This window comes from Bradyrhizobium sp. Gha (genome assembly GCF_900113735.1).
Lineage (GTDB): Bacteria > Pseudomonadota > Alphaproteobacteria > Rhizobiales > Xanthobacteraceae > Bradyrhizobium.
Map to the genome: position 1 here is coordinate 1 of NZ_FOQM01000037.1, position 57,671 is coordinate 57,671.

Below are 57,671 nucleotides of genomic sequence, written 5' to 3' on the forward strand. Positions count from 1 at the left end.
GCATTGATTGTATCGACGGCCAGCTTCAGCGCATTGTTCTGCTGAATGCCGTAGATATTGAGACCGCCGGTCAGGTCAAAAATCGCACCGATCTTCGTCTGCGCCTGAGCCTGAGCGCCGGCCAAGAGCGCAAGCGCTGCAGAAAGGTAGATACTCAAATAAGCCCGTCCCATGGTGGCCCGCTCCGATATTTTGAGCCGAGCACCAGCCTGGGATTATAAGTTGTTCCTAAAAACGCAAAAACGACGCGCCAAGACCAGATGCCCAGCTACGTCGTTGGAATTTTACGTGCGTGTCCTCGCACGTTGTCCCATCTATACTTTGCACAGACGATTGTCAATGTGGAAAGAGCGCCCCTCGTTAGGCTTTGTGCCAGTTCAATTGTGGCGTCACCCAACCAAGCTCCCGGTCCCTTCTGTACGCTGCAACGCGCCACAACACTCAGCTCGCGAACGAGAGATGGAATCGCGGAGATCGATCGAGTTAAGTCGACGTCCACAGCTCTGGTCACTCGCCGAATAAAAAATAGTGAGAACAGCCTCACAAGAACCCACGCCCCACTGCGCGTTTGCAGCCGATCGCCTACTCCCATTCTATCATTTCGAACGACGGTCCGGATCTGACGGACAAATGCCGACAGTATACCCGCCGCAACTTTCTGGTCTTGAATTCACAGGAAAATTCGCGCCGCTCGAGATACCGTCGTTAGCGCCACCTATCGAAGTCAATCGACTGATCAGCGCTGCCTGCGTGGCCGTGACTTGCCATTCCCGGACCGGTTAGGCGTAAGTTCAAATACCGTCAGGGACGAGCAGCGCGCTGGCGTCGCCAAAAACTGTGAGACCAAGCCGCGTGGCTCTCCCGCTGCCAGGGAAACCCAAAGCGAGAAGACCAGAAACGGCGCACCGCCCCTTTTCACAAGTGATGTGCCGCCGGCAAGAAAAACCGATCAGGCGGCCCGCATTTTGGTCAGAAATTGGTCTACCGCGACACGTAGCATATCCGACTGATTCTCCAGTCCGCGTGCGTTCGCGAGAACTTCGGCAGCCGCCGTGCCGGTGGCGGCCGCTGCGCTGCTGACGCTACCTATATGGTCTCTGATTTCGCTAGAGCTCCCAGCGACGGACTGGATGTTGCGCGCAATTTCCCTGGTCGCGGCACTCTGCTCTTCGACCGCAGAGGAAATGCTTAGGGTGATAGCATTCATCTTAGCGATCGTTTGCGTAATTCCGTTGATGGTGAGAACTGCATCGTTTGTCGTTGCTTGCATAGTCTCAACTTGTGCGGAGATGTCCTCCGTTGCCCTTGCTGTCTGATTGGCAAGCGCTTTGACCTCGGCTGCCACGACAGCAAATCCGCGTCCCGCGTCGCCCGCACGTGCCGCCTCGATAGTGGCGTTGAGTGCCAGGAGATTGGTCTGTGTGGCGATACTATGGATCATCTGGACGACTTCACTGATCTTTTCAGCTGCACCGGATAGGACCAGCACCGTGTCGTTTGTGCGCTCTGCGTCACTAACAGCCTGGCTTGCGACTTCGGTCGACTGCAACACCTGCTGCGATATCTCCCCTACGGACGCAGATAATTCTTCGGCGGCGGCGGCTACCATTTCAACGTTCCCATATGCTTTCTCTGACGCAGCCTCGACAGTAGACGCGCGCATGCTGGCATCGTTGGCGGTCATCGTCATCACATCGGCTGTCCCCTGCATGTCGGCAGCTGAGGTGGCTACCGCACGAACAATGCCATCTACGCTTTGCTCAAAATCGTTCGCAATCCTTTCTAGCGTGGCACGGCGCTCAGCCGCAGCGTGCCGTTGAGCTTCGGCCTCGACTTGCTCAAGCCTCCGGCTACGAATTGCGTTGTTCTTGAACACCTGGACGGTCGCGGCCATTGCGCCAATCTCATCTTTCCGCCCCACACCTGGAATGTCTTGTTCAAGCTCGCCGTTAGCGAGCTGCCTCATGCAAGCGCCCAGCGCGACCAGTGGTTTAGTAATGCTGCGGCCAAGAAGCCAGGCGATGACACCCGAGACCAGTCCGATTACGACAATAGCCCCACCAAGCGACCACATGATCGGTTGCAGCTTGGCATCAAGATCGTCCAGATACGCGCCGGAACCGACAAACATGTTCCATCCAGGAATACCAACCGCGTAGGACAACTTCCTGATCGGCTCCTTTTCGCCAGGCCTCATGAACTCGTAACGCAAAACAACATCGCCGTTCGCTGCCACGCCATCGCGCAATTCGCGGATCAACGCACGACCATTTGTCTTTCCGTCGAGACGGTTGACCCCGATTGTCTTTGGATCCTGAGAGGCGACCGCAACACCATCCATCGTATTTGCGAAAATATAGCCCGCACCCTTGTCATACGTCATCGTCTGAGCACGACGTGAGAATTCCGCGATTGCGACCTCTTTGGTGAGTTGGCCCGCGTCAACCTGCTTCTGCAAGCCCAACGCAAAGTTCTTTGCGATATCGACGATGGCGCGGGTCTGCTCAACACGCGAATTGATCATTTCTTTCTGCATCAAATAGCCCGCAAGCAGTCCGGCAAATGAGAGACCCAGCATCGAGACCGCAACCAGAATACTGATCTTGGGAGTAATCGGCAGGTTATTGAGCTGCTTCAAGGAACGTCTCCAATCGCAATTACGGCCAGGCAAGGCGCAAATGGTCACTGCTCGTGTACAAGTGATCGGTTTAGGTTTCGTTACGGCCGGTCCAGATGGGAACATACTGGCGCGCCGGCGGCCCGGCGGCTTGCCGCGTTCAATGCTGATGCCAGATACTGCCTGACAATGGCGATCGAACGCTTGCGCATCGACAATCAGGGTAGGACGAGGACGTCCATGTCGGAGAGTCTGGCAAGCATCTTTGACTAAATCGGATGACGGAGTCCCAGCTGCTTCCCGCACGCATGCATGGACGAGATGTGCGCCTCGACAGCGCTCATCTCGCCGGACAAGCGTCCCAACACCTGCATCAACCGCTTGACACAGAAGCAGTCTTCATCGTGGCTGCTTCCCCTTCCGTGCCGATTTTAAAACCCCTAGCGGACAGATCACGACCGAGGGTCTCTGGAAGCAGAAGAGACGCGACAATGAAGACTGTTGCGGCAGGAAGGGCCACCGCAACCATGCCGTAGAGCAAGCTTCCGCCGAAGTGAGCGGCCGCTAGAGGCACAATCACAGGGGCTATGCTGCCGAGCCCGCGACCTCCCATGTAGAAGGTAGACACCGCCGTCGCACGCAGGTTGACGGGATAGAGTTCCGAGATCCAGACGCCAGTCACCCCCAGCGCCACGTTGCCAATGCCAAAGCCGATATAAAGCCAGAACATCGGCCATTCGGTCTTCGAACCGGCGTAGAGCTGGCTGCCCCAAGCGGCCATACCAACCAAAGACCCGACCCAAAACAGCGCCGGCACGAGGGCTCCGAAGCGGCGGCCAGCCCTGTCGTTGAAAAAGCCGTTCGCGAGGTAGCTAATGCCGCTGACAACAGAGAGCAGAACAGCCGTCGTGCGAACAATATCACCCGGCGTGTGCATGTCCCGCAGCAGCAGCGTCGGGATAAAGGAGACGACGCTGTAGTAGCAGAGCATATAGCTCATCAGCCATACGAAAGCGACGACGGTCTGCCGTGCCAAGCCACTACGGAAGAGATCGGCAAGAGGAAGCGTGCGGGCTTCCGCCGCGACCCGACCGGCCTTGCGTTGCGCCTCATACTCCAGCCAGATCTTGGATTCAGGCATGAAGAAGCGAATGAAGATGATAAGCAGAATGGGTACGCCGCCGCTCAGCAGGCCGATACGCCAGCTCCACTCGTCGCTGAACGTCGCAATCAGCCAGATGCCAACGATTGAAGCCGTGGACGACGCGATCACGGCACAGCCCTGAAGCGCGGCCGCGCCCAACCCTCGGCTGCCTTTTTTCCAAGCCTCGTTGAAGAGCACCATGCCAACACCATACTCGCCGCCAAGTCCGATGCCGGTGATCAACCGCAGCACGGCAAGTGACCAGTAATTCCAAGCGAACGCAGAAATAATCGCGGCAACGGAAAACAATGCGATTGTGAGTTGAAGCGATGTCTTTCGGCCAAGTCGGTCACCGATAACGCCGAATACCGCTCCGCCAATGGCTGACCCGAACAATGTCAGAGCCTGCAGCGAGCCGACCTCGGCCAGCGATAGCGACATCGATCGCTGAATCGCGGGCAAGAGGAACGGAAATATCAGCACGTCATAAAAATCGAGTATGTAACCCAGCATCGCTGAGATCATAATCGAATACCGTTGCCCCGCGGTGTAGTCTTCCGAATTCGAGATGGTTGCCGACATGTGACGCGCTTCCTGTTTGGGATAGAAGTCCATAGAGGTGCCGAGACGCTTGCCGCGTCTTTGGAAATCGGACTGCGAGTTCGGCATTGTTGGGGGCTCGAACGCGAGCCCAGCATCATGCGGAGCCGTATCGCGACTCCGGATTGCGTATCCGATGTGCGCGGGCTAGCGACCCGGCGCCCTCAACTCTGGATAAGCAAACTCGCCCTTGTCGAGAATGTGGATATCGTCAAGCCACAGGCTGCAGCCACGAAGCGGGATGTCCAAATGACATGGCGTGTCATTCGTGCCGCCGAGCTCCGTGTTCGGGCCCGTCGAGAACAGGACGTTCCCGTAGAAGGAAAGCGCATTCATGATGTGCTCCGACGTGAACTCCTGGGAGGCCGCGATGTGGTGCCAAGTGGCACGCTCGTTCGATCCCCAGCCGATATGCGAGATCGCCCAACCGCGCGGATCGCCGAAACTGTCGATATAGTGTTTAATGAGGAGCGCGTCGGTCCCCTCGCCCTTGAGATCGACGATGTAACCGTCCTTTACAGTCAACGTGACCGGCGACTGGATATATCGCTTGAACGCGCATAGGATGTCACCTGGCATCAGCACCACCGTGCCGTTAACCTCGCCGTCGGAAGCCTGAGTGAAGGCAAAGCCTGACGGGAAGTGATCCCAGCGCCCGGGCTCATCCGTGTATCCGTATTCGGAAATGACCGGGTATTGCTTCAGGCCATAAGTTACGTCCGTTCCGCCCGGCGACGTGATCCGCATTTTGCTGGCTGACTGGAGAAGCGTTCGAGAGAGCTCGGTTCGCCGACGCAGATCTTCAGTCGGGAACATCTTCTTGAGGATGTGGAATGGCTCCATCACGCGCAAGATGCGCGTGCCCGCTTCCTGAATGTCGGCTTGTTCACGGGAAAAAAGCAAGCCGAGGAGATCGATCACCATATCCACGCGCTTGAGCGTATCGATCGCCGGCTGGTTGCCCGTGAGCGCATGCCGGCCCTGCAAGCCCGCGACCTTGCCCTGGCCGTACTTCGGCACATTCAGATGAAAGGTCGTTGCACCCAGGCTCCGCGCGGCCAGCATGAAAGCCTGAGCGTATTCCTGCTGATCCTCGCCGCCGCTCAGGACGGCAACGACTTCGTCCTTCTTCACCTTGCAGAGCGTCAGTTCGGCCTTGAAGAGCTCGAGCATTTCAACATCAACGATTTGTCGGGACATCTTAACTGACCTCCTGTTTGCCGAACGTAGACCCGCGACTGCCGAACCGATCGCGCGGTCGCGCTAGAAGCTCTTCAACGATCGAAAGGAACCCCTCGGTATCGTCGATTTGCATTTGGTGACCCGCGCTTTCCAGCGTCCTGGTCGCGATCGACGGCAGCAATCTGCGAAATTCTTCTTCATCTTCGGGCCGAATGACCCCTCCCCGTCCCGCAACGATCAATGCGGTCGGAACACTGAGATGGGCGAGGTCGAGGTGAATATCATCGTGATGGAAGCCCTTGTGGCTCTCGATGAGCGCTCGCTCGTCGCAGGTATGCATCCACTCGGCCCGGGTGCGGATGTGCTGCTCGGGCCACCGCGGAGCAGAGGGGCTCCGTAGCACCGCGTCGGCTTCTCCGCGCTTCGCGCTTTGCAGCAATTTGAGAAGCGGTTCGACCGGAATAGGATAGGCGCGGCGTCCAGGACCGGAAACTGGCGGGTCAACCAGTATCAATTGGTCCATGGATGATGGCCGCCAACGCGCGGCGCGGATCCCGATGCGGCCACCCATCGAGTGACCCAGCAACGTATAGGAGCCCATTCCGAGCGCCTCAGCGAACCCGATGAGGTCGGATGCACATGCGTCGAGCGAGTAGTTGAGATGCGGGCCGCTTTCGGAAAGGCCGCGACCGCGCACATCGAGCACAAAAACGTCGTGTCCGGAGCACAGACGCTCTGCGATGAAGGCCCATTGCGCCGCGGTAGTCGAGATGCCGGGGACAATGATGACCGCTGGCCCGGACCCGCCGAACCGCAGATAATGCTGCCGAATTCCGTTGGCACGCACATGCCCACCGTAAAGCAATCCGGATGCCGCGGCGCCGCTCACGTTCTCTGATCCTCTGTCTGGTCATCCGACAGCGCGTGAAGCCGCTCGATAGCGGCTTGCGTCGGCATGACGTCCGCGTATTTGCTGGCGATATCGAACAGGTTGACGGCGTGGGACGTGGGTGAGCGGTCGTAGACCGCGTCGCTTGGCACAATCGATTTGAAGTTCAACGCGCACGCATCCACGACCGAAGCCCGCACGCAGCCGCTGGTCGTGCAGCCGGTCACCACCAGGGAGTCGACGCAGGCACCGATCAGATACGTCGCAAGCGGAGTGCCGAAGAATGCGCTTGCCTGAGTCTTCGGCAGGAGCAACTCGCCGGGCTCCGGAGCCACCTCGCGGACAAACTCGTAGCCCTCGGACGGAATCCGCATGATACCCGGGATCTTCGCGGAGAACGCGCCATGGTCCTGGCCCACCTTTCGCGCGACATGCGGAAATATAACCGGCCACTTCTTCTCGCGAAACAGCCGCACCAATTCGGCGATGTATGCGATGGCATGCCAGCCGGCCTCGCCGCAGCTGGTAGGGTATTGCTTGATCGCTTGGCGGATCGGCATCGGCCGGTTGCCGACCGAACGATACTGCACATCGATGACCAGCAATGCCGGTCGTTTGCCGAATCCCGCCGCGCCACCCAGCCCGGCGAGGGCATAGGTCTCGCGCTCGTCCAGCGATATCACATCGTCCCAGGGTTGCTTGGCCCCAATCACTGTTGCGCTCCAGCGGTCAAAATCGTGAGCATGTCAGTGAAGCGGCACGGTGGTCGCATCGTACTGGTAGATCCAATCGTAACGCGCAGCCGTTGCTTTCGGCGTCCACTGGGTCTTGATGTAGTCACCCGCTGTCTCGGGCCTGCACAGCGCCCGGTTATGGAAGATCGGCAGCATGCCAGCCGCGGACTTCACAACCTTGTTGGTGCGATCGAGCCGCAGGCCCTGATACGTCTTGAATGCCGCCGCGATGTCATCGGGATCCTGCTCGAAGCAGCGGGCGAGGACGGATGCATCCTCCAGGGCCATGTTCACACCCTGCCCGAGGTACGGCAGCATTGAATGGCAGGCATCGCCGAGCAGGGTGATGCGTCCCTTCGACCACGTAGCCAGGGACGGCCGCACGAACAGGCCCCACTTGTTCAGGGTATCCACATTTTTGACCAGTTCGATGATGTCCGGATGCCAGCCTTCGAAGTCCTTCAGGCATTCCTCGACTGAGCCTTTTTCCGACCAGGATTCGAGCAGCCAGTCGTTATGGTCTACCTGGCCCGAAAAGGTCATCATGACCGTGTTCTGCCAGCGCACCGGATAGGCCGTGACGTGGGCGGTGGGCCCGATCCAGGTTGCCACCTCGGGTTCGCGCTGATGCGGCGCAAGGCGGTCGACAGGCACGAGACCACGCCAGGCAATGGCTTGCGTGTACTGGCTCTCGATGTTGCCGATCAGGCCAAGACGGACCTTTGAATGGGCACCGTCAGCGCCGATCAGGGCGCGCCCTTCGACTTCGGAGCCGTCAGCGAGCTTGGCCCGAACCGCTTCGTCGTTTTGATGGAACCCGACAACGTGGGCGTTCAGATGAATGGCGCCCGGCTTCAACTGCCGCACGCCGTCGACGAGGATCTTCAGCAGGTGAGCACGCAGCAACAAATAGGGCTGGTTGCGCGCCGCGTCGGAGCTGCGGTTGTAGAGGGGCCACCTATCACCGGTGTTCCAGAGCCGGATCGAGCGTCGTTCGGCCGCGATGCAGCTCTGCTCGACCTGTTCGGTGAGGCCGAGATCCCGAAGAACGCGCACGCCGTTCATGGAGATCCAAAGACCCGCTCCCACTTCGCGCAACTCGGACGCTTGTTCAAATACATCACAATCGATGCCGCGACGAAGCAGCGATAGCGCAATCGCCAAGCCGCCAATGCCGGCGCCGGCAATGAGGACGCTTGATTTACTGATCTGGCCAATGCTCATGATATCTCCAAACGATATGATCTCGCGGCGGGTTAGGCGGCATCTTCGGAGACTTGCTCGGCGGCAAGGCTCCTGACGGCCTCGAATATCTTGGTGTAGCCGGTGCAACGGCAGAGGTTGCCGTGCAGGTAGTGACGGATTTGTTCATCAGTCGGGTGCGGCGTCGCCTTCAGCAACGCTGTGACCGCCATAATGAAGCCCGGCGTGCAGAATCCGCACTGAAGGCCGCCGTGCAGCACGAACGCTTTTTGAATTCGCGACAGCCCATCGGGCGGCGTCACGCCTTCGACGGTCGTGATCTCACGCTGGTCGACATCGACAGCGAGCGTAGTGCAACTCGAAATTGGCTCGCCGTCGAGCAGAACCGTGCAGGCGCCGCACACCTGCATGTCACAGGAGCGCTTCGTTCCCTTCAAGCCAAGGCGATCCCGGATAAGGTCGATCAATAACGTATGGGTCGGAACGTCGATCGCGATCGCTTGACCATTCAACGAGAATGAAATTGGCAGCACATGCGTCATTTCACGCGCTCCATCCTGCGGCGATCGCCTCGTCGGCGTTTCTCAGAAGCAAGACGCGTGCAAGGTGGCGCTTATAGTCGGCGGCGCCATGCCGATCCTCGTTGACCTCAAGCTCATCGAGCGCCGTGGGGAGCACTGCCTCAATAGCCGGACGAACTTCGGCGACAGACAGGCCCCGGAGCGCATCTTCGACCCCTTTCAAGGGCTGAGGTCGAGAACCGAGCGCTCCGACCCGTACACGGGCGCTAGTGATCGTGCTTGCGGCGGCATCCATCGACCAGACCATCGCAACGTTTACTGAAGGCCTCTCGCCATGCTTGAACCGCCGATAGGTCACGGGTCCGGTCGGGCGCGGAAAGACGATAACCGTCAGCAATTCGTCCGGCTCACGCACGGTTTCCAGCTCGCTTTTTATGAAATCATCCACGTGAACGAGGCGCGTGCCGCTGGCGCCTTGAAGCACCAGTCGCGCGTCCAGCGCCGCGAGCATGGTCGGTGGATCGGCGTGGGGTTCTCCAAAGCACAGATTGCCTCCGATCGTTCCGACGCTGCGGACCCTGATGTTCGCGACGTTGGCGCAGAGCGAGGACAGCGCCGGCACGTACTGGCGAATGACGGGGTCGCGGGCGATCTTGTTGTGCGTACAGCGCGCACCGATTTCGATGTCATTCGCATCGGTCAGAGCAATGCGGTCAAGTCCAAGGATGCTCTTGATGTCGATAAGACGGTCCGTATGGATGACGCGCAGCTTCATCGCCAGCAGCAGTTCGGTTCCGCCGGAGTAGAACATGCCGTCACCGGAGTCCCCGAACGCACGCACGGCGTCGGTGATCGTCGAAGGCCTCTCAAATTCGAAGGGTGAAGGGAGCATGATCAGGCCGCGCCCAACATGTCTTTGAGCCGCTTCTCGAACTCCTCGAAGTTCTGGTCGACGCGACGCTTGATGATGCCGAACCCCATAGTCGCGAGGCGCCCTTGCACGTCGACCTTCGCGTCCACGGCGAATGTGGACCCCGCCCCCTCCGGCGTCACGGTCACGTCGAGAACAACCGCCAGCCTCGTCCCGGTGATCTTGTCGCGACCCGTGGCGCGCGTGCGGACGTGAGAGGGCTCGGTTATCGATTCAACGATAATGTCGGCCGGGACCTCGACCTTGAACGGGCCGATCTTCTGTTTGACGGTCGCTTTGTAAGTTGTAAGCCGCTGGATTTCCTCGACGTGTTCGCAGCCGGGGATGCAACCCGATATGCGAGGAACGTCGAGCAGCGTGCTCCAAAGCTCCGCCGGCGTCGCCGGCACCACCATCGACATATTGAATTCCATGAATTCAGTTCCTCTTCTGCAGGGCGCGCCATACTTTTTCGGGCGTCATCGGTAGGTCGGTGATCCGAATGCCGTAGGTCGAGAACAGCGCGTTCGCGATCGCTGGCGCGACCGGAAGGATCGCACCCTCGCCCATTCCCTTGGCGCCGCCCGGACCAGGACCGTCGCCGTTTTCGACAAGGATGGTGTCAAACACGGGGGGAACGTCAGAGATGCGCGGTATCGAATAGTCGATCGGCGTCGCATTGATCGGCTGGCCATCCTCGAACTCCAGCACTTCATAAAGCGCGTGTCCGAGGCCCATTATGGCAGCCCCCTCGTCCTGCCCTTCCGCCGCGACGCGATTGATCACGCGGCCGACGTCAGCGGCGCTGGCATATCGCGGGACATGGATCTCGCCGGTGTCTTCATCGACAACGATTTCAGCGAGGCCCGCGGAGGTCTCCCAGAACAGAGGGGACTCGGCCAGGGCGCCCTTCTTCGAGCGCGGCGTAATCGCACCGCGGCCGATGACCTCTCCCGAATCGACACCCAACGAGCGGTGAAAAATCTGATGGAAAGTGAGAACCTCTGATCCGGTCGAGACACCACCCTCAACAAACAACAGATTTTCTCGGGGAAGCTCCCAAACATCAGCAACCATTTCGAGGATCTGATCAGCTGCATCCAGCGCGGCACTCTCGACGGACAGGCCAACGACAACGGTCGATCGACTTGCGCCTGTACCCCAATCGTAAGGGGCCACGGAAGTATCGGTGCGTAGGACGGTTACCGCCGAAATCGGCTGCTTCAAGGTCTGCGCCGCGATTCGCCCCATGGTCGCGTGCGCACCCTGGCCGACTTCGATGCTGGAAACCGAAACGAGGATCGACCCGTCGATCTTGAGACGTACGATCGCGTTACTGATCGGCGTGTTGGCCGGATCGGTTGCGGCGACTGCCAGTCCGCGCTCCTGCCGGTCGGACGCCTTCACCTCCGACGCGAACGACTGCGTCACCCGACCCATCAGCTCGCTCATATCCATATCGAGCGCCCGCAAATCGGGTCGGATGCGCTCGCCGCGGGACGCCAGGTTCAGCAACCGAAACTCGGCCGGATCCATGCCGATTGCCGCCGCGACATTATCCATGTGCGATTCTTTGGCCCAAACAGCTTGCGGCCCACCGATCGAGCGGAAAGCCGCACCTGGAACGGTGTTCGTGTACACCGCACACGCCTCGAGGCGAACATTGGGCACCACGTAAGGGCCCATGATACGATTTGCCGATTTCGTGGCGACGGCCGAGCCCGTGTCGGAATATGCCCCCCCGTCGAGCAGCAGTTTGGCGCTGTTGGCGATAATCCGTCCTTCAGCATCCACGGCCGTTCGAATCGTGATGTCGGCGCCCAACCTTCGGCACGTGAGCATCGATTCGGCTATGGATTGGGCAACGCGGACCGGGCGTTGCACCTTCCACGAAGCGGCGGCAACCAACGGCTCGATCTTCACCGAGGCCTTGCCACCAAAGCCTCCGCCGACAAACGGAACGATCACCCGGACCCTGGCCAATCGCAGCCCGAAGAGACGCGAGAGCACCTTCTGAACAGCGCTCGGTGTTTGTGCGCCCGCCCAGACCGTGAGGGAATCGCCCCGGAAATCAGCAATGACCGCATGCGGCTCCATTGCGAAGTGAGAAATGGCCGGAAAGGTGAAATGGTCTTCGTGGATGAAAGCCGCGGCCGCCTCCGCAGCGTCGACGTCTCCGACGCAGCTCCGGTAAGTATGGAATATGTTGCTGTTCTCGGTCGGCCGTGCCCCACCCCTGAAGTAAAAGTCTTCGAGGTTTTCATGGTGCTCGTGGATGAGCGGCGCTTCTTCCGCCAAGGCTTCCTGGATGGTCGTTGCGCGCGGAAGGTCCTCGTATTCGACATCGACTAGTTCTGCGGCGTTTTCTGCGATCTCGATTGTCCCCGCGATCACCACGGCGACGGGTTCGCCCACATATCTCACGCGGTCGGTCGCAATGATCGGCCGGTCTTTAAGCACAACGCCCCAGTTACCGAACGAAGCGACGTCTTCGCCGATCAGCACGTCCACGACGCCGTCCATGGACCGCGCAACGCTCGAATCGATCGAAACGATGCGGGCATGAACGGCTGGCGAGCGAACCACAAAGCCGTGCAGCATCCCCGGAACCGTCAGGTCGGTAACGTACTCGGCGCGACCCGTGACCTTTTCAATCAGGTCAGGTCGAACGGAACCCATGTTGTCGATCCCCGACATACGCAACTCCGACAGCAGTTTGTTGCGCCGCTCTGTAAGGCAGGATGCCAGGGCGCCGGGAGCAATCTCAGGACACTACGACATTTACCACTCGTATGCAAGCGCTACACTCGTCTACAAGTTATAAGATGTTTTCCTCCCGTGACCGGAGGCGAAGTCGGAGCGAACCGGTCTAGCCCGGCGCTTGTGAGAATGGGTTTGTCTCTTAAGCGGAGCGGATTTCGATATGCGAACGACGGACATCGCATTAAACGGGACGAAGTCGAACAAGATGGATTTCCCAGGTCAGGAAATGTAGACAGTCGGCCGGCACCGAAGACGTTCGGAGCTAAAAGCCTGTATTTCTTGAACTGAGGCAACCTACGGCAAGGAAGCAAAACGTGGTGCAACCCAAGACAAAGCCGCGCGCGGCGGAGAAAGTGAAAGAAGCTATAGATTCGTACCGGCTGGATGACGCACCGGGGTTCTTGTTGCGAGTTGCGCTCCGTACTCACACGTCCATCTTTGCCGCCAAGATGATTGAAGAATTAACGGGGCCCCAATTCTCGACGCTAGCGAAATTGAAGGAGGTAGGTCCTTGCTCGCAAAACCACTTAGGACGGCTAATTCACTATGACTCGGCGACCATCACCGGCGTTATCAATCGCCTGAAATCTCGCGGCCTCATCAAGAGCTCCAAAGACCCTCTGGATCCGCGGCGACGCGAGATAGATTTGACCGAGAAGGGAAGACGGATAGCGGACGCAGCGATTGAAACTATTGGCGAGATTTCCGGCGAGACCTTCGCTCCGCTGACCCAAGATGAATTTCGAGCGCTCACCGAAATCTTGAAGAAGATCATACGACGCTGATCAGCCGGCTTCGACCGGCGCTAGGTTTTGCCAGCAGCCGAGAAAAGGGCCCGGCGATCGCGCCGGGCCGAGTAGAGAGGGAGGAAAACGAAAGATCGGAAATCTTTCGCAGACGCCGAATGCGGAATTCGATCGTAGAAACCCAACGAACGACCTCCAGCAGCAATACTATCGTACATATCAGACCGCATTTTGTGCTGAAGTAGGCACCTCACCGCGCTATTTCCGGCATTTGGCGCGTCGTGCAATTAGGCAGCACTACAAAGAGCGCGCGCCTGACTTGGAACATCCGGATCAGCAGGCTGCGCGCGTCCAGTATAGTTCATTTCATCGCCCGGCTCCGATCTCGCAATGCCCGCACCGCCGTACTCGTCTTTGCAATTCAGAGGCCGCAATCTCCTGCCAAGGATAACTGCCGGTCGTCGTTGCGTCGAGAATGTCCATTCCTTGAAACTTCGCGCTCAATAAACCGTGCTAGTATCCCGAGGGACTTTCCTCAATCGTCCCTACCTAGCGCGCGGAGTATCTTTCTTTTGTAGCTCGACAGGTCGAACAGGAGTCTTGGCACTCTTTTGAGCGCAATCGCCTTGCCCTCGATTGCAAGATGTAGAACTCGTACCAATCTGGCAAGACCAAGTTCTACAAACGCGAGCCGAACAGGCGGATCGTTCGCAATCCTGAGCTGGTTGTCTACAATGACGATGGAGGCCGCCAGATCAGGCTTCCTCTCCAGAACGAAGTCTCGACATGCCGCGGCAAATTCCTCCTCTTGAACGCCCAAAGTTACCTTGACTTCCCTGCAAGAACCTCCCGCCATGTTCGGGTCCCCTATGAAGCGACGCAAGCCAATCGGACGTTTCGTTTTCGTCCTAGTCAAGCGATGGTCCACCGGCTGACTTGATCGGCGCGTCGATGTGAATGGCCACTGTCCCTTCGAATTCCTCCTGGTAGCATTGGGTGTCGTGGAATATCTCGCCGAAAACTGCGGCATTTCGCGCTGAACACGCGATCGGACGAGCCAGCTGCTGCGGATTTTGGCATTCTCTGCCGTGTCGCGCGCGAGAGGGCAATGAGGTACCCGGAAAGCACACTTTGTCGCAGCTGGATCGCGCCCCAGTTGCCCGCGCATCCGGCTCGTGTCGCGCATGAAAAAGACAGAGCCGCCGGCTTAGACTTCTGTTTCGACCACGTTACTTTTCCGTGACGATCATTTGCCAGAGGGCTATTGTCGTCCGCAGGCCCTCGAAGCGAGCCCCACTCGCGCCACCTGACGGATGGAACCATAGCCATTAACGAGTGAACGCAATGAGCACGTCACCCGCATCTGAAATGGATCACAGCCTGGCCAGAATGAATTTGCCGGATCTTAGGCTCAATTACGACCCGATAGATCCGGATCAGTTTGATCGCCCGATCGTCTCGATGCGCATTGAAACTGGTGAACATGGTGACGAACTCCCGTTGCACTCGCACAAAAAGGGACAATTGGTCGTCGCCTCACATGGGTCAGTCATGTGTCGCGCCCCTGGTGGGTTATGGATCGTTCCTCCGCAAGGAGCCGTTTGGATCCCCCCTGGGGTCATGCATAGCAATTGCGTATCAGACAATGGAAAGGTCTACCTCGTCTTCATCGATCCGCTGGCAAGTATGCTTCCAAACACTTGCTGCACATTCACTATATCGTCGCTCGTTCGCGAGTTGATACACCGGCTATCCGTGTTTCCCCCACTTTATCCCGTTGAAGGACCTACGAGCCGACTCGGTCGAGTGCTGCTCGACGAATTGGTGCAGATGTCCACGGAACAGATGTACTTGCCAATTTCCACGGACAGCCGACTTCAACATCTCGCGGCATCACTGCTCAATGATCCCGGTGACCGCAGCACTATCGATGAACTCGCCGCCCGGTATGCAATGAGTGTGCGGACCTTCGCCCGCCTGGTCTTGAAAGAAACCGGATTGACGTTCGGACGCTGGCGGCAGCGGCTTCACATCTTGGTCGCATTGCAACGCTTGACGGCCGGAGCGTCGGTGCAGGCCGTTTCGCTCGATCTGGGCTATGAGACGCCGAGCGCGTTCATCACTATGTTCAAGAAGACAATGGGAAAGAGCCCTCGCCGCTTCCTCGCCGAACGATCGAGCTTCAGCAACCAGCAGTTCTTCACATAGCACGCATAGAACCACAGCCCCGGCATTGAACCGGGGCGGTGGCTCGCGGCTCATTATCGAGAGCCGAAAGGCACCAGCGGATATTCCAGGTCTGCTTCCGCAATTGCCCTCGGTGATACCACGCGCGGTTTGCCTTTTTGCGCCTGAAGGAGAGCCACGGCGGAATTCACGTTTTGGCCGCTTGAGTCAAATTTGATCGTCCCGGACGACATCAAGACTGGCTGCATTTCCGTCAGCTTGAGCGCGTCGTGAATTGCCCCCGATTCCGACGAGCCTGCACGCTTTACCGCGTCACTGGCGATCTGCACGGCCTCGAAGGCGCATGCGGCATTTGCATCGAGCCAATCATTGGGGTAGTCGGCCGCGAACATCTCGAGGATTTTGTGCGCATCGGGCGCCTTCGGATTGTAGTAGAGCGCCGACGCCATCGCGCCGTCAGCGTATTTGCCGAGCGCGTCGTAATATGCCTTGTCGATAACGCCGTTCGAATTCGCCGAGTAGATCATTTTTGGGCCCCATCCCTGCTTTACACACTCACGTGTGACCATGATGGCGTCGTTGACCCGGGTGATCGGGAAAAGCATGTCAGCGCCGGTCGCTTTTGCTTTTGCAACTTCGACCGAGAGATCCTTGGCCTTTTCATCGTACGGAATGAACTCGGTGAGCTTGATCGGGAGATCGACCTCTTTCCACGCCTGTGCTATGCTCGTGGCGCTCGACTGCCCCATCACGTTGTTGAGGTGGAGGACGACCGCGCTGGCTGGCGGACCGTTGAGGGTCGGCAACAAAGCTTTCAAATTGATCAGCGACTGACGAATGATCATTAGCGACGTGGGATAGTAACGGAAGACCTGAGTGAAGCCCTGCGAGGTCACCTGGGTGGCACTGGCGATATGGACGACCATAGGGACCTTCGCTGCTTCGCACGCCTGAAGCGCCGAGATGGTCGCGCCCGAGTCCCAGGCGCCGATGAGGACCGAACAACCTTGGCCGATCAGGTTCTCCGCAGCGATCCGGCCATTTTCCGGCCGGCTCTGCGTATCGGCGTGAATGACCTCAATCTCAAGGCCGTACTTCTGCCTGGCAAACTTCGCGCCGAGATCAATACCGCGCACGCAAGCCTGTCCGGGAAACGCCAACACGCCGCTGCTGGGCATGATCGCACCGATTTTAACCTTGACTTGGCCCACCGCCCTGACTGGCCACGATACAAGCCCCGCTGCGATGCCAACGCCGCTGCCGAGCACAGTACGGCGAGTAAACCCGTTTCCGATGCTATTCTTCATGTGAAGTCCCCTTCAGTTGATTACATGAAAATTGCGCGATTTGGTGGGAAGCTTTATGAATGACAGCGCGTTGCAACGCGAACACAGCTGCGAGACGCGCCCGGCGCACTTGATGATCGCACGAAGCGGAAAGGGCTCAGATTATATTCCCACCTCGGTCTTGATCAGGTTCTCCTCGCTGTCGTCATAGAGGGCGTCGATCAGTGACCGGTACCGCTCCATTATCTGCTTGCGGCGCTTTTTCCGCGTTGGCGTCATCACCCCATTCTCTGGAGAGAGCTCCTCCGGAAGTATTCTAAAGGCCTTGACCTGCTCGGCTCTCGCTAGCCGCGCATTTGCTTTAGCAATCTCGCCTTCAACCATCCGAACGACGATCTCTGAGTCCGCCAGATCCGAATAGTGCGCAATACGAAGATCACGCGATTTGGCCCACTCCATTGTCGCGGTCGCATCTACTTCGATCAACGCCGTCAGATACTTCTTTCCTTCTCCGATCACCGCCGCTTCAGAGATGAAGGGACTCTGCCGGATTTCGTTCTCGATCTGCGTGGGGCTGATCGATTTGCCGTTCGATGTGTTGATGATCTCCTTCTTTCGATCGACCAGCTTGAACAGGCCTGTCGGCCCAATCTCCACGATATCGCCGGTATAGAGCCAGCCATCGCGGAGGGCCGACTTCGTTTCCTCTGGTTTATTCCAGTACCCGACAAAGAGCCCGGGACCTCTGACGATCATTTCTCCGTCTTCAAGAACGGCAGTTTCCCACGCTGCGTCATGCACGGGGACGCCTACGGTGCCCGCTTCCGGCCATTCAGCCATTTGGACCAGGTTCGCTCCAACCAGCTCGGTCTGCCCGTAGCATTCCTTTAGCTGCAATCCCCACAGCTGCCACAGAGACATGAGTTCGGAAGGCATCGCAGCCGACGACGTATAGGTGACGATGAGCTCTTCAAACCCGACCTCGGCAAGCAAGGGACGGAAAATCCGTTCCCGGCAGACGGCGAACAGGGCAGATATGAACGGGTTGGGCACACCGCCGGCCTGACGGTCGTCGAGCGCCTTGCGAGCGATCGTCATTGCAAATTGGTAGTCTTGCTTCTGCTTCTCCGACCCCGAATGAACCTTGCTGAGGATCTGGGTGGCAAACCTCTGATAGAACCTCGGCGGAGCCATGAAGTAGGTTGGCTTCACTTCCTTGATCGTTTGAGCGAAATCAGCGCTCGATTCCCCAAAGTACGGCACAAGCCGGATCAGCAGCGGCAACGTCGTCGCCTGCGCGCGCGCAACCGTGTGGGACATCGGAAGATGCACCACGACGCGATGCGCATCGGAACGCAAACTCGAATTGAAGGTTGTTACTGAGTGCGCGCCAGCGAGTAGCGAAAGGTGGTTTAGCATCGCACCTTTCGGAAACCCCGTCGTACCGGATGTGTACCCGATGCTCGCGAGATCGCTTGCCCTTGATTTCGCAATCTGATCCCTCAGGAACAACTCAGCATCGACCGCGATTCCTCTCAAGAACTCCTGGAGCGGGACAACATTTGCGGAGCCGCCCGCTCCCTTCCACTCCGGGTCGAGCACTATGACTTTCCTCAACGTGTCGGCCAGGCCGGAGGCGCGGACAATATCCAGTTGAAGTTCGCTCCCGACAAAGACAAAAGAGGCTCCGGAATCGCTGAGGTAGTAGCCCACTTCTTCTGGCGATGACGTAAAATAGACGCCGACCATCACTCCGCCGGCGCAGATCGTCGCCATGTCCGCAAGCAGCCACTCCTGGGACACGTCTCCCATGATGGCCACACGGTCACCGTGTTTGAATCCGGCTCTCTGCAGGGCCGCGGCCAAATTGGCGACCAGATCTGAATACTGCCTCCAGGTTGTCGCAGTCCATTCGCCCCGGCGCTTCTGCTTGAAAGCTATTTCGTCCGGCCGCGCCGCTCTTCGAGACCTCAGAAGCTGCGGAATGGTGACATCCGCGAACTGAGCCCCCGACGTGAAATGTTCGACGTCCATTTCACCGCTCCGCGAAACGCTTACGCTTCTCGGCGAAAGCGGCGACCGCATCTCTGCGCTCTGGCGAAGCGAACGTGATGGTCTCCAGGGCCGTTGAGGTATCCAGCAGCAGGTGTGCATACTGCTTGATGATCTTGTTGACGCTGTACTTCGTCCAAATGATTGCTTCCTTTGGACCGCTCGCAAGCATCTCAGCGTATTCGATCGCGGCCTCCTTGACGTCTCTGTCGGAAATGACGTCGTTGATCATTCCGATGGAAGCCGCCTTTTCCGCGGAAATGAATTCGCCGGTCATGAGATAGTGTTTCGCGCGGGCAGGCCCCATCAGGAGAGGCCAGATCACAGCCCCTCCGTCGCCTGCGACGACACCCGCCGTGACATGCGTATCAGCGAACCGTGCTGTTGGACTTGCGAAGATGACATCGCAAAATAGCGCCAGCGTCGCGCCCAAACCGACAGCAACGCCGTTGACTGCAGCAACAATCGGGACTTCGACTTCCAACATATTCCGAATGAGATGACGCCCACCTCGGGTCGGCGAAGGAATCGGGCTCTTGTCGAGCGTCTTCTGATCGCCACCGGAACAGAAGCCGCGCCCGGCGCCCGTCAGCACGATTGCGCGTGTCGCCTTGTCGTCGTCCAGCTCGACGAAGACGCGCTCCAACTCGTGGTGCATATCCCAGTTGATCGCATTCAGGATTTCCGGGCGGTTCATGGTTACGACTGCAACACCGCTGGGACGCCGCTCGACAATCAGATATTTGTAGCCCTGCTTCGACATTGGTCTACTCCCGTGTTTTCCTGGAACTTTTACTTTTGCGGCCGCATGGCGCGAATCTGACCGAGGATCTCCTCCGTCGGCCGCACAACATTGTTTCTGTCATTGAAGTGCGGGATGACGTAGCGCCCGACCATTTCAATCGCTTCCATGATCTTCTCGTGATTTACGGAGTCCAGATGCAGCAGGACCTCATCAATGCCCAATGCCTGGAACTTTTCGATCTGTCGAATGACGGTATCGGGGCTTCCGCAAACCGTAGTTGCCGAGTGATTGAGCAGATAGTCCCAGTCCTTGGCGGCGCGCTCCATGGCGGGTACGCTCTCGCTCATGTACGCGTAATCATCGGCAATCTTTGCCAAGCGCGGATAAGCGTCGGTCGAGATCTTCGCATAATTCATCAACGGCTCGGCGTAGTCTTCCGTCGCCTTCTGATCCGTAGGACCAATCCCAAAAAAGAGCGGAATGCCGATGCGTGGGCGCTCGAGCGGCCCAAGCTCGTCGCGCTTCCAGGATCGACGATAGGAGTTGAGCAGCTTTTCCTGAACCTCCCATCCCTGGTAGATTGAATTGCTCATCACAGCGAGGCCTTCGGCGCCAGCCCAGCTGTGACTGCGTTCGCTCGTCGCAGCGATGCCGATGACCGGATGGGGCTTCTGCTGGGGCTTCGGGACAAGCATTCGCGGCGGAACCTGGTAGTACTTGCCCTCGAAGGTGAAGATGTCTTCGCGCATCGATTTCTTCAGAAGCGCGATCCCCTCCTCCATTTGAGCGAGCGTCTCAGCCGGATCGACGTTGAACGCGCGCATCGCAATGGTGGTATTGGCTCGACCGGCGTAGAACTCCATGCGACCGTTCGAGAGAATGTCCGTCACCGCCAGGCGCTCCGCGGTCCGCAAGGCGTGATTGATCTTCTGCGGCATCAAAGTGACCGCCGGCCTCAGCTTGATGCGCGAGGTGACGGCAGCGAGGTACCCATAGACTACCTCTGGCGCCGAGCTCGAAATGCCGCCCAATGCGACGTGTTGTTCGGAGAGCGAGGCGCAATCGAACCCCATTTTTTCTGCGAGGCGCACCTCGTCCACTAGCTCATGAAGTCGGCGCGCATAACTCTGCCCGACCTGGGTTTCCTGCTCCGACCAAAACCCGAACGTAAGTGCCATCTTCTTAATCCTCAGGGAGTTTCGAGATGGCCTAACATTTCATAAGCACAGCAATATTTTCGTCCGAAGGCAGGGTCTCGCTACGCAACTTTCCAAATTTTGTGCTGTACGCAACCGAACCGCGTCATGTCTCAGGATATCGCCGTCCTTCGTCGCAACGCCGTGGCGATTTACCTGGGGACAGTGCTCGAAGAGCGGGATGCGCTAGATACGACCGGTCTATTTGTCAAAGGACGCGACGAGGAGCTCGGTTATCGCCTCAAGACATCGCTTGCCAATTGCCGCAGTCGACCCATGCGGATCGCCAATGATGCCGTTGGCAGTGACCGATTTGACGCCGTTTCTCCACATGGAGCGAAGTTGCTCTTCAGACAGCGCGCCAAGATGCCCCGCCTCGAACCGATCCGGCCGCACGCTGTCGGGACGCAGATACAGCATGAGAGACGTCTCCGCTATGTCGGCATGCCCGCCAACCGCATCTGGGTCTGCGCCAGCCTCTTTGACCGCGCTTCGCCACCTGTCGATCCAAGCGATCGAATCGGAGAATGCATCGATCTCGACGTCTTCGGGAATAGCCTGCTTCAATCGAGGAAGCATGTCGCGCAGGATTGGAAAATTGCCGATGTGTCCCGAGAACAGCAGGATCCGCTTGAAGCCGTGCCGAGCGAGACTTGTGCAGTAATCGACGCAGATCGCTTCGAACGTTTCAGGACGAAGGGAGATGGTGCCGGGAAATACGAGATGGTGAGCTGAGCAGCCGACCTTGATTGTCGGTGCGATCAAAACATTTCCAAGATGCCGTGCCACTTTCGATGCGAGCGCATCAGCGTGGTCCGCATCCATGCAAAGAGGAAGATGCGGTCCATGTTGCTCGACGGCCCCGCACGGTACCAGGATCGTCGACGTCCCCTGCGCCAGGGCCGCCGACACTTGCTCGAAATTCATCAACTCCAGTCGAACTTCATCAGAAGAAGCGAATTCGGTCATCAATGCCTACTTTGCGTTTTTCGACAGAAATCGGGCCCGCGCATCTGCTGAACTGTCTCCCGTCAGGTAGGCCCCAAGATCCTCAATTGTCATCGCCTCAAGGGAGGCGTCGTCCATCTGGTCCGTCAGGTTCAGCGAACGCTTGATGGCCGCAAATAGCCTTTGATCCTTTCCACGAAGGTGCTTACACACTTCTAACGCCCTGGACTTTATCTCCGAAGTCGCAGCAATCTCGTCGATTGCTCCGATCGCAAGCGCCTTCCTTGCATCGACCAGCTCGCCCCAATATAGCAGTGATTGCGCTTCACGAAGTCCCAGTCTCTGCACCGCCTTCCGCATGCCTTTGGCTGCAGGCAAGAGACCATGATTAATTTCCGGGAAGCCGATCTTGCACTCGCCATTCGCGATCACGTAGTCGGCGTGCAGAAGAAATTCCAATGCGCCGCCGACCGCGTAACCGCGGACGGCACATACGAACGGCGCTGGATATCGCTCCATCTCGCAAAGAAGCGCATGGAACGACCTCATACGAGGCCGGGATATCTCGATGCCCGACACTTCCTTTATGTCGCCGCCAGCACTGAAGAACCGGGCACCTTGGCCAGTCAGAACAATACCTGGCGGCGCCGCCTGGCTGGCGAGAGCCCGAAAGGCATCCAGCAAGCGTTCAACCAGCCCGTTGTTCAACGCGTTTGCTGGCGGCCTGTTCATAGTCATTGTGACCATGTCAAGGTCGCGATCGATTAAGAGGGCGTCATCCTGTACCATGAGTAGAGTCTAGGCGACGGACCTCGAAATTGGTTGCGGTACACCGCTTCATCGTCGGCAGTCCTTGACACAAAAGGTTGCCCCAGCGGCACATCGCGGCATTATCTGCTTCGACGGCTTTGCAATTCCGCTGGTCTGTGGGACCGTTTTCAGCAGGAGAGAGAGCATACAGTGCTCGGCGAAATGTGCGCCACAGCTCCGCTACATTCCGAGATATGCGCGTTGAATCTCGGAATTGTTGAGCAGTTCGTGACTCGATCCGTGCAGTACGATTGAGCCATTCTCCAGAACGTAGCCACGGTCGCTCAAGGCAAGCGATTTCGCCACGTTCTGTTCGACCAGCAGCACCGTAATCCCTTGCTTATGGAGCGATTCCACTACGCCAAACATCACATCTGTCAGTGCAGGCGATAACCCAATCGACGGCTCGTCGAACATGACGATTTCGGGCTTTGACATGATCGCACGTCCAATCGCCAACATTTGCTGTTCACCACCGGATAACGTCCCGGCCAGTTGCCGTCTACGCTCCCGTAATCTATCGAACAGCTGGTAGACGAACTCAAGCGTCTCGAGCTGATGGGCCTTCGCGCGCTTCAGCGATCCGCCCAGCAGAAGATTCTCCTCGACAGAGAGGCTGCCAAAAATTTGCCGACCCTCGGCGACCTGCGCTATACCGCGTTCGCAGATCTCCCATGAGGGCAGCCCGGTAATATTGGCGCCGTTCATTTTTACGACGCCACTCGAGGATCGTACTATACCCGAGATTGACCTGATGAGCGACGTCTTCCCTGCACCATTCGCCCCAACGACGCAGATCAACTCCCCTTTGCGTATCTGCAGCGAGACGCCGTTTAGTGCGATCGATCCGTCGTAGGCAACAGAGAGCCCGTCAATCGATAAGAGCGCCCCGTCAAGCATGGAAGCCCGCCCCCAGATAGCTATCGAGAACCTTCGGATCGGCGACCACTGCTGCGGGATTTCCCTCGGCGATCTTGGCGCCGTGATGAAGTACGACGACGTTCGAGGCGACTTCCATCACGATCCGCATAACGTGTTCGACCAGGAGGATCGTCAGCCCGCCTTCGGCAAGTGTCTGCAACACCCGGACGACACCCGCCGCTTCTGTCGGTCGAAGCCCTGCCATTACCTCATCCAGCAACAGCAGTTTTGGGCGAGTGGATAACGCCTTCGCCGTCTCCAGCATTTTCCTATCCGGGAGCGTTAGCTGGTCCGTCCGCGCATTGGCCTTGCCGGCAAGTCCGACTCTTTCGAGGGATTCGTAGGCTTTCGATTTGGCTTCCTTTACGCTTTTAGTCCAGCTGAAGGCGCCCACCATTGCGTTCTCGAGCACGGACATATCACGCATTGGCCGAACGATCTGAAATGTTCTTGCGATGCCCATCCTGCAGACAATTTCAGGAGAAGTATTGTTGATCTGGCGTCCTTCGAAGAACACCTGCCCGCTGGTGGGGCTCAGGGAGCCGGCCACAAGGTTGAAACAGGTTGTCTTTCCCGCGCCATTTGGCCCGATGAGCGCAGTAATACGTCCGGCCTCTAACGTAAAGTTGACGTCCTTGACCGCGACCAATCCCCCGAACGATCGGGAGAGGTTCTTCACTTCCAATAAAGCCGTCATTCCTCGGCCTTTCTCAGGTGCGGCAACCACACTTTGGACGGCGCCTGAATTGCTTCGCCGAGACGCACGATCGCCGGCCAGATGCCAACTGGCAGAAACCAGACGACCAAAATCAGGACAATACCGTATGTGATATTGTTCAGCCCCGGGATCCGAAGACTGTCGCCGATGGCACTCATCAGATGATTCAGAGGGATCGCGGTAAGCGAACCAATCAGAGGACCGAACGTCGTGCCCAGCCCACCGACCACAGGTCCAATCAGCACATCAACGGAGAGCCCCATACCCATGATCGAGTCCGGGAATATCGACCCTTGCACGAGTCCCAGAACCCCACCGCCCGCCGCGGCCGCTGCGGCGGATACGGAGATCACAAGAATCTTGTGCCGGAAAGTGCGGACGCCGAGCGCTCTTGCGGCCGGTTCATCATCTCGCATCGCTCGCCACACGTATCCGAGGTAGGATCGTGAAATGAGTTCAGTCCCCGCGATGCCCAGCGCAGCCAGTGCAAGAGCGACAAAGTAGTAAAAGCGAGCTCCGCCTCGGAGCATTAAGAATTCGATCTCGCCAGTGGGCGCCGGAAAGAACAGTCCCTGCATTGCGCCAACGAATTCCCATCCACTGAACATGATCCTGGCAAACTCCGCAGCCGCAATCGTCAGCAGCGCGAAATAAATCCCGCGCACTTCGAAGCGGAAGCTCAGCCACGCCAATGCCGCACCGACTGACCCGGCAATGATCATTCCAAGGAAGAGGCCAATCCATGGCGAGATTCCGTACTTTACGTAGAGAACGCCAACCGAATAGGCCCCTAGCCCAACAAAAAGTGCATGGCCAATCGATAGCTGGCCGCCGATCCCGAGCATCAAGTTCCAGGACTGCCCCAGGAAAGTGAATAGCAACACGATCGTCATCAGTGAGATAAGGTACGGATCTGCAAATGAGCCGACCAACGTAAGAACGACGAAGACCATCGCTCCAGCAAGCCACCGCTTCATTTCAGGCCCGCCATCAAATCTCTTTTGCACCGAAGAACCCTCTCGGACGGAAAATCAGGATGATGATGAGGAGCGCATAGGGAAGCGCCGTTTTCAGTGACGGTGTGAACATCAGCGCCGCAATCGCCTCGGCGACCCCGATAACGAGGCCTCCCAGCAGCGCCCCGCTGAAGCTGCCGAGACCACCGACAATGACTGTCACGAAAGCAAGAAGAGTGAAGTCAACGGCGAGATAGGGTTGGGCATCAAACAGAGGAGATATCAGCGCGCCGGCCACACCGGCGCAGGCAGCACCAATTCCAAACGTCACCGCATAGACTCGGGGAATGTTCAAGCCAACGACAAGACCTCCCAACCGGTTGTCTGCGGCCGCTCGCAATGCCCGGCCAAACGAGGAAAACCGGAGGTATACTCCCAGCAGAGCGATAAGAAGACCCGCGGTTATCGCCGCCTGCAATCTCGCCAGATCGAGCGTCACGAAGCCGAGTGATACAGTGCTAAACGACAGTTCAGAGGCAGTCGGACGCGGGTCAGGCCCGAAGGCGACCAGAAGGACGCCGCTAAAGAGCAGCGATAGGCCGATGAATACAATGAATTGGTAATGATGGGGCCGGTTGACGAACCGCTTCACTATCGAGGCTTCGAGGAGGTAACCGAAAAAGAACATGAGGACCGCAGCTATTGCGGCCGCTACGATGATCGGGACGTTACAAAGACGGACCGCCCAGTATCCGATATAGACGCCGAAGACGACCATCTCACCGTGCGCGAAGTTTACTACCCGCATCACGCCGAATATGATGGTCAACCCTAGCGCCACCAGGCCATAGACGAGACCCAGCAGAATGCCGCTCGCAAGAACGTTGAGCCAAAGTGACAGCATTAGTGAGCAACGAACGGTACGAGTGGACACCGCAGCCAGGACATTGGGATGCCCGAAGGCGCGACTGGCGCCTGGCCTCCATCGCGCCAAATCGAGATGACGTCGCTAACTGCTTTCCGCCTGGTCCGCTCAACGCTCATCGCTGCCCCCTTGCTCCAGAATTGACCATTGTTGACTATGAACGGCGGTTCACAGAAGTGGCCTGCTAGGATCCGCCATGCCTCAAGCCCGAAACCGAAGGTAATTCTAACGCTTCGGTACGGTGAATTCGCCGTTCACATAGACAAGGGGTTCGCGATCCGCGTTTATCGCCTGTGCGACCACCTCACCGACGAAGATCGTGTGACTGCCCGCATCGTGAGAATCGGACAATCGGCAATCAAAGCTACAAATCGCATCGATCAGACTTGGCGCTCCCGTAATCAGTTCGCGCCACAAAGCCTCGGTAAAGCGCACGTCACCTTTGCTGCCGTCCTGACCCGAGAACTTCCTTGCCAGCTCGGCGTGATCCGCCGCGAGAATATTCCAGCAGAATGACCTGCTCTGCTTTATCGTATCGTGACCGCCAGCCGATTTGTTCACGCAGACGAGCACGCTCGATGGCTCGGTCGACAATGAGCAGCCGGCCGTCAGCGTCAAACCGTGCCTGCCAGGTTGCACCCCGGTAGTCACGATAGACACTGCACCCGGCACGTTGCGCATTGCACTGCGGAACTCCTTGCTACTGAACGCCGGGATTTCTTGACTAGGCATAGGCGACACTCGGAAGTTCATGGTGATAGGTTTCCCCGATAGATTTGAACCGATAGTCGGTTAGCTGCCCTTCTTGGCTACAGCCTGAAAGAACTGAATTGTGTTCCGTTGCGGATCTTTCAGATGGGCCACGCGCCCATGCGCTCCCATGTCCCGAACTTTACCGATGAGCTCAGCGCCCTCCGCCCGCGCTCGCTCAAGCGCGGCGTCCATATCTTCCACCTCGAATACTACAACAGCATTCCGAGACTGCTCGGACGCGGATTCCGCCGGGCTTGCCAGGCAAAATGCAGCCTTATCTTCTGCGAACTGAATCCACTTGCCACAATCGGAAAAGCGTATCGTCAATCCAAGCGCTTCGTAAAAATGGACTAATGCTTCGGGTTCCGGAGCGGTAAGATAGACGTGCTTAAGCTTCATCTTCTCACTCCTTGCTTGGCGTAGACTGTTGTTTCACGCCTCCGCCGAGGACTACAATTGTGTGATCATAGTTGCGCTGTCCCTTCGGCATTAATGTTCAAAGTCGTCACGCCCCGCATGACCAGTCAGCATTTTATGCTGTTACTCTCGGACGCAAGACTCCTACGCCAACCCGTAAAGCGAGAGGAGATGATTTTGTTTCTTCTGGGTTCAAACTGTTCTGATCGTGCGCAGACTTGAGGCAACTCTGCCGTTGTTTCAGCAGAGCTAATGACAAAGCTCTGGCACTGCAACTTCTACCCTGCGCCAGCTCGTGGATTCACCATTTCCGGCGGCCGACCCTACCCTTTGTCGGACTCGGCTGCATGCTTTCGAGGAGGCGGAAGGCGACCTGGGTGCCCATGCTGGACGCCTCCCGTTTGTAGACGCGGTGATGGACTTGATCTCGGCGCGGTGCCGCCCGAACACTTTTTCCATCGCGTCCGAAATCTCACCCACGGTTGCCTTGGCCCGGGCCGCGTCGATGGCGAGCGCGAGCAGATTGCCGTTGCCTTCGCCGGCCGACCGCGTGATGGCGGCGAGCGCAGCGCCGACGTCCTTCTGGCTGCGCTCCGCTTTCAGCCACTTCAGCTTGTCGATCTGAAGCCGGCGGACATTTGGTGTTGTCGACCTTCAAAATCTCGATTCTGTCCTCGTCGGTCGGCTTGTACTTGTTGACGCCGATCACCGCCTGCTTGCCGGCATCGATGCGGGCCTGGGTCTTGGCCGAGGCTTCCTCGATGGCAGTTTGGGCAAGCCGGCCTCGATTGCCTTCGCCCTGCCGCCGAGCTCTTCGACCTCCTGGATGCGGCTCCAGGCTTTGGCTGCGAGATCGCGTGTCAGCCGCTCGACATAGTAGGAGCCGCCCAAGGGATCGATGATGCGGGTGGTCCCGCTCTCCTGCTGCAGGAACAGTTGGGTGTTGCGGGCGATACGCGCCGAGAAATCGGTCGGCAGCGCCAAAATCACCACGCGACATAGCGCGGCAGAGCTGTAATTTGCACGGTACGGGCCGGCGTGCCCACTCTGGAACGCTCATCTGGCGTTCGAGGCACCCAGCCAGATCATTCGGCAACTCGCCGAGACGCCGGACGGCGTCAGATTTCTCTGCATTGCGACCGAACTTTCGACAGGCCGCTGCGGCTTCGGCGCGCCGCGCCCGCGGTACGCGATCGCGCTCGGATGCGAAGTCTCCTACGCGAAGGATTTCGTCTATGCAGACGGACTCGACCTCACCAACAAGAGCACCTACGAGCCGATCGGAATCTCCTGTCGAATCTGCGAGCGGACCAGCTGCGCCCAGCGCGCAATTCCGCCGCTCAAGACCCGACTGAAAATCGATCGCGACCGCAGGGACATCTTGCCCGACCAGATTTCGAGCTAGATCGTAGCGAGAAATAGGGCGGACAACCGTTCCTTCTTGAGGCGCAACAGTGTAACGGCTGCAAGAAAACCGGGAGCAAAGGGACGTTGACTTTTCAGCTTCCGACGATGCACGGAAGCACCCGTAAGCGGCGGCTAAACCGAATTTGCGCCTTACGCCTGAACGCATCGATCAGGCAGGCGATCTCAGGCACCAGCACGACTTACAGGCCGGATGGCTGGTGATGCGGATCACGAAGGCGGCCTACCACCTCAGAGGCAGAGCAATACAGGCAGACAGCGATTGCCGTCTGTAAGCGCATTGCTCAGTGCGTCGTAAGGCCGTATGTCCGTGTCTGCCGATGAGGTGGCTCGCCCTACACTGCGCGTCCGAGGGTTGCTCGGGCGGACCGAGCCGATCCTCATCACAGGAGGACGAGCCGTGGCAGATTATAGGGAAGCATTCGTCGGAATCGATGTGGCCAAGCTGAGAAATGCCGTCGCGATTGCGGACGCAGGCCGGGAGGGGGAAGTTCGGTTCTTCAGTGAGGTTGATGCTTCGGCCACCAACATGCGCCGCGTCTTAGAACGGATCGCCAACCGGTTTGACCGCGTCCCCTTCTGTTACGAAGCCGGCCCGACCGGCTATGGTCTTTATCGCCTGATCCGGTCGCTCGGCCACGAGTGCACGGTGGTGGCGCCATCCCCGATCCCAAGGAAGGCGGGCGATCGGGTGAAGACGAATCGCCGGGACGCCGTTTCTCTCGCGCGTCTGCTACGCGGTGGCGAGCTGACTGCGGTATGGGTTCCCGATGAAGGCCACGAGGCGATGCGGGATCTCGTTCGCGCGCGAGCGGCAGCGGTTGAGGCGCTGAGGGTTCACCGGCAACAGGTGAGCGCCTTCATGCTCAAGCACGGCCGTACCTACCCTCGCAAGAAAGGTTGGACGATGCGTTATCTGCGCTGGCTTCAGGAGCACAGTTCGATCACCCCGCACATCAGATCGCGCTCCAGGAGATGGTCGAAGCAGTTCGCGTCGCCAGGGAGCGGGTCGAACGTCTGGAGCGCACGCTCGAAGAGTTCGTCTCGGTATGGTCTCTGGAGCCACTCGTACGGGTGCTTCAGACATTGCGAGGCATCGATCTGATCGTCGCGGTGACATTCGCAACCGAAGTCGGTGACGTGAGCCGGTTTGAGAGCCCCCGTCAACTATCATGGGTTATCTCGGCCTGGTGGCGGGCGAGCGATCGTCTGGGGAGACCGTCAGGCGGGGCGGGATCACCAAAGGCCGGCAACGGCCGCGTTCGCCACATGTTGGTCGAGAGCGCCTGGACATATCGACACCCGCCGAAGATCGGCAAGACAAAGCTATACCGGCTCGAGCAAACGTCGCCAGCAGTGCGAGAGATTGCTTGGAAAGCGCAGAGCCGCTTGACGGCCCGCTACCGGAAGTTGGCTGCGCGCGGCAAGCGAACGACGGTGTTCTGCGCCGCTATCGCCCGTGAATTGGTCGGGTTCATGTGGGCCGTTGCCAGGCAAGTGCAGCCGGCCTGACTAGGCTCACTTCTCATCTTCGTGCATGGGCGGAGGCGGGAGCACGGCAGAGGGAATGCCCGTCAGACGCTTTGTGGCCGAGTGCGTCGGCAGTCGACCAACCTTCAGTGGCTTCGCCTTTAGCGCGGGCAAAGAGATTGTCCGTTTTTCGATATCAGTCGTCATTTTATCGAAATTCTACGTGCCCGGTCGCGGTTATCATTCGTTTCATCGAGATGTCATCACGCGGAATAACGCGAGGGGCCGGGCCTCGATGCAATGACGAACGCTTGCCCACAGGAGGAACCGAAATGACGACGACAGCTTTGGATAGGATTGACATCAAGATCCTGAACGAATTGCAGCAGAACGCCAGCTTGACAAACGTAGAGCTCGCTTCCCGCGTCAATCTCTCACCATCCCCCTGCCTCGCTCGAGTACGCACACTTGAAAAATTGGGAGTCATTGACCGAAGAATTGCCGTGCTGGACCCGGCAGTTCTCGGTATCGGCGTCACTGCTTTCATACAGGTCAAACTTGAAAAGCAGGCCCAACCGTCCCTCGAGAGCTTTACACGCACGATAGATCGCCTGGGTGAGGTGATGGAGTGCTATTTGATGACGGGGGATAGCGATTATCTTCTTCGAGTCATGGTGTCAGATATCGAAGCTCTTGAAGACCTCATCGTGAACAAGCTCTCACGTATCCCGGGTATTTCCAGCATTCGATCAAGCCTGGCCTTAAAACGAATTTCCTACAAGACGGTGCTCCCTATCGACGCAAGCCGTCCCGTTCAGATCAAGTCGGGCAACCCGGCGTCAAGGCGTATCGAGAGACCAGCCAAACCCCAGTATGATGCGTCGACTCAGGCTAGGCTCGATGGCGGAATGAACATCGACAACTCACGAGTCTTCGCTCACAGCACAGCCGGCCTTTAGCGCCAAGCAATACGTGCTGTCGGAAATGATCGTCTCGAACGCTTCCGTCACGGCCGCGGCTGAGAGCGGGCCAGAGCGGACGCGTCGAACATGCCTTCGGCGATTGAGCGGACCAAACGCACTGAGGGACAAATGACTGAGTCGATCTCTGCCGCACTGAAAGCATTCTCTGAAGGAGAGATCATCGTAGTCACGGACGATGATGATCGAGAAGGCGAAGGAGATCTCGTCGTCGCAGCATCGCTTTGTTCAACCGAAAAGATGGCGTTTATTATCCGCCACACCTCCGGAATCGTCTGCGCTCCTATCCCGTCCGAGCTTGCGCGTCGATTGAGGCTAGATCCAATGGTCATCGACAACGACTCTAACCACACCACCGCTTTCACTGTCTCGATCGACTACAAACCTAATGGTGGGACCGGGATCTCAGCTGAAGAACGCGCATCCTGTTGCCGGGCACTGACTAATCCCAACGTCGGCGCAAACGATTTTGCACGCCCAGGCCATATCTTCCCTCTTGTTTCAAAGCAGGGCGGCGTCCTGATGCGATCGGGTCATACCGAAGCTGCGGTCGACCTGTGCTGGTTGACCGGATTGGCTCCGGTCGGAGTCATCAGTGAACTGATGAATGATGACGGATCCGTGATGAAGGGCTCGCAAGTTCGAGAGTTCGCCGCCAGGCACGCTTTGAAGCACGTAACGATTGCCGACATCATAGGCTTCCGGCAGGCGCGTGAGAAGTTGGTTGAAAGGATCTCAAGTGTAACCGCCGACAGCCCGATCGGGCCGCTACAGGGATACTCGTATCGTACGCCATTCGATCCGATCCACCACGTGGCTTATGTATATGGCGGGATCGGAGACGGCAAAAACGTACTGACGCGATTTTACAAACCGAACATCATACGGGACATGTTCTCGGGAGAGGCCCAAGCAAAGATGAACGTCGTACTTCAACGCTTTAAGGACAACGGAGGTGGTGTACTTATTTATCTAAGAGACGGCGCGGCTGGTGTTCCACTAGAACCCCTGCTCCCATCGTCCTCTTCGGAAGAGCACCGCAACCGGCAGTGGCGCGAGATCGGCGTTGGCGCGCAGATATTGCGCGATCTTGGCATAACCTCAATCCGCCATTTGACGTCGTCCACCCATCACTTCAAAGGGCTTGCAGGATTCGGCATCGAAATCATCAGGAGCGAGCAACTCTGATAAACTTGTTAAGGACAGAGCACGCAGCGCCTTCGCGACCACGCCGTTTCGCTCAAGGCCGCGAGGCGACATGCACCTCTGACCCCCGTTCGCCTCGCTTGACGCCATCGGAGAAATACCGCGCTGGCGATTTACCAAGCGCTTTCTTGAACATCGTAATAAATGCGCTGACGGAGTCGTAACCGAGAACCTCGGATACAGATTGCACGGAGTCTCCCGCGGAGAGTCGCTGAAGCGCAATGATAATGTGCAATTGTTGGCGCCATCGACTGAACGTCATGCCGGTCTCTGCGACGACGAGGCGCATCAAGGTTCGCTCCCCCAAGGCCATCGCCTCGGCCCATTCCGTGACTGTGCGGCGATCCGCCGGGTTCTCCATCAAGGCATCTGCAATCGCACGCAACTTTGAATGGCGCGTAACCGGCAGATGCAACTGCTCTGTCGGCATCTCGATGAGTTCGTTTAGCAAAACCGCGACTATATGGGCTGTCGGACCTTCCTCATCATAGAGGGGTGCCAATGTCGCCAGACGATGAATAACCTCATGCAGCAGAGGAGTGATCGACAACGTGCAACACTCCTGCGGAACGGACGCCGCATTCATATCCACGTACAAGAAGTAGATACTGGCATTGGCTGTCGCGCGGTTGCTGTGCGGCATACCGCCAGGAATCCATACGCCGCATCGCGGAGGCACCATCCAAAGTCCACTGGGGACCTCGCATGTCACGCTCCCCCGTTGGGCCAGAACCAACTGCCCTTTCCGATGTGTGTGGATCGGAATTTCGTCCTCTTTCTCCTGCGTGTCGACCATGAGTGCGACGACCGGACGGTCGAGCGAGTCCGGATCCATCTCATGAAAGTACCGAAGTAGCGAGCCGCGCATTGTCATCTTTTAGCAATTATTTGGTAAAGTAGCGAAATTCGTTGGGAGCCGCAAGTTCTATCGTTCCGGTGCTTGTCAGACCCGGAATTCAAACGATGAATCGAACCCTCCTCTCCCGCATTTTTGGAGGCGCCATTTTTGCCGGCAGCTTTGACCCCAGATGGGCGCTGTTTTCGGCCAACTCGTTCATCGCAGCGATGCTCGCTATCTACCTGGCGTTTCGTCTGGGTCTGCAAAGGCCCTATTGGGCGATGCTCACTGTCTATCTCACTGCCCAGCCGTTCGCCGGCGCCGTTCGTTCGCGCGCCGTTTACCGCTTGCTCGGCACCCTGCTCGGCTCCAGCGCAGCCGTGGCTTTTGTCCCATTGCTGGTCAATCAGCCATTCCTGATGACGGCCGCCATCACGAGCTGGGCCGCGTTTTGTCTGTACGTTTCCCTCCAGGATCGCACTCCCAGCAGCTACGCCTTTCTGCTGGCCGGCTATACGGCGACGACCGTCGCGTTCTCGAGCGTAGCCGCTCCACATCTGGTGTTCGACGTCGCTCTGGCCCGCGTCGAGGAAATCGTGCTCGGCATTTGCTGCGCAACAGCCGTTCATACCCTGCTGTTTCCAAGTGACGTCACCGGCGCCTTGATCAGGTCAATTGATGCAGCGGTTCATGCTACCTGCGCTTGGACGACCGAAGCCTTCCTCAATCATTCTCCCACCAAGGCTAACGCGGCACGCTGGCGGCTGGCTTCTGACGTTACACAGTTCGAAGTATTGTCGACCCATCTTCGTTACGACACAGGAGCAGCGAAACCGCCGATCCGGGCGATTCGAGCCCTGCAGGACAAGCTCGCGCTCGTTCTTCCAACACTGACAGCGATCGAAGATAGGCTGGATGCGCTGGGGGAGCGGCGTACGCCGGAACTGGATCAGCTTCTCTCAAAGCTAGGCGAATGGGTGCGGACCCCACCTCTATCGCAGCACAGCGCAGACGACCTGATGCGTCTCTGCGCAGAATTCAAGGTTGCACCTTCTGCCACACAAAGCGAATGGGATACGCTTCTCGTATCCAGCTTGATAGCCAAATCATCGGCGATGATCGAAACATTGGCCGCGATCCTGGAGCTAAATGCGGTTATCCATGGATCCACAGTTGTTCCCCAGCTGGTGCTGGTGACGGCATCTGCTTCCAAAGTCCATCGTGCCAAGAGAACCCTCCATCGAGACCAGCGTCTCGCGGCGTTATCCGTCGCCGCTTTTTTTGCGGCGGTCCTTGGCTGCGCCGCGGTCTGGATTGCCACGGCATGGCCCGAAGGAGGCATCGCCGCGCAAATCGCAGCTATTGCTGCAGCGCTCTACAGTAGCCTCGACGATCCTGCACCCACGCTGATGTCCTACACCGTCTGGACCATGGCGTCGCTGCCTATCGCAGCCATCTACCTCTTTGTCATTTTCCCAGCAATCGATGGGTTTCCCATGTTGGCGGCCTCGCTGGCGCCCCCGTTTCTCATCATCGGCTACCTACAGGCCAACCCGCGTCACATTGTAAAAGCGTTGGCTCTCGGGCTCGGTTTGATCGGGGCGCTCGATCTGCAGAACAGGTTTCTAGCCGACTTCGTCTCGTTCGCTAACGTCGATGCCGCGTCGCTCATCGGTCTTATGGTGGCGTTCCTGGCAGTTCGCGTATTTCGCAGTGTGACCGCAAAGCACGCCGCCAAACGCCTGATCCGGCACGGCTGGGTCGATCTGGCAAACCTCGCTAGAGCCCGCAGACCAATGAACCGAGAACGCTGGGCGGCCGTAATGCTGGACCGTCTGGGCCTGGTCGCTCCGAGATTGGCCCTCTCTGGCTCGGATGTAGAAACAGAAGCTGGCCGCTCGCTCGCCGCTCTGCAGATGGGACTGGATCTGCTCGACCTGAAATCGAGCGTGACGAACGCGAACGACCAACGGAGCGAACGTCTTGAATGTCTTCTTACCAAACTGGCGCAAGCCTTCCGATGGTTTGCAGCTGGGAATAACGAGCTTCGTCCCGTTGAAAGGCAGGCATTGCGCGCGACCATCGATTCAGAACTCCGCGAATGCTGCAAATCGGGCGCCGCTATCCAGCTAACAAGGCTCGTCTCGCTGGTTGGTTTACGCCGCGCGCTGTTTCCCGATGCACCTGCTCCTAGCTCTGATGGAGTTGTGTGATGACCGAAGAGATCAACGTCGCGGGTGTTTTTGTACCGACCTTTGTCGTCGCCTGTATCTTCGCGCTCGGGCTAGCGGTGGGACTATCCGCAACGCTCAGACGCGTTGCTTCATTGGAGATCAGGAGCTTCGCATGGCACCCAGCGCTATTCGATTTCGCAATCTTCGTGATCCTCGCGGACATCTGCTACACACTATTGGGAAGGTTTCTGGCATGACCAACGCACGTTCGATCGCAGCCATCGCTGTTACGGGTCTGGCCGTCGCAATTGCGGCCCCGATTGGTATCCACTTGTGGGACCACTACGAGGAGGCACCCTGGACGCGTGACGGCCGCGTCCGCGCCGACGTCGTAGCCGTGGCTTCGGAGGTCCCCGGCCTGGTCCAGGATGTTCTGATCAAGGACAATCAGGCGGTTCGCAAAGGTGACGTGCTCATCCGACTGGATCCACAAAGATTCCGCCTCGCCGTCGAGCAGGCAGAAGCCGTGGTCGCGAGCCGCGAAGCTGCCCTTGAAAGGGCGTCGAATGACCGTACCCGCTACGAAAAGCTCAGCGATGGCGTTGTCTCTCAACAGCAGCGCGAGACGGTTCGCGCGGCTGACCTCCAGGCCAGGGCAACTTACAATCAAGCTCTTGTGGATCTGGAAATAGCACATCTCAACCTGATCCGATCAGAAATCCGCGCACCGGTGAATGGTCTTGTAACGAACTTCGATCTCCGGCCGGGCACTTATCTGCCGCCCGGACGAGGCATACTGGCCCTGATCGAAACCGGTACGGTGCACGCGGAAGGCTACTTTGAAGAAACGAAGCTCGCACGCATCCATGTAGGCGATCCTGCCGACGTCATTCTGATGGGAGGCCCGAGGATAAGGGGAGAGGTCGAGAGCATCGCCCACGGAATTGAAGATCGCGAACGGAGTTCCGGCGCGAGCATGCTGGCTAACATCAATCCCACCTTCTCATGGGTCCGACTTGCACAGCGAATTCCCGTACGAATCAAGCTCGATGTGGAACACACGGATGATCTGATCGCTGGGCGAACCGTCACAATTCAGATCGATAGCAACAATAGCGCCATTCCAACGATTACGACAATGTTCGCGACACGTCTCTTGCGTTTTTTTCCGGGACGCATTGAATCTGTAACAGCACCAGACAGTGATCAATCGTCCACGAAAAGGTGAGGTGCCGGCCGGCTGCTCAACCCTGCTCGCCTATGTCATGTCGCCGTTGGGTCGCCAGCGGATTGCCGCCCCTCTTCTTCCAGCCAATCGCAAAACACGGCAGTTTGTGAACCGCTTTCGCTCTCTGCGGGCAGGTACGCGAAGTAGCTCCTTGCTGGAAGGCTGACGTCTGGAAACGGCGTGATCAAGCGGCCCGCGGCGACCTCATCGCTGATCAGAGCAGTCGGTCCCATTGCTACGCCCAAACCGTCGATCGCCGCCTGGATAGTCAGGAAGAAGTGATCGAATGTTAGCGTCGCCATCGCGGTAAGGCGAGGATGTCCGGCTTTCGTCAACCAATCTTGCCAAAGCCGCGGCATCGACGTGACATTCAGCAATGTGTGCTGCGTGAGATGGGAAATTTCCTCCAGGGGAAGTTTGGTGACCAGTGCCGGGCTGCAGATCGGCAGGCGCCGCTCCGAAAGAAACAGCCGCGACGTGAAGCCATGGAATGAATCCGGGCCGCCACGGATGACCACGTCAAACGTATCCGCAAGCGCATCGATCGGCTCGTTCGACGTGGTGAGGCGGACTTCGATGTCCGGTCGCTCGTCACGGAAACGGCTTAGCCGCGGAAGCAGCCAGCGCATGCTAAAGGTCGCCAGCGCATTGACGCGCAGCACGGCGGCCGGCCCTTCCCCGTGGGTTGCACGATGCCGCTGGACGGCGAACGCAATGCGGTCGAGCGCCGGGCTGATCTCTTCGAATAGCGCCGCGCCGGCAGGCGTGAGAGTGACCTGCCGCGTTGATCGCCAGAATAGCGCCGGCGCCCCCAACCGGTCCTCAAGCAGGCGCACCTGCTGACTGATCGCGCCATGCGTCACGCCCAATTCGCTGGCCGCCTCCTTGAAACTGCCAAGGCGGGCTGCCGCTTCGAAGGCGCGGACGGCATTGAGAGGCGGCAAGGTCCTGCGTCGCGCGGAAATCCCCATCTGATAGAAATCCTAACTCATCGATCCAATATTAGTGGTTTGTACAGGCCACCTTAATTGCCCAGGATGGATTCATCGCAATTCCCCAGCGCACCCGGGCAATATCTCGCAAGGCCAATGCATAGATTTTCTATCACTGGAGGAACTCCCCGTCAGTCCGGAAACCGGCGGAATGAATGACGCAGCCACTCCCGCAGCGAGCCGTCCAGGCGAACCTGCTTCAGGCTTGTCGGCCTCGACGAAATCCCGCAGGCTGCTGGCGGCCTGCCTCACCCAGGCAGTTCATGACGGCTATACTGACGGTCTCTATGCCTTGCTGCCGGTCTGGCAGGCGCAGTTCGGCCTGTCCTATGCGGCACTTGCCGTCGTGCGCGCGCTGTATTTCGGGACGATGGGGGTTATGCAGATTCCGGCCGATCGAGTTCTTCGCGGCCGTTCGGCGCGCGGGGCGCTCATCATATCCACGGCCGCCGCGGCGGCGGGTTTACTGATCATGGCACTGCCGTTCGGCTTTACGGGCCTTTGCGTCGGGGTTGTGGTGGCTGGAATCGGATCGAGCATCCAGCACCCCCGCGGCTCGATGCTTGTCACGGACAGCTATAGCCCGGAGTCGCGAGGGCCACTCGGCGTCTACAATTTCTCCGGCGATCTCGGAAAGGCCGTGTTGCCGGCCCTTATCGCAGTGCTCCTGCCGGCCGTCGCCTGGGAATGGGTGCTGGGCATGATAGCCGTACTGGGGCTGGTCCTGGTGGTCGCGCTGGCGTCACTCGCGCCGACCGCGTCCGGGACGTGGAGTGTGCCGCGGGAGGTGACGCCTGGTCGTGGCCGCCGCGGTTTCGTCATCCTCACGACAGTCGGCGGGCTCGATACGGCGACCCGCATGGGCTATTTGCTCTTTCTGCCCTTTCTCATTCACGGAGACGGCGGCCGCCTGCCCAGCGTTGGAATCGCACTCGCCCTTCTCTTCACCGGCGGTGCGTCGGGCAAGGCGATCTGTGGCTGGCTCGGGGAGCGACTGGGTGTTGTCGCGAGCGTCATTGTCACTGAAGCCGCGACAGCCTTGCTGATTCTAGCGACGCTGTTCACGCCACTGACACCAACCCTCATCCTGCTGCCACTGCTCGGCATCGTGCTAAACGGCACCTCTTCAGTGCTCTATGGCTCCGTGCCGGAGCATTCCGACGGCGATACTGGGCAGGCATTTGCGATCTTCTATACGAGCGTCATCGGCGCTGGAGGTCTCGCACCGATCCTGTACGGCGCCATTGCCGATCACAGCAGTCGAACGATCGGCGTGCTGACTTCAGCTGCGACCGCCGCCCTGATCGTCCCACTCGTGCTGCTGCTGCGACGCGATCTGTGCGGCCCAATCACGGGATCCGTTTGATCACGGCCCGTCCTATTCCGGCAGTCGCGGGCCCTGGTTCATCTGTCACCAAAAGAAAGCACGTTAAATGGATATCATCTCGGAGGTGCCGCTCATTCTTATAACCGGTGGAAGCCGTGGGGTCGGCGCGGCGACTGCGCGGCTTGCTGCCGCACAAGGCTACGATGTCGCGATCACCTTTGTTTCCAACGAAGCTGCTGCTCAGGCAGTAGCCGCTGATGTGCGAGCTGCGGGACGCCGGGCGCTGGCTGTGCGCGCGGATAGCGCGGATCCGGAACAGGTGGGACAGCTCTTCGCGGCAATTGACCGGGAGTTCCGCCGCCTCGATGTGCTTGTGAACAACGCAGCCGTCCTCGCGCAGCAGTCCCGTCTGGAGGAGCTCGGGTTCGAGCGCATGCAGCGGATCTTCGCCGTCAATGCAATCGGTCCCATTCTCTGCGCACAGCAGGCCGCCAAGAGGATGTCCTACCGTCACAACGGGCGGGGCGGCGCCGTGGTCAACGTCTCGTCGGCTTCAGCTCGTCTAGGCAGTCCGGGCGAATATGTCGACTACGCGGCATCAAAGGGCGCTCTTGAGACATTCACGATTGGCTTTGCCAAGGAGGTCGCGCGAGACGGAATCCGCGTCAATTGCATTCGCCCCGGACACATCTATACCGAGATGCACGCGAGCGGCGGAGAGCCGGGTCGCGTGGATCGCGTCAAGGACACGATTCCGATGGGACGGGGCGGCCAGCCTGAAGAGGTGGCACGCGCAATCCTGTGGCTGGCTGGCGCCGAGGCCTCGTTCGTTACTGGCACATTCCTGGATGTCACTGGCGGCAAGTGAGCAACAACACCTGCTCGCGGCTTGTCGCTTCTGTCCAGAAGGCGCTCCAACTGCCGCAGAAGCCGCTTCACCGGCTCTCCCGTTCGATCGCACGCGGGGTGGCCTGCATGCCGTTGGCCGTCCGGACAGAATCTCGTCCTTGAAGATGTGGCGCAGCCTGAAGAGCGCATTGCTCATTGCGGGTTGACTAAGGCCAATCCTGTCGGCAGACGGGTTAGGTGAAGGTCTGTGATCAGAGCGACCAAAGGTTAAGCAACAGATCTGAGGTTCATGACATACCGTCATCGATATCACGAATGATGCAGCCTATGAAATCCACAATACAAATCCGGATCAATCGGCGTCAACGCCGCTCTCGGCGAAGTACAGGTAACCGGATCCAAGACAATGATCGGCGGCAGTCGAGCAGCGCGCCCCCAAACTCATAGATGTCAATTGATGAGGCGGACTACATCATTTCTCAGCCAGCGCTGTGCAGAAACATAAGTTCGTGGGCACAACGCTAATCGCGGGCGGCCTCTTTAGCAACTCCAGCTCTTCTGCACGCTGTGGTTCGACGCGGTACTCCGCCAGCAAAAAATGAGCTGGAGCGCTGAGCTCGTTCGAGTTAAGTCGGGACGAACAGCTCTCATGCGAGTGAGACCCACCTCACCGAAGCTACGCTAAAGCGCGCATTACCAGCCGATTGCCCTACTCCCACTCTATCATTTCGGACACCGTGTCGTAGTTGATTTGCAAGCATATTTCTTCAAGTCTGACGGACAAATGCCGACCGTATACCCACCGCAATTTCGTGGTCTTGAATTCACAGAAACATTTGCGCCGTCGCGCTTCGGCGATTGCGACACCTGTCGGAGTCAATCGACTGATCAGCGCTGCCAGCGTGGTCAAGACTGCCGCTACGACGTTGGAGGTGGGCGTGTGTTCAAATACCGTCAAAGATCAGGAGTGCGCCGGTCCGTCGTTCGATGGTTCGTACCTGCCGTCGCTGCCATAGCGTGACTGACATGCGGCCCGTTGATGTGGGGTACCTTCAAGTTTTCGGCTGAGGACCGCGTGCCCTGAATTGCAACGTAGCCATGAATATTCACTGAGTGCCAGAATTCTCGACGAAATAAGATCTTGGCTCTCGATAGGAGCGCCCATTTTTGGCGGAAGGGATGTCAGTCAACCGTTCACCTTTTTCGCTCAGCCTGCCCTCGAACCACGGTGCCTACTAATGTACATCCAACCGCTCTTTCATAAGTTGATACGTAGCTCATAGTGCACCAGCCTGAACCAGCCTCGATCGTGCTATTCTTCACATGCATGGCGACAAGAGCAGCTTTGAATCCAACGAATGTTCGAACCATCTGCTGAAGCATAGCCGTTCTCACCTGGGCATCAACGTGCATTCGAGTCGCAGCGCACCTCGGCTATACTCACTGCTAAGCGAAGCACGTTCCATTTTCCGTTTATTTAGACGAGGAAAATGCCTGCTACTCTCCCGCCGACATGCCCTACATTGACGAGCGGCCGCAGATAAGCAAGGACTTGATCTCACCGGCATGATGCTCATGCCAGACCCAAGTGCTGGGGCTCACAACGACTTGCCCCATGGACCGGCCAGGGAGGCGGCCGAATCTCGATTGTTGCGCCCTATGTCGACTGCGTAGATCACTTCCTCGAGCGAGGCTTTGAGGCAGGCAACAAGTCGGTGCAGACGCCTTCGAACACTTCCGCCGCCATTCCTATGGTCTCCCCTAGCGTCGGATGAGGATGAATCGTCCTTCCGATGTCAACAGCATCGGCCCCCATCTCGATAGCTAGACAGATTTCGCCGATCATATCCCCGGCATGAGGCCCTACGATCACCCCGCCCACCACACGATCGCGCTCTGCGTCGAAGATAAGCTTCGTCATTCCATACGCTGCATCAGATGCGATTGCCCGTCCCGATGCGGCCCACGGAAATTTTACCGATCGGACAGTCTGGTCTGCCGCCAAGGCGTCGCGCTCAGAGAGACCAACCCACGCGATTTCCGGATCGGTATAAGCAACGCTAGGTATGATCTTCGCATCAAAATTGGTCTTCATTCCGGCTGCAGCCTCGGCCGCGACATGTCCTTGATGCACGGCTTTGTGCGCTAACATCGGATCTCCGACAATATCGCCGATGGCAAATATGTTCGGGATTTGAGTCCGCATCTGTTTGTCGACCGGAATAAAGCCGCGCGCGTCGCATCGAAGCCCTATCGATTCCAATTGGAGTGAGTCGGTGTTGGGCGTTCGGCCGGCGGATTGAAGGACGAGATCGTAGGAATATTGCTCGACTGACTCACCTCTGATGTTTACAAGAATGTGGTCGGTTTCGATTGTAGCCTTCTCCACCGACGCTCCAAGCCAAACGTGGCCAAATCGATGCGCATTCCGCTTTCGCCAAATCGAGACTGCTTCGGGATCGACACCGGTCAATAGTTCGGGCAATCGCTCCACGACGTCGACGCGAGCTCCAAGGGCACTGTAAACGGTAGCCATTTCGAGTCCGATGATGCCACCGCCGACAACAAGCATTCTCTTTGGAACAGATCGCAATCCGAGAGCACCCGTAGAACTGACAACGCGTGCATCTAGTGGCAACATCGGTAGGCGAACGGCCGATGATCCTGTGGCAATTACGCACATTTTGAAGCGGACCGACCGCATCTTGCCTTCGTCCGTGCTCGCGATTAGATGATGCGCAGACGCAAACTTGGCAGATCCTTCGATGATTTCGACTTTGCGTGCCTTCGCCATTTGGCCCAGACCGTCCGTAAGACGTTTGACGGTACCGTCCTTGAAAGACCGCAGGGCGCCAAGATCTATTATAGCTTCTTCGAAGCGGACGCCGTGCGCGGCTATGCGTTGGGCCTCTTCCTTGACTGCAGCAATATGGAGAAGCGCCTTCGATGGGATACAACCAACGTTGAGACATACCCCACCGAGCACGCTATGGCGCTCCACGAGCGCCACTTTCAGTCCCAGATCAGCGGCGCGAAAAGCCGCCGAGTATCCACCCGGACCTGCTCCGATCACCACTAAATCGAACTCGACGCCAGGGACGATTTCGCTTTGCCGCTCAATTGGCGACGTTCCAAGCGATCGCGGAGTCGACGATCGCGATATCTTAGCGATAACCGTTCCTTTCGAAACCTTATCGCCGACCGCCAATGCAACGCTTTCAATCCGCCCTGCCCAAGGTGACGGGACTTCCATTGTTGCTTTGTCCGATTCCAGCGATAGGAGCGCTTGCTCCTCAACAATATGATCACCCTCTTTTATCAGGACCTCGATAACCAGAACGTCCGCAAAATCGCCGATATCCGGGACGCGGATTTCAATTATTTCATCCATACGCGAACCTCAAAGTGAGAGACGACGCAGATCGCTTAGCGTCCCTGCCACATGCCCCAAAAACCTAGCTGCCGCGACACCGTCGACGACTCGATGGTCCCAAGAAAGACTGATTGGCAACATGAGCCTCGGCTTGAAGGAAGCTCCGTCCCAGACCGCCTCCGGACTCGATCGGCCAGCACCTAAGATGGCTACCTCTGGCGCATTGATGATTGGCGTAAATCCCGTGCCGCCGACGCCGCCCGATGATGAGACCGAAAAGCATCCACCCTGCATGTCGGTCGCCGGCAACGTGCCAGCAACCGCTTTGTCGGCGAGGGAGCGCATTTCCAATGCGATCTCCGAGAGTCCCTTCTGGTCGCAATCCCTAATGACCGGGACCAACAATCCTTTAGGCGTATCAACCGCAAAACCAACGTGGACGTACTTCTTCAGGACCAGATCTTCACCGTCCAACGACGAATTGAAGCGCGGATACGCTTTGAGAGCGAGGGCGGACGCCTTGATAAGAAGCGAAACTATAGTAAGCTTCGCGCCTTGGTTTTCTCCGCCATTTACTGCTTGCCTGAACTGTTCAGCATCAGTTACATCGGCTTTGTCGAAATTGGTGACGTGAGGAATTATCTGCCAGTTGCGAGACAGGTTTGCCCCGGCCAACCTCTGAATTCGCGTGAGGGCGACCCGCTCAACCGAGCCGTACTTTTCGAAGTCTGCGCGAGGCCACTCTAGGGCGGCACCTGACCTTGCCACGGCCCGACTCGGTCCTGCGTCCGAACTGAGGCCCCGCTTAACGTAAGCGGCAACATCTTCGCGCAAGATACGCCCCTTCGACCCGGTGGGCTCGATGTTTTCTAGATCCACCCCGAATTCCCGCGCAAGCGCTCTCACCGAAGGAGTTGCGTGCGCGTCGACATTCGAGACTCTGGCAGAAGCTTCCGCCGTAGGCTTTATAGCCTCCGCCAATTCCGCGACCGGCCCCTCCGGAGGGGAAGTCGACGGAAGTTTTTCCGACGCTTCGACTAAACGACCATTGCCGGCGGTGGTTTCGTAGATGATTGCTAGTGCAGTACCGCGCGAAACGCGGCTTCCGACCTCGACTTTCAGTTCCTTTACAATACCAGCGGACGGCGATGGTACCTCCATTGTCGCCTTATCCGACTCGATCGTCAGCAATGGCTCATCGATCGAGACCACGTCGCCAACCTTGACGTTGATCTCGACGACAGGAACATCCTTGTAATCGCCGATATCTGGCAGAAACACGTTGACTAACTTACCCATAGCAAGTTTCCCTTCGCCTCAAACCGACCATGGCGACGGAGTGTCGACGGCTACGCCGTATCGCGAGATCGCTTCAGCGACCCGCTGCTTATCGACAGCGCCCGAGCGCACCAAGGCTGACAAGGCCGCGACGATGACTTGATGTCGATCTACCTCGAAGAAGGATCTAAGAGCCGATCGCGTGTCGCTCCGGCCGAATCCATCGGTGCCGAGTACTGTACAAGGCGCCTCGATGTACGAGGCCACGAGTTGGGGATACGCCCGAACATAGTCAGAAGCAGCCACGACCGGCGCATCCCCGGAAAGACATATGCTCAAATGACTCTTCGCCTGCTCGGCCAGGGGATTCAGGCGGTTACGCCTTTCGACCTCGCGCGCGTCGCGAGCCAACTCGGAATAGCTGGTCGCCGACCAAATCTCGTGTGAAATCCCCCAATCGCGCTCCAACGCCTTTCCCGCCTCGATCACCTCGGGGAGAATAGCTCCGGAGCCCACCAGTCGCACATGCGGCACTCCATCCGCCGCCGAGCTACGGCTAACGCAGTAAAGGCCCTTGATAATGTCCGACTGGATATCCTTTGGCAGAGAGGGCTGCGGGTAATTCTCGTTCATTACCGTCAGGTAATAAAATTCATCCCGCCCCTCTTCGAGCATTGCCCGCATACCGTAGTCGAGAATAACGGCGACCTCGTACGCAAAAGCTGGATCGTACGCCCTGCAATTTGGAATGGAGGCAGCCATAATGTGGCTGGATCCGTCTTGATGCTGAAGGCCTTCGCCGCCAAGTGTGGTACGCCCTGAAGTTGCACCGATTAGAAATCCTCGGGCTCGTTGATCCGCAGCGGCCCATATAAGGTCACCGATGCGCTGAAATCCGAACATCGAATAGTAGATATAGAACGGCAACAGCGCGAGACCATGGACGCTGTACGAGGTTGCGGCAGCGGTCCAGGATGAAATTGCGCCCGCCTCCGTGATTCCTTCCTCAAGGAGCTGGCCGTCAAGCGCCTCTTTGTAGTAAAGCATCGAGCCAGCGTCTTCTGGTTCGTACAACTGCCCGACAGGCGAGTAGATACCTACTTGCCTGAAAAGATTCGCCATTCCGAACGTTCGCGCCTCGTCTGCGACAATAGGAACCACGCGCGGGCCGATCTCTTTTTCCTTGAGAAGGTTGGAGAAGAGCCTCACGATAGCCATCGTGGTCGACATCTCCTTTCCATCGCTCTTCAAAGCGAATTCTGCATAGGCTTGAAGGTCCGGTACACGAACCGGTGGTGCAGACCGCCTTCTCGACGGAAGGTATCCTCCGAGCGCCTCACGTCTTGCACGCAAGTACCTCAGCTCTGCGCTATTATCGTCCGGCCGATAGAATTCCAGACGCTCGACCTGTTCGTTGCTGAGCGGAATCGAAAACCGGTCGCGAAAAGCGTAGAGCGCCTCAACGTCCAGTTTTTTGGCTTGGTGCGATGTCATGCGGGACTCGCCGGCGCCGCCCATACCGAACCCTTTTTTGGTCTTCGCCAAAATGACCGTTGGCCTGCCCTTAGTTGCCTTGGCAGCAGCGAAAGCCGCGAAGAGTTTGCGAAAATCATGTCCGCCGCGTCGTAAGGCGTCGATTTCTCGGTCAGACATGTGAGAAACTAGCGCTCGCACCTCCGGATCTTCATTGAAGAAGTGAGCAAGATTGTACGCGCCATCCTTTGCGCCGAGGGTCTGATATTTGCCGTCGACCGTAGCCGCGAAGCGGCGAAGCAGCGCGTGCTCGGTATCACGGGCAAAGATCTGATCCCACTCCGATCCCCACAGCACCTTTATCACATTCCAGCCGGCACCTCGGAAGAGCATTTCAAGTTCTTGGATCACCTGGCCGTTTCCGCGAACCGGGCCGTCCAGACGCTGCAAGTTGCAATTAATGACGAAAGTCAGGTTATCCAAGCGCTCGCGCGCAGCGATCGACAAGCCCGCGATCGACTCGGGCTCATCCATCTCACCATCGCCAAAAACGCCCCATACATGTCGGCCCTCGGTAACCGCCAAACCGCGGTGCTGCAAATACCTCATGAAACGCGCTTGATAGACTGCGCTGATAGGACCAATGCCCATTGACCCCGTCGGCACCTGCCAAAAATCCGGCATCAGCCAGGGATGAGGGTACGAACATAATCCGTCGCCGCTCAATTCTTGGCGATACCGCTTGAGTTGGTCTTCAGTCAGGCGACCTTCGAGGTAAGCCCGCGCATAGACCCCTGGCGACGAATGCGGCTGGAAATAGATGACATCACCCTCTGAGCACTTCGTTGACGCGCGGAAGAAGTGGTTGAAACCGATCTCGAATATCTCCGCGGCGGACGCATAGCTCGCGATGTGCCCCCCGAGTTCTCCGTAGGCCTTGTTGGCGCGCACGACCATCGCCAGTGCGTTCCAGCGAATTATCGCGGTGATACGCGTTTCGATGTCGATATCGCCAGGGAATGGAGGTTGCGACTGCAACGGAATCGAGTTGCGATATGGTGAAAACGGCAGCGCTTCCGAAATTACACCGAGCTCCTTCGCGCGTGCGTCGAGAGCGGACAGGACGAATCGAGCCCTTCCGACTCCCCCATTGCGGTAAAGGGTTGCGAGTGAAGCAAGCCAATCTGCGGTTTCCATCGGATCGACATCTTCAATTGCGGACGTCGCGTTCTTGCGGGCGGTCTCGACATCGTGGATCATTGAGCACTCGTCATGCATTGCTTTGAGATCTACTAGCACCACATGCGAAAGCACGTCATACTGAAGACGTTGCGTGAACCACCCAGAACCGCTACTCCTACTGCAGAGCAGAGGCGTTTAAGCACATTATGCCGCTTCCGAAATTTGATGCGATCGACCTAAAGATTCTGACGCAGCTCCAGCAGGACGCCAGCCTATCGAACGTAGACTTGGCTGCGCGAGTTGGCCTCTCCCCGTCGCCCTGCCTGGCGCGCGTCAAACAGTTAGAGGCAGGCGGCGTAATTTCACGTCGTGTGACTCTCCTCGATCCAGTTCGCCTCGGATCTGCTATCAGCGTGTTCGTTCATGTCACCTTGGAGAAGCAGACGGAGGGGCGACTTAACGTGTTCGAGCAGGCAATGGCGACTCTGCCTGAAGTGATGGAGTGCTACCTGATGTCGGGAGATTCTGACTATTTGCTACGAGTTGTAGTGCGAGACGTTGTCTCGTTGCAGCAGCTCATAGTCGAAAAGCTCGCCAAAACGGCGGGGGTCGCGAACATCCGCTCCAGCTTCGCGCTCAAGCAAGTCAAGTACAATACAGCGCTTCCGATCGAGACGCTGGTTGACTTCAAGAGGACCAAGTCCAGTAGCTCGAGTTCACCTTAGCCTAAGATCCAAGGGCCGCTTCGAAGCCCAAACGAGAGTGTCGAGCCCCCTCGTTGCTTCACGCTTCCGGCGGTTGCCGCGGAAAAACTCTTCGCACGGGCTCGCGTCTCCGACCGAGCGCCATATCTCACGCATTTCGATCACACGTCGCTCCGCAGCGAGCATATCGCGCGTGGGAACGCGCCAGCTGTTTACAGGACGCGCTGCAATCCTGGATCCGACGGTGCGAATGAGAGGTTGATCTAATACGAGCAAGACTACTCCCGAACAGCATGCAATTGCTCATTGTGGATCCCACTCGTCGCGGTGTAGGCGACAAGCACTGATCTTCTTCATGCCGCACCGCCGTCGATTTTGCCAAGCGGGATCACCTCGGCGCTTTCGACGAGGTCAGGTATCTCGGTCAATAGCGCCGTGATATGAGGAGCGGCAATGTGCTTATCTAAAAGTTCGCGGCTTTCCCACTCTTCGGTCCAGACGAAGCGGCGTGGCTGGTCAAGGTCGCGGTTGAGCTGATAGCTGATGCAGCCCTCTTCCTTGAGAGTAGTCGCGATTGCGCCGCGGAATAGGGTTTCGAGCTTTTCCTCCGCGCCGGGCTTAGCGACGAAGATGGCGACCAGGGGAATCGTCATAGGCAGCTCCATAGATACTGCTGATTGGTTGCGGAAAGCCGATAACAGCGAATCCGTGCGAGAATGGCCTGCGCTTTTTGCAACACGACCCGCAATCACGGCCATCACGAGTACCTGTCTGGCAAACCACTGCAGCGGCACACGATCGAGGGCGCAGCGGTCGGTATCGTCCTGCTCCTAGTTTTCCGGGTCAATCGCGGCAGACGGCGTGCCGCCCGCCTCGATCGCTTCGCCCGCAGCGAGGCACAAATCTTCTCGGTAGCGGCCCGCCACCAGTTGCACACCTACCGGGACCCGTCCGACCAGTCCGGTTGAAACCGTTAGCGCTGGAAGGCCCATAAAGGGAATGGCAATCTGTGGCAGCTGGGCATGCCACACCCGCGCGAATGACGCAGCATCCTTTAGGTCGAGATGATCGGGAAACGGCAGTTCGCCTGATACCGGCATCAGCAGCACCGGATATTTGTCAAGGAAGGCAAACCACGCACGCGTCAGCGTATCGCGCCGCGTCAACGCCTTCGAAAGATCGAACGGATGTACCTTGTCGCGGATACCGCGCAAGCAGGCCAGCGCGCCTGGATCGCCCTCGCGCTCGGCCATTTCGAGCTGGGCCTCGTAGCCATCGCCGAGCCAGAGCTTAGTCAGGATATCGGCTGGCTCGTGCATGGATGGGGTATCTTCAATCTTCTCGACGAGCCAGCCTGCGCGTTGCAGCCGCTTGCCGGCGTCCTCCACAGCGGCAACCACCTCGGGCACGGGGTTGAGGCCATCGGGGTTTAGGCACATCGCTACTCGTTTCGGCCTTGGCGGTCCTTCGAGCGCCACTGGCGCGTACCAGGGGTCGCGAGCATCGGGCGCCGACATCGCCGCCAGTGAAATGCGCAGATCGTTGATGGTGCGCGCCAGGGGACCGGAGACCGCCCCGATCTGCGGACCTATCGGACGCCCTTCTGAGCAAGGATTGAAGGCCGGGATGCGGCCCAGGCTGGGCCGCAAACCATGCACGCCACAGGCATAGGCGGGATAGCGGATCGAGCCCGCTATATCGCTGCCGTGGGCAATGTGCCCAATGCCCGTTGCGACTGCCGCACCCGCGCCGCCGGACGAACCGCCTGGTGTGATACCCGGATCGCGCGGGTTCTTGGTATCGCCATGGATGAGGTTGGTGGTGAACCAGCGGTAGGATGCGGTTGGGCAGTTGGTGCGGCCGAGCAAGATGGCGCCGGCCCTGCGCAGATTAGCGACCGCCGGATTGTCGACCCTAGCGATGTTGCCGCGCTGCAGCTTCATGCCGTCCGTGGTGGCAAAGCCTTGCTGGTCGGCACCGATCTTGATCGTAACGGGTACTCCGACCAGCGGCCCCAAATCATCGCCACGCGCAATTGCCACATCGATAGATGCTGCCTGCGCCACCACGTCGTCGCGCCGGTGATCGACGACCGCGTTGATCTTTGGATTGACCGCGTCAAGCCGGGCAAGCCCCGCCTCCGCAGCTTCTTTCGCCGAAACCTTTTTCGATTTGATGAGGCCGGCGAGTTCGGTGGCCGACAGACGCCAAAGATCTTGCAAGAGATACTCCACTGCTCTCATTCATCGGGCGAGTCGATCATCGCCAAAGAAAACTCGCGATCACCGTTCGACGATGAATCGATCACCGCTTACCGTCGGCTGTGATCTCTGTGCGAGACCTAAAAGCTCTCGAAGTCGCGGGCAACGTTCGAATTGTGTGGTGGAAGAACTGAACGCAGTGCGACACTTGCCATAGCTGGATTTTGCGCAGGCCAAACGATCGAACCAGGGTCTCCCGTGAGACGCAGCGAATGAAGTACGCGTTGAGCCTCTTTCGTCCTAGCTGACGTCACGCCCCTGGCGACATGTAAGTCCGCGATCAATGACGCTTCCGGAGACCCCAACCGGCGGCTCCACGAGCTCGTCGCGCCGTCCACGATTGGGCAAGCCTGGCTGCCTTGATATATCCTGAGCTCGATAGCTGATGCATACCAAACAGCATCACCATCGACTCGCTGCCTTGGTGGCCGGTTGTGGAGGACAAGCATGCCGTCAGGCCCTTGTTCGATTTCCCCCCATGTGGGAGGCGTACGAATCTCGATCGGCCCGTAGCAGACGGTTCGCCAGTCCCATCGGAGCGCGCGGCGCATTGCACGCGAGTGGTTGCCGAGGCTGCTCGCCGCATATCCGAAAGCAAAGGCTCCTGCGGCCGCAGGAAGCAGCAGCAGGATTGCTGGGACTTTTTTCAAGGGCGCGAGAATAGCTTCCCCCCACGCTTGGACAGCACATCGATGTAGACGGCGAGCATTAGAACAATCCCGCTTGTGATGTTTTGGTAGGCCGTCGGCACATTCAGCAACGAAAGACCATTTGCGAGGCTTTGCATTAGTAGCGCGCCCAGTAAGACGCCGGAAACGGTGCCGGTGCCGCCATAGAGACTTGCTCCGCCAATGACAACAGCCGCGATCGCGTTCAGTTCGAGGAACAGACCGGATTCTGGCGGCGCGGAGCCGAGCCGTCCAACCAGGATCAGTGCCGCGACGGCGGTCAACACTCCGATGAGGACGAATGAAATCATCAGGTGCATGGTGATGGGTATGCCCGCTGACCTAGCGGCGTCGCGATTGCCGCCAACCGCATATACATGACGCCCCCACACGGTGTTGGTCAGCATCCACGAGACTAGCGCCGCCGTAGCCAATGTGATGGCCACCGGCACGGGTAACCCGCGATAAGAGAGCGTCGCCCAGCCAAGCAAGATCACACTGGCGAATCCCAAGCCAGCTCGAACGAATGCACGCCGACGTTGGCTGTCCTCTCCGAGGTTACGCAGCGGCCAGAGTGATATGATGGCAGCCACTGCGATAAAAACCCAGAGCGCAGGCCCGGTAACAAAGGCTTCGCCGAAGAAGCGGATTTGGTCGGAAACGCCAGTGATAGTACGCCCGCCCGAGAGCGCAAGCGCCAATCCTCGAAATAGCATCAAGCCACCGAGGGTTGCCACGAACGACGGAAGACCGAAGCGAGCAACCCAGATGCCGTTCCACAAGCCAACGAGGATCCCCATACAGAGAGCTACCGCGATGGATCCCCAGACGCCCACAACGCCGCTCACCTCGATCATAGCGATCACCGTAACGCAAAGGCTCAGGAACGATCCTACGGAGAGGTCGATTTCGCCCTGGACGACGACCACGAGCATCCCGATGGCAACCATGGCAGTCATGGCGGTCTGCCGCATGAGATTGGTCAAATTTCGGTCGCTGACAAATACGCCGTCTGTCAGAATGGAGAAGGCGATCCAAACGATCGCGATCGCCAAGAGCAATCCTGCGGCCGACCGCAAGAGGGAGATGATTGAGTTTGCCCGGGGCGGCGGCGCGGGCCTCGCTTCTGAAGAAGTAACCGCAATCGCGTCGCTCTTCGATTCAGCTATCGTTGTCATTGCAGTCCCATCGTTGAGTTTATTGCAGCCCGCCCGCTAATGCGAGCAGTTCGTGAGAGTTGGTGTCTTTCGATTTGATTAGCGCGACTTGCCTTCCATCGCGTAGCACCAAGACTCGGTCGGAAAGTTGTAGCGCCTCAGACTCTTCCATTGTCGCGTACAGCACGGCAGTTCCGGTGGATGCGAGCTTTCGCACCAGCCGATACACGTCTTGCTTTGCGCCCAAGTCGATTCCGCGCGTTGGCTCATCGAGCAAGACCAGACGCGGTTCGTTGATGAGAGCTCGCGCCAACAGAACCTTTTGCTGGTTGCCACCACTGAGGGCCGTTATCGGCTGATCCGGTCCCTGCGTGCGAATGGCTAAGTCGCGGATCATCGATCTGCAGAGATCTGCGCATCTTGCAGGATCAACAATAGGCCCCTTCCGACGTGGAGGTCCGCGATGCCAGCCCAACATCATGTTTTCCAACACAGAAAGTTGTGGCACGACGCCATCGCGCTGGCGCTCGGCTGAGACATAGGCAACACCGGCTAGGATCGATTCGCGTGGACTTCGCGGCCGGAACCGGACGCCGGCCAATTCGATCACGCCGCTCGTCAGTTTCGGCATGAATCCGTACAGCGACTGCAGGAGCTCAGACTTTCCCGCCCCTAGGGGCCCGTAGACTGCAACGATCTCGTTCGCCGCGACCTCTAGGTCGATTGGGCCAACGTCGCGCGGAGATTCTAAGGACCGCGAGAGGCTCCATCCGTTGAGCCTTACCGCCGTTTTGCGCTGCCCTGAAGGCGCGCTTCGACCGGCCGAAATGACATTGTCCCGGCCGCTGCCGAGCATAGCCCGCACGATCGCTCCATGGTCGAGAGCCGACTTTGGCGCATCCAATGCGACACGGCCATCACGAAGCACAACAACACGGTCACAGACCCGCAAGATTTCATCGGTGCGATGAGAGATGAAGATAATGCCCGCGCCCTGAGCGGCAAGCTCGCGCATACGCTGGAGAAGCACTGTGATCTCACCAGCACCGAGCGCCGATGTCGATTCATCGAAGACGAACACTCGACTACCACTCGCAATCGCGCGAGCGATCTCCACCTGTTCCATCATAGCGACTCCGCCCTGCCCGGCGAGCTGCGCTCGCGTATCAATTGCTAACCCGAGCCTGCTCAATGCGGCGTCCGCTCGAGCGTGCAACCCCTTCCAATCGATAATGCCGAAACGAGAGGGCTCGATCGCGAGCATCACGTTCTCACCGATAGTCAGCTGGGAAACAACGGAACCTTCCTGGTGAACGAGAGCAACGCCGGCACGATGGGCATCTCTTGAGTCGGTGAACGCTGCCAATTTGCCGCTGCAGGTCACGCTCCCGCGGTAAGATCCATACGGGATCTCACCGACGATAACCTTTGCAAGCGTACTCTTTCCGGCACCATTTGCCCCCATCAAGCCGACAACCTCTCCGCCCGAGACGTCGAAGCTTACGTTGTCAAGAGCGCGGTTGGCGCCGAACTCGACGGTAATTCCGTCGAGTTGCAGCAATTCGCCGGCATCGTTCCCGCTTAAGGTGGCTGATGCCACGGACGCGTCCATTTGCGTTTACCCTGCCTTGAGGCCGATATCTTCCGGCTTCAACCAATCGGTCAGTTTGAGAAAGTCAGGCAAAGTCTCTTTGTTCACAACTCGTGACTGAATCCGCATTCCCGGAATTTTCTTGCTGCCCACATCAAGGGTCTCGTTGGTTTTCGGCACCTCACCCCGAGTAAGGGCCAACGCTGCCTCTGCGGTGACGCGTCCCATTTGGATGAGGTCAGTCCAGGCGCTCATTGCCATGTCACCCCTGACGATCGCACGAGCGCCTTCGGGCCATACATCCTCTCCGCAAAGCCAGACTTTGCCGTTCAATCTCTGCTCCGTCAGCGCCTGGAGCGCGCCCAGCGCCAAACCTTCCTCGTTAGAGACTACGGCCTGGATATTGTTGTTGTTTTTCGTCAGTGCATCCTCGATTTGCTTGAGAGCCGACTCTTGGCGCCAATTATCGTGCCATTGGTGCGACACGATTTTGATCTCTCCGGAATCTATGTACGGCTTGAGAATTCTTAGCGCTCCCTCAGTCTTTTGACGCGCCACGTCTATTCCTTCAGGTCCGCTGACGAGCGCCCAATTGCCCTTTTTAGCCTCCTTTAGGGCCTGCTTGGCTTGAAGTTCGCCAACAAGATAATTGTCGCGCGCCGCCCAATAGTCGATCGCCGGAGAAGGAATGACATAGTTGTACGAAATGATCGGAATGTTAGCCTCGCGCTTGACGCGCTCGACAATCTTCTTCGCCGCCTCGACGTTCACCGGAATAATCACGAGCACTTTGATGCCTTGAGAGAGCATGGCGTCAATCTGGGTGTCTTGGGTCGCAACGTCTTCATTGGCGCCTTGAATTATGTATCGAAGCCCCAGTTCGTCGGCGCGAGTCTGGAAATAGTGACGGTCATGAGGCCAGCGGAAGGCATCAAAGCTGGGAAAGCTGAACCCAACCAATGGACCAGTCGCGGCGCGCGCCGAAAAGCCGCCCGCGCCGAGGGTTGCAGTGGCAGCGCCATACATCGCGGCTGACTTCATGAGTTCGCGTCGTGAAACGCGGCCCTCAACAAGCTGTTTGGTCAGACCAAGCAAGTCACGCATAAAACCTCCCATGTGCTCTGGCTGCGGAACATTCGAAGGCGGCCTCATCGGGGCACACCAACCATTTATTTATATAGAACATACCATCTAAAAAAAGTTGTCAAGCTTCCACGGAAAAAGTTTTTGCGCTTAAAGCGACGGGTTTGTGAGGGGCAGCCTCAGACGGGCGCGACCGTGTTCGGTCGCATTGATCTCCCAATTCATCGCGGCGTGCCGCGACGCGACGGCGATATCGCGGTAAAGTCGGGCAATCAGGTTGGTCGCGTAGGCCCCCCGCGCTCCGGTGAGATCCCACACCGTTTCAGCCGCGCGCCGCGCGAGCTGCCCGGCATATGCCGAGTTGCAGCGATAGTTTGATCGCTCAACTGGCGTTGGCGAATAGTCGGCAGAGGCCAACTCCATGATTTCCCGGCAATCGGCCCGAATGAGCATCTCGGCGGCCTGCAGCGAAGCTGATACCTCCGCCACCCGCACCTGATGGGTGGCGTAGCTCGCCGTCTCCTCGCTGCTCATCAGGGACCTGCGGTGGCGTGATTGCAAAAGGAAGTTCTCGAACATCGCTTGTGTCATACCGATCAGCGCGGCTGCGAGCAAAATGCCGCTGACCATGTAGATAGGCGGACGGAAGACGGCGCTGCGATTGAGCGCCTTCCCGGGAAAGTCGCCGCCTTTCAGATGCTTGATCGACAAGCTGAGATGTTCGGGTACGAAAAGTTGGTCGACCCGCACGTCGTGACTTCCGGAGCCGTGCAGGCCAATGGGATTCCACGTATCGAGTATCGTGACCAAGCGAGTTGGAACGAGGAAATATCGCTCCTCGTCTGGAGCCGCATCCTGCTCCACCATTCCGGAGAGCAGGCACCAGTCGGAGGGCTGTACGCCGCTGACGAAGGGCCATTCGCCGGTCAGTTCATAGCCGCCCACGACGTTCCGGGCTTTGCCGAGGCGCGGGACGAGAATGCCGCTCACGAGGTTGTTCGGATCGCTCCACACCTCCTCCTGAGCCTGTACCGGCCACCGGGCAATCATATAGTTGTGGAAGATGTACTGGGCTAGGCACCAGGCTGTCGAGGGGCAGCCGCTGGCGACTGGGATCATTACGTCCACGAAGTGCTCAACCGATCCCTCCGCACCGCCGAAATGCTCCGGCTGAAGCAGCCGCGACAACCCCAAACGGCGAAGGTCCTGACAAGTCTCATCGGGCAGGCAGCGATTTCGCTCGGCCTCGTCTGCCCGCTCCTTCAGCGCCTCGATGAGGCTCTGCGCGCTGCTGATCAGGTCTTGGCTGAGCACGCGCTTGCCCTTGAAGTCGTGGGGGCGGATAACGGTCAAGAGTCGCGCTCCGTTTTGATATCTGAGTTCGTTGCCTTCACACCATTGAACATATCAAAGCCAGGATTAGGCTGGCTTCGAGATCAGCCGCGCCGGTGCTGCTGGCATCTCTGCGAGGGTCAGGCCGAGATCCTGACCCAGCAGGTCCAGCAGCAGCCGACGACACCGCTCGGGTGGCATATCTTGCGGATCGGCGACCATGAGCGCGTACATCCCGACAGCGGCGCTGACGAACTTTAGCGCGATGTCCTGGGGCGTGCGATCGGGACGGAACTCGCGCCCTTCGATGCCGGCTTCGATCAGCCGCGCGACAATCTCCGCATAAAGCCGGTGAACCTTCTGCACCTCGGCCTGCAACACACGGTCGAATGGCATGCGGCCCAGCAAGCCGAGCCAGAACCGCCAATCCGGGATACCGGGAGGCGAGGGCTGGCTGACGAAGTCGATGAGGGCTATCAGCCGGTCCACGATAGCGCCGCGTCGGTGCTCGATCTTCCCTAGCGCCTTGACGTACTGGAGAATAGCGTCGTTGATCGCGTCCAGTGTCAAGGCGCGCTTGTTGCTAAAATAGTGGGTGACGACACCCGAAGAAATGCCGGCAACGTCGCTCACCTCTCTAATGGTGAGGTCGCGCCAGTCCTGGGTCGACAAGATGTGAATGACCGCATCCATCACCTGCCGTCGGCGGATCGCTTCCATTCCAAGCTTTGGCATCTCATCCTCATATCGAACGTCTATTCTATATCAAATCTCCCTCAGTTCAAACGCCCATTCTAAAGAACTGCCTCGGAATCGTTGCGGAACCGAGCGCGCCGCGGCGAACCGACGCTTGCACAAAGGGCTTGCATGTCGGTTTTATGTAACGTATGTTTTATAAAACGCACGTTCTAAAAAAACCTCGAACGGAGAACCGCCGTGAAAACCCAAACCGCCCTCAGCCACGAAGTTTTTCCCGCCATTGAACCCGTGGGAACCCCAGAAGAACTCGTGAAGCGAGCTCGCGAGCTTGCGCCTGCCTTGCGTCAGCGCGCCGCGGAAACCGAGGCGCTGCGCCAGCCCCCAGAGGCGACCCGGCAGGACATCCAACGAACCGGAGTCCACCGGCTCTTCCAGCCGTCCCGATTTGGCGGGGCCGACGCGCCGTTTCGCGCGGCAGTTGACGTCATGATTGCTCTGGGGAAAGCCTGCGGATCCACCGCCTGGGCGGTGGTGCAGAACATTTCGCACAATTCCATGATGTGCCGGTGGTCACTGGAAGCGCAGGAGGACGTCTGGCGAAACAATCCGGCCGCGTTGCTGTCCGGTATTCTCATTCCTAACATCGGACGGGCGCGCCGGGTGAACGGTGGCTATGTGCTGTCAGGCCGCTGGCCCTTCGTCAGCGGCGTGAGTCTTGCCGACTGGTCTCTGTTCACCGCGTTCACGCCCGGCCCGGACGGCCAAGAGGAGGACCGGCACTTCCTCGTGCCGCGGAGCGACTATCAAATTCTCGATACGTGGTACGCCATGGGCCTAAAGGGGTCCGCCAGCCACGACGTGGAATTGAATGAGGTTTTCGTGCCGGAGCACCGCACGACAACTATCGAATCCATGCGAGCCCGCGAGGCGCGTTACGAAGGTGAGCCAATAAATTTGCGCGCTCCTCTATATTGTATGTTTGGCGTTTTCATCGGGAGCTCCTCTCTCGGCATCGCAGAGGGCGCAGTGGAGACCTATCTCGAGCAGGCGCGGGGTCGGATCTCGCGCGCCTCGTCGCGACCGGTCTCCGATTTTAGCACGCAACACGTGAAAGTGGCGGAGGCGTTAGCCTGCATAAGGGCGGCGCGTCTCCTAATC

The 57,671-nt window shown here is 58.3% G+C and carries 48 protein-coding genes and 2 pseudogenes (1 of these 50 running past the window's edge); 14 read left to right on the top strand and 36 right to left on the bottom strand.

Translation table 11 applies throughout. The features are described 5' to 3' along the window. Positions 1–949 precede the first annotated feature (949 nt). From BM222_RS31725 to BM222_RS31770, 10 genes are all read right to left on the bottom strand, one after another. Entirely contained in the window at positions 950–2,638 is a 1,689-nt protein-coding gene (locus tag BM222_RS31725) for a methyl-accepting chemotaxis protein (protein WP_244547336.1), read from the bottom strand. Positions 2,639–2,990: 352 nt separating this feature from the next. Beyond that, positions 2,991–4,430: an MFS transporter gene (locus tag BM222_RS31730; RefSeq protein WP_244547337.1), complete on the bottom strand. Its 1,440-nt coding sequence runs from the start codon at positions 4,428–4,430 to the stop codon at positions 2,991–2,993. A 78-nt stretch (positions 4,431–4,508) separates the two neighbouring features. After that, positions 4,509–5,561 carry a 2,5-dihydroxypyridine 5,6-dioxygenase NicX family protein gene (locus BM222_RS31735; RefSeq protein WP_092237284.1) on the bottom strand — a complete coding sequence of 351 codons (1,053 nt, stop codon included), beginning with the start codon at positions 5,559–5,561 and terminating at the stop codon, positions 4,509–4,511. Between the two features lies 1 nt (position 5,562). After that, positions 5,563–6,432, bottom strand: coding sequence for an alpha/beta fold hydrolase (locus tag BM222_RS31740; protein WP_092237287.1), 870 nt, complete (start codon positions 6,430–6,432; stop codon positions 5,563–5,565). After that, positions 6,429–7,145, bottom strand: a complete 717-nt coding sequence (locus BM222_RS31745) for an isochorismatase family protein (RefSeq protein ID WP_092237289.1) — start codon at positions 7,143–7,145, stop codon at positions 6,429–6,431. The genes BM222_RS31740 and BM222_RS31745 overlap by 4 nt, the downstream gene beginning before the upstream one ends. Positions 7,146–7,178: 33 nt before the next feature. After that, positions 7,179–8,390 (bottom strand): FAD-dependent monooxygenase, encoded by a 1,212-nt coding sequence (locus BM222_RS31750; protein ID WP_177243586.1) that lies wholly within the window; start codon positions 8,388–8,390, stop codon positions 7,179–7,181. Between the two features lie 32 nt (positions 8,391–8,422). After that, complete coding sequence (locus BM222_RS31755) at positions 8,423–8,911, bottom strand: (2Fe-2S)-binding protein (RefSeq protein WP_092237292.1); 489 nt, start codon at positions 8,909–8,911, stop codon at positions 8,423–8,425. Position 8,912: 1 nt separating this feature from the next. Further along, entirely contained in the window at positions 8,913–9,782 is an 870-nt protein-coding gene (locus BM222_RS31760; protein ID WP_092237295.1) for an FAD binding domain-containing protein, read from the bottom strand. 2 nt (positions 9,783–9,784) lie between these two features. Then, positions 9,785–10,234: an SRPBCC family protein gene (locus BM222_RS31765; RefSeq protein WP_092237298.1), complete on the bottom strand. Its 450-nt coding sequence runs from the start codon at positions 10,232–10,234 to the stop codon at positions 9,785–9,787. Between the two features lie 4 nt (positions 10,235–10,238). Then, positions 10,239–12,497, bottom strand: a complete 2,259-nt coding sequence (locus BM222_RS31770; protein ID WP_092237301.1) for a xanthine dehydrogenase family protein molybdopterin-binding subunit — start codon at positions 12,495–12,497, stop codon at positions 10,239–10,241. 380 nt (positions 12,498–12,877) lie between these two features. Between BM222_RS31770 and BM222_RS31775 the strand changes: the two genes are divergently transcribed. After that, positions 12,878–13,348 carry a MarR family winged helix-turn-helix transcriptional regulator gene (locus BM222_RS31775; protein WP_092237304.1) on the top strand — a complete coding sequence of 157 codons (471 nt, stop codon included), beginning with the start codon at positions 12,878–12,880 and terminating at the stop codon, positions 13,346–13,348. 496 nt (positions 13,349–13,844) lie between these two features. Here the strand turns inward: BM222_RS31775 and BM222_RS31780 are convergent, their stop codons facing one another. Continuing rightward, positions 13,845–14,165, bottom strand: coding sequence for a hypothetical protein (locus BM222_RS31780; RefSeq protein ID WP_092237307.1), 321 nt, complete (start codon positions 14,163–14,165; stop codon positions 13,845–13,847). A gap of 488 nt (positions 14,166–14,653) precedes the next feature. On the opposite strand from BM222_RS31780, the gene BM222_RS31785 reads away from it, so the two are divergent. Then, positions 14,654–15,517, top strand: a complete 864-nt coding sequence (locus BM222_RS31785) for an AraC family transcriptional regulator (protein ID WP_244547338.1) — start codon at positions 14,654–14,656, stop codon at positions 15,515–15,517. Between the two features lie 53 nt (positions 15,518–15,570). Here the strand turns inward: BM222_RS31785 and BM222_RS31790 are convergent, their stop codons facing one another. From BM222_RS31790 to BM222_RS31850, 13 genes and pseudogenes are all read right to left on the bottom strand, one after another. Continuing rightward, positions 15,571–16,803 carry an ABC transporter substrate-binding protein gene (locus BM222_RS31790; RefSeq protein WP_092237310.1) on the bottom strand — a complete coding sequence of 411 codons (1,233 nt, stop codon included), beginning with the start codon at positions 16,801–16,803 and terminating at the stop codon, positions 15,571–15,573. Positions 16,804–16,944: 141 nt separating this feature from the next. Beyond that, positions 16,945–18,816: an AMP-dependent synthetase/ligase gene (locus BM222_RS31795; RefSeq protein ID WP_092237313.1), complete on the bottom strand. Its 1,872-nt coding sequence runs from the start codon at positions 18,814–18,816 to the stop codon at positions 16,945–16,947. Between the two features lies 1 nt (position 18,817). Then, positions 18,818–19,597, bottom strand: coding sequence for an enoyl-CoA hydratase/isomerase family protein (locus BM222_RS31800; protein WP_092237316.1), 780 nt, complete (start codon positions 19,595–19,597; stop codon positions 18,818–18,820). Positions 19,598–19,626: 29 nt separating this feature from the next. Further along, complete coding sequence (locus tag BM222_RS31805; protein ID WP_092237319.1) at positions 19,627–20,757, bottom strand: LLM class flavin-dependent oxidoreductase; 1,131 nt, start codon at positions 20,755–20,757, stop codon at positions 19,627–19,629. 219 nt (positions 20,758–20,976) lie between these two features. After that, a complete protein-coding gene (locus BM222_RS31810; protein ID WP_092237322.1) occupies positions 20,977–21,744 on the bottom strand; it encodes a creatininase family protein in 768 nt (255 codons plus the stop codon). Between the two features lie 6 nt (positions 21,745–21,750). Further along, on the bottom strand, positions 21,751–22,512 hold the full coding sequence (locus BM222_RS31815; protein ID WP_092237325.1) for an enoyl-CoA hydratase/isomerase family protein: 762 nt from the start codon (positions 22,510–22,512) through the stop codon (positions 21,751–21,753). Positions 22,513–22,713: 201 nt separating this feature from the next. After that, positions 22,714–23,433 (bottom strand): ABC transporter ATP-binding protein, encoded by a 720-nt coding sequence (locus BM222_RS31820; protein ID WP_092237328.1) that lies wholly within the window; start codon positions 23,431–23,433, stop codon positions 22,714–22,716. Then, positions 23,426–24,151 (bottom strand): ABC transporter ATP-binding protein, encoded by a 726-nt coding sequence (locus BM222_RS31825; RefSeq protein WP_092237331.1) that lies wholly within the window; start codon positions 24,149–24,151, stop codon positions 23,426–23,428. The genes BM222_RS31820 and BM222_RS31825 overlap by 8 nt, the downstream gene beginning before the upstream one ends. Next, on the bottom strand, positions 24,148–25,179 hold the full coding sequence (locus BM222_RS31830; protein WP_244547339.1) for a branched-chain amino acid ABC transporter permease: 1,032 nt from the start codon (positions 25,177–25,179) through the stop codon (positions 24,148–24,150). The genes BM222_RS31825 and BM222_RS31830 overlap by 4 nt, the downstream gene beginning before the upstream one ends. Further along, positions 25,163–26,032, bottom strand: coding sequence for a branched-chain amino acid ABC transporter permease (locus tag BM222_RS31835; protein ID WP_092237334.1), 870 nt, complete (start codon positions 26,030–26,032; stop codon positions 25,163–25,165). The genes BM222_RS31830 and BM222_RS31835 overlap by 17 nt, the downstream gene beginning before the upstream one ends. Positions 26,033–26,278: 246 nt before the next feature. Beyond that, positions 26,279–26,734, bottom strand: a complete 456-nt coding sequence (locus BM222_RS31840; protein WP_244547340.1) for a flavin reductase family protein — start codon at positions 26,732–26,734, stop codon at positions 26,279–26,281. A gap of 111 nt (positions 26,735–26,845) precedes the next feature. Further along, positions 26,846–27,205 carry a VOC family protein gene (locus BM222_RS31845; RefSeq protein ID WP_092237338.1) on the bottom strand — a complete coding sequence of 120 codons (360 nt, stop codon included), beginning with the start codon at positions 27,203–27,205 and terminating at the stop codon, positions 26,846–26,848. A 397-nt stretch (positions 27,206–27,602) separates the two neighbouring features. Beyond that, positions 27,603–28,207 (bottom strand): annotated as a pseudogene (locus BM222_RS31850) (methylmalonyl-CoA mutase family protein); the annotation flags it as partial. Here BM222_RS31850 and BM222_RS31855 point away from each other — a divergent pair. The 5 genes and pseudogenes from BM222_RS31855 to ribB form a co-directional block, all read left to right on the top strand. Next, positions 28,200–28,628, top strand: a pseudogene (locus tag BM222_RS31855) (DUF2083 domain-containing protein); the annotation flags it as partial. The pseudogenes BM222_RS31850 and BM222_RS31855 overlap by 8 nt on opposite strands. A 420-nt stretch (positions 28,629–29,048) precedes the next feature. After that, complete coding sequence (locus tag BM222_RS43490) at positions 29,049–29,753, top strand: IS110 family transposase (protein ID WP_502690964.1); 705 nt, start codon at positions 29,049–29,051, stop codon at positions 29,751–29,753. Between the two features lie 8 nt (positions 29,754–29,761). Next, a complete protein-coding gene (locus BM222_RS43495; protein WP_502690965.1) occupies positions 29,762–30,160 on the top strand; it encodes a hypothetical protein in 399 nt (132 codons plus the stop codon). 290 nt (positions 30,161–30,450) lie between these two features. Next, the gene (locus tag BM222_RS31865; RefSeq protein WP_092237341.1) at positions 30,451–31,077 is read left to right on the top strand and encodes an Lrp/AsnC family transcriptional regulator; all 627 of its coding nucleotides are present in this window, start codon (positions 30,451–30,453) and stop codon (positions 31,075–31,077) included. A gap of 132 nt (positions 31,078–31,209) precedes the next feature. Further along, the gene (gene ribB, locus BM222_RS31870) at positions 31,210–32,286 is read left to right on the top strand and encodes a 3,4-dihydroxy-2-butanone-4-phosphate synthase (RefSeq protein WP_092237343.1); all 1,077 of its coding nucleotides are present in this window, start codon (positions 31,210–31,212) and stop codon (positions 32,284–32,286) included. A gap of 52 nt (positions 32,287–32,338) precedes the next feature. Here the strand turns inward: ribB and BM222_RS31875 are convergent, their stop codons facing one another. Continuing rightward, positions 32,339–33,172, bottom strand: coding sequence for an AraC family transcriptional regulator (locus BM222_RS31875; protein WP_092237451.1), 834 nt, complete (start codon positions 33,170–33,172; stop codon positions 32,339–32,341). Positions 33,173–33,267: 95 nt separating this feature from the next. On the opposite strand from BM222_RS31875, the gene BM222_RS31880 reads away from it, so the two are divergent. Genes BM222_RS31880 through BM222_RS31890 form a run of 3 tightly spaced genes read left to right on the top strand, consistent with a single transcriptional unit; the run spans position 33,268 to position 36,544 of the window. Beyond that, positions 33,268–35,355 (top strand): FUSC family protein, encoded by a 2,088-nt coding sequence (locus BM222_RS31880; RefSeq protein WP_092237346.1) that lies wholly within the window; start codon positions 33,268–33,270, stop codon positions 35,353–35,355. Continuing rightward, entirely contained in the window at positions 35,355–35,573 is a 219-nt protein-coding gene (locus tag BM222_RS31885; protein WP_092237348.1) for a DUF1656 domain-containing protein, read from the top strand. The genes BM222_RS31880 and BM222_RS31885 overlap by 1 nt, the downstream gene beginning before the upstream one ends. Continuing rightward, complete coding sequence (locus BM222_RS31890; RefSeq protein ID WP_092237351.1) at positions 35,570–36,544, top strand: efflux RND transporter periplasmic adaptor subunit; 975 nt, start codon at positions 35,570–35,572, stop codon at positions 36,542–36,544. The genes BM222_RS31885 and BM222_RS31890 overlap by 4 nt, the downstream gene beginning before the upstream one ends. 35 nt (positions 36,545–36,579) lie before the next feature. Here the strand turns inward: BM222_RS31890 and gcvA are convergent, their stop codons facing one another. Beyond that, on the bottom strand, positions 36,580–37,515 hold the full coding sequence (gcvA, locus tag BM222_RS31895) for a transcriptional regulator GcvA (RefSeq protein WP_092237354.1): 936 nt from the start codon (positions 37,513–37,515) through the stop codon (positions 36,580–36,582). Between the two features lie 172 nt (positions 37,516–37,687). Here gcvA and BM222_RS31900 point away from each other — a divergent pair, with 172 nt between their 5' ends. Further along, positions 37,688–38,902, top strand: a complete 1,215-nt coding sequence (locus tag BM222_RS31900; RefSeq protein WP_092237360.1) for an MFS transporter — start codon at positions 37,688–37,690, stop codon at positions 38,900–38,902. A gap of 67 nt (positions 38,903–38,969) precedes the next feature. Further along, positions 38,970–39,731, top strand: coding sequence for an SDR family oxidoreductase (locus BM222_RS31905; protein WP_092237363.1), 762 nt, complete (start codon positions 38,970–38,972; stop codon positions 39,729–39,731). 1,656 nt (positions 39,732–41,387) lie between these two features. On the opposite strand, the gene lpdA is transcribed toward BM222_RS31905, so the two are convergent. Genes lpdA through mdeB form a run of 3 tightly spaced genes read right to left on the bottom strand, consistent with a single transcriptional unit; the run spans position 41,388 to position 47,096 of the window. Continuing rightward, positions 41,388–43,103, bottom strand: coding sequence for a dihydrolipoyl dehydrogenase (gene lpdA / locus BM222_RS31910; RefSeq protein ID WP_092237366.1), 1,716 nt, complete (start codon positions 43,101–43,103; stop codon positions 41,388–41,390). Positions 43,104–43,112: 9 nt separating this feature from the next. After that, positions 43,113–44,384, bottom strand: a complete 1,272-nt coding sequence (locus tag BM222_RS31915; RefSeq protein ID WP_092237369.1) for a 2-oxo acid dehydrogenase subunit E2 — start codon at positions 44,382–44,384, stop codon at positions 43,113–43,115. A gap of 18 nt (positions 44,385–44,402) precedes the next feature. Next, positions 44,403–47,096, bottom strand: a complete 2,694-nt coding sequence (gene mdeB, locus BM222_RS31920; RefSeq protein ID WP_092237372.1) for an alpha-ketoglutarate dehydrogenase — start codon at positions 47,094–47,096, stop codon at positions 44,403–44,405. A 128-nt stretch (positions 47,097–47,224) separates the two neighbouring features. On the opposite strand from mdeB, the gene BM222_RS31925 reads away from it, so the two are divergent. Beyond that, positions 47,225–47,743, top strand: coding sequence for an Lrp/AsnC family transcriptional regulator (locus BM222_RS31925; RefSeq protein WP_092237375.1), 519 nt, complete (start codon positions 47,225–47,227; stop codon positions 47,741–47,743). A gap of 332 nt (positions 47,744–48,075) precedes the next feature. Here BM222_RS31925 and BM222_RS31930 read toward each other — a convergent pair whose 3' ends face one another. The 7 genes from BM222_RS31930 to BM222_RS31960 all read right to left on the bottom strand — a co-directional run bounded on the left by BM222_RS31930 (position 48,076) and on the right by BM222_RS31960 (position 56,534). Further along, the gene (locus BM222_RS31930; protein ID WP_210188525.1) at positions 48,076–48,480 is read right to left on the bottom strand and encodes a putative quinol monooxygenase; all 405 of its coding nucleotides are present in this window, start codon (positions 48,478–48,480) and stop codon (positions 48,076–48,078) included. A 72-nt stretch (positions 48,481–48,552) separates the two neighbouring features. After that, the gene (locus BM222_RS31935; RefSeq protein ID WP_092237458.1) at positions 48,553–49,944 is read right to left on the bottom strand and encodes an amidase family protein; all 1,392 of its coding nucleotides are present in this window, start codon (positions 49,942–49,944) and stop codon (positions 48,553–48,555) included. A 685-nt stretch (positions 49,945–50,629) separates the two neighbouring features. Then, positions 50,630–51,706, bottom strand: a complete 1,077-nt coding sequence (locus tag BM222_RS31940; protein WP_210188526.1) for a sugar ABC transporter permease — start codon at positions 51,704–51,706, stop codon at positions 50,630–50,632. A gap of 142 nt (positions 51,707–51,848) precedes the next feature. After that, complete coding sequence (locus BM222_RS31945) at positions 51,849–53,408, bottom strand: sugar ABC transporter ATP-binding protein (protein ID WP_210188527.1); 1,560 nt, start codon at positions 53,406–53,408, stop codon at positions 51,849–51,851. Positions 53,409–53,426: 18 nt separating this feature from the next. Continuing rightward, the gene (locus BM222_RS31950; RefSeq protein ID WP_092237461.1) at positions 53,427–54,503 is read right to left on the bottom strand and encodes a sugar ABC transporter substrate-binding protein; all 1,077 of its coding nucleotides are present in this window, start codon (positions 54,501–54,503) and stop codon (positions 53,427–53,429) included. Between the two features lie 129 nt (positions 54,504–54,632). Continuing rightward, positions 54,633–55,835: an acyl-CoA dehydrogenase family protein gene (locus tag BM222_RS31955; protein ID WP_092237385.1), complete on the bottom strand. Its 1,203-nt coding sequence runs from the start codon at positions 55,833–55,835 to the stop codon at positions 54,633–54,635. A 66-nt stretch (positions 55,836–55,901) separates the two neighbouring features. Beyond that, positions 55,902–56,534, bottom strand: a complete 633-nt coding sequence (locus BM222_RS31960; protein WP_177243587.1) for a TetR/AcrR family transcriptional regulator — start codon at positions 56,532–56,534, stop codon at positions 55,902–55,904. A 216-nt stretch (positions 56,535–56,750) separates the two neighbouring features. On the opposite strand from BM222_RS31960, the gene BM222_RS31965 reads away from it, so the two are divergent. Further along, positions 56,751–57,671, top strand: the 5' portion of a protein-coding gene (locus BM222_RS31965; protein WP_210188528.1) for an acyl-CoA dehydrogenase family protein. It continues 294 nt past the right edge of the window; only the first 921 of its 1,215 coding nucleotides appear in the window; its start codon is at positions 56,751–56,753; its stop codon lies off the right edge, out of view.

What these genes read in the sequence shown, in the direction of transcription:
- BM222_RS31815 (WP_092237325.1), bottom strand. Translation starts at nt 22,512, where the DNA reads ATGGTACAGGATGACGCCCTCTTAATCGATCGCGACCTTGACATGGTC.
- mdeB (WP_092237372.1), bottom strand. Translation starts at nt 47,096, where the DNA reads ATGATCCACGATGTCGAGACCGCCCGCAAGAACGCGACGTCCGCAATT.
- BM222_RS31930 (WP_210188525.1), bottom strand. Translation starts at nt 48,480, where the DNA reads ATGGCCGTGATTGCGGGTCGTGTTGCAAAAAGCGCAGGCCATTCTCGC.
- BM222_RS31835 (WP_092237334.1), bottom strand. Translation starts at nt 26,032, where the DNA reads ATGCTGTCACTTTGGCTCAACGTTCTTGCGAGCGGCATTCTGCTGGGT.
- BM222_RS31755 (WP_092237292.1), bottom strand. Translation starts at nt 8,911, where the DNA reads ATGACGCATGTGCTGCCAATTTCATTCTCGTTGAATGGTCAAGCGATC.
- BM222_RS31875 (WP_092237451.1), bottom strand. Translation starts at nt 33,172, where the DNA reads ATGCGCGGCTCGCTACTTCGGTACTTTCATGAGATGGATCCGGACTCG.
- BM222_RS31810 (WP_092237322.1), bottom strand. Translation starts at nt 21,744, where the DNA reads ATGACCGAATTCGCTTCTTCTGATGAAGTTCGACTGGAGTTGATGAAT.
- BM222_RS31750 (WP_177243586.1), bottom strand. Translation starts at nt 8,390, where the DNA reads ATGAGCATTGGCCAGATCAGTAAATCAAGCGTCCTCATTGCCGGCGCC.
- BM222_RS31885 (WP_092237348.1), top strand. Translation starts at nt 35,355, where the DNA reads ATGACCGAAGAGATCAACGTCGCGGGTGTTTTTGTACCGACCTTTGTC.
- BM222_RS31790 (WP_092237310.1), bottom strand. Translation starts at nt 16,803, where the DNA reads ATGAAGAATAGCATCGGAAACGGGTTTACTCGCCGTACTGTGCTCGGC.
- lpdA (WP_092237366.1), bottom strand. Translation starts at nt 43,103, where the DNA reads ATGGATGAAATAATTGAAATCCGCGTCCCGGATATCGGCGATTTTGCG.
- BM222_RS31765 (WP_092237298.1), bottom strand. Translation starts at nt 10,234, where the DNA reads ATGGAATTCAATATGTCGATGGTGGTGCCGGCGACGCCGGCGGAGCTT.
- BM222_RS31845 (WP_092237338.1), bottom strand. Translation starts at nt 27,205, where the DNA reads ATGAAGCTTAAGCACGTCTATCTTACCGCTCCGGAACCCGAAGCATTA.
- BM222_RS31800 (WP_092237316.1), bottom strand. Translation starts at nt 19,597, where the DNA reads ATGTCGAAGCAGGGCTACAAATATCTGATTGTCGAGCGGCGTCCCAGC.
- BM222_RS31950 (WP_092237461.1), bottom strand. Translation starts at nt 54,503, where the DNA reads ATGCGTGACTTGCTTGGTCTGACCAAACAGCTTGTTGAGGGCCGCGTT.
- BM222_RS31890 (WP_092237351.1), top strand. Translation starts at nt 35,570, where the DNA reads ATGACCAACGCACGTTCGATCGCAGCCATCGCTGTTACGGGTCTGGCC.
- BM222_RS31840 (WP_244547340.1), bottom strand. Translation starts at nt 26,734, where the DNA reads ATGCGCAACGTGCCGGGTGCAGTGTCTATCGTGACTACCGGGGTGCAA.
- BM222_RS31805 (WP_092237319.1), bottom strand. Translation starts at nt 20,757, where the DNA reads ATGGCACTTACGTTCGGGTTTTGGTCGGAGCAGGAAACCCAGGTCGGG.
- BM222_RS31785 (WP_244547338.1), top strand. Translation starts at nt 14,654, where the DNA reads ATGAGCACGTCACCCGCATCTGAAATGGATCACAGCCTGGCCAGAATG.
- BM222_RS31735 (WP_092237284.1), bottom strand. Translation starts at nt 5,561, where the DNA reads ATGTCCCGACAAATCGTTGATGTTGAAATGCTCGAGCTCTTCAAGGCC.
- BM222_RS31795 (WP_092237313.1), bottom strand. Translation starts at nt 18,816, where the DNA reads ATGGACGTCGAACATTTCACGTCGGGGGCTCAGTTCGCGGATGTCACC.
- BM222_RS31925 (WP_092237375.1), top strand. Translation starts at nt 47,225, where the DNA reads ATGCCGCTTCCGAAATTTGATGCGATCGACCTAAAGATTCTGACGCAG.
- BM222_RS31880 (WP_092237346.1), top strand. Translation starts at nt 33,268, where the DNA reads ATGAATCGAACCCTCCTCTCCCGCATTTTTGGAGGCGCCATTTTTGCC.
- BM222_RS31770 (WP_092237301.1), bottom strand. Translation starts at nt 12,497, where the DNA reads ATGTCGGGGATCGACAACATGGGTTCCGTTCGACCTGACCTGATTGAA.
- BM222_RS31865 (WP_092237341.1), top strand. Translation starts at nt 30,451, where the DNA reads ATGACGACGACAGCTTTGGATAGGATTGACATCAAGATCCTGAACGAA.
- gcvA (WP_092237354.1), bottom strand. Translation starts at nt 37,515, where the DNA reads ATGGGGATTTCCGCGCGACGCAGGACCTTGCCGCCTCTCAATGCCGTC.
- BM222_RS31730 (WP_244547337.1), bottom strand. Translation starts at nt 4,430, where the DNA reads ATGCCGAACTCGCAGTCCGATTTCCAAAGACGCGGCAAGCGTCTCGGC.
- BM222_RS31820 (WP_092237328.1), bottom strand. Translation starts at nt 23,433, where the DNA reads ATGCTTGACGGGGCGCTCTTATCGATTGACGGGCTCTCTGTTGCCTAC.
- BM222_RS31960 (WP_177243587.1), bottom strand. Translation starts at nt 56,534, where the DNA reads ATGGAAGCGATCCGCCGACGGCAGGTGATGGATGCGGTCATTCACATC.
- ribB (WP_092237343.1), top strand. Translation starts at nt 31,210, where the DNA reads ATGACTGAGTCGATCTCTGCCGCACTGAAAGCATTCTCTGAAGGAGAG.
- BM222_RS31825 (WP_092237331.1), bottom strand. Translation starts at nt 24,151, where the DNA reads ATGACGGCTTTATTGGAAGTGAAGAACCTCTCCCGATCGTTCGGGGGA.
- BM222_RS31760 (WP_092237295.1), bottom strand. Translation starts at nt 9,782, where the DNA reads ATGCTCCCTTCACCCTTCGAATTTGAGAGGCCTTCGACGATCACCGAC.
- BM222_RS31905 (WP_092237363.1), top strand. Translation starts at nt 38,970, where the DNA reads ATGGATATCATCTCGGAGGTGCCGCTCATTCTTATAACCGGTGGAAGC.
- BM222_RS31900 (WP_092237360.1), top strand. Translation starts at nt 37,688, where the DNA reads ATGAATGACGCAGCCACTCCCGCAGCGAGCCGTCCAGGCGAACCTGCT.
- BM222_RS31915 (WP_092237369.1), bottom strand. Translation starts at nt 44,384, where the DNA reads ATGGGTAAGTTAGTCAACGTGTTTCTGCCAGATATCGGCGATTACAAG.
- BM222_RS31780 (WP_092237307.1), bottom strand. Translation starts at nt 14,165, where the DNA reads ATGGCGGGAGGTTCTTGCAGGGAAGTCAAGGTAACTTTGGGCGTTCAA.